We start from the raw sequence: 57,671 nt of genomic DNA, 5'->3' as shown, positions 1-57,671 counted from the left end.
CGGTCCAATAGGATTGGTCATCGCGTTGCGACCGATAGCATCCGTATAGACATTGTATTTGCCGGTCATCTTGTTTTTGATTTTGGCGTGATAGTTCAAGCCCAGTGTGTCTTGCGCCGTCGGCTTCCATACCACACCGCCAAACCAACCGACCGAGATATTATCGACTTTCACACGCATCAACGAATGCCCTACACCGGTCGGAAAGCCGGTCCCGCCGAGTCCGGGAGAGACGTCCGCCGCTGCCAGCAAGTCGACGTTCTGGCTGACAAATCCCTGGCTGCGCTGGACGATGGCGCCACCGCCGACCGAAAACTGGTCATTGACCTTGAACGACAGTGAGCCTGTCAGGCCAACGGTCTCAATTTTGGTGTCGACTGCAAAATCCCGCAGCTTGGAGTCTTCGTTCCAAGTTGTTCTCATGCCCTGGGGGACCACCTGGCTCAAGCCAAACGCAAAGCGGTCGCCGATTGGGATCACCAGGAAACCGGTTGGCAGCCACGCGGTAAAGCCACCTTGCCCCCCGTTATTGTTATTGAGCGTCGGATCGCCCATGCTGCCCTGATCATCCAATACCGGCGTATTGGTCACAGGATTACCGTTGTGGTCAAAAGCCTGACCCGAATATTTGATCTTGACCCGGGCATAATCGACAGTCTGCTGCGCGATAGTTGAATCGATGAACGCCATGGCCGCCGGGTTGTTGTACGCGGCACTGGGGTCGTTCTTGAACAATGAACCGCCGCCAAACGCACGGCCCCAGCCAGGCGCACCGTAGGTTGGCGTGGAGAAGCCGCCCGCCTGCACATGTCCCGTGGTCATCAAACCTCCCAACAGCGCCAACCCCAGTAACGTGTGAGCGTGTTGTTTCTTATTATTCATGCGCTGCTCCTTATTATTATTTCGCCCGGCCCCTGCCGGTGGGTCGTGTGGCCGCAGGCACACCGTAAGTACCCTGCCCAACCGATGCCTCGCATGAGGCATCGGCCTTTCACGGGTGATCAGCCCTCTGGAGTCACATGCTTACGGGTTAACCGTCAGCGTCGGGGCAACAACATTCAGCGATACGACGGTGCAGTTGCCGGTCAGCGACTGATTGGTGGCCGAAAGTGTTTTGGTACCAGGAGTCCACGCCACGGCAATGGTGGTAGGGCCGCAGTTAGTGGCCGGAATCGAGGAGATTTTGTAGCCTACGTTGGTCACGGTGCCGGTGGTGCCCGTCGCTGCGGTAAGAACCCAAGGCAGGTTAGTCAGCGTGGGCAGTGCGCACAGGCCGCCGCCGGTCAAGGACGCACCGTTGATAGAAGCCACGCCACCGCTAACGTTGCCGGTAAAGGTAATGCCGCAAGTCACTGCCGCACCGAAGGATGAGGGCGACTTCACCACGATGGTACCGGCATTAGTCGAGAACGGACCGTCTGGAGAAACGGACGCCGCGCTCGCCATGGAGGCGGCACCAAAGCACAGAGCAAACGAAGTTGCACAAACGAGGGTTTTCAAGCTTTTCATTGTTTTTCCTCACATGTTATGGCGATTCATTTCGCCAGGGGTAATGGCCATGATCGAGAGGTCACGGTGAAACTGCAGAACTTCCCTTTCCAGCCAAATTTCAATGCATTTACCGCTACAACTGTCGGAACGTGTTATTCGACAACTTTGAAGTTGGGCGGCATCTTGATCGACACCGTCTTGATCTTGCAGTCTTCGCCAATCGCAACATCGGCGGCTTCCAACTTGCCGGTGGCGTTATCCCAAGTACCGTCGGCCGTCGACGGCCCACACTTGCCACCCAGGCCAAAGGCATGCACGTCTACGCTGATCTTCGACATGGAGCCGCTTTTTGTATCTTTGGCGATTAACACCCAAGGCAAGTTGATGGCTTCGACACGGCTGCACTTGAGGCCACCGTCGAACTCGACTTTGTCGACATTCACCGATGAACCATCGGCTGCAACCTTGCCGGCTACCTTGATGGTGCAGTCGGCACTGATGAGCTTGCCTTTGGAAAAGCTGATAGGTCCTTGGGCAGTGAAGGCACTGCCAGCAGGTTCGATACGCGCAGCCTGAGCCTGGTGGTAAGCAATCAAACCCATGGCCGCCAACAGGATGTGGGCGGTGAACTTGGCAGAACTTTGCATGGTGTACGTCCTTCCCTTGAAATTATTGTTGTAGGGTCAAACCAGGTTCTTGCACTCAAAACGCCGGGCGACAAGGACCTGCGCGATACACAGATCCCGAGTACACCCTGAAGGCTTACTTCATCTCAAAACGGCTTGGCACTACCGCTGTACTTCTCCAGATACTTCAAACGCTTTGACGGCTGAAGATTGGTCAGGTTGATATCGCCGGCATAGTGATTCAGTACACGATGGTCCATGCGACGCCGCCACAAGTACGGCACATAAGCCCAGACAATCATGCTGGCGTAGCCATAGGGAAGTTGCGGTGACTCATCAAAATGACGCAGCGACTGATAACTGCGCGTGGGGTTGGCATGGTGATCGGAGTGCCGTTGCAACTGGAACAGAAAGATATTGGTGACAATCCGATTACTGTTCCACGAGTGACGCGGCGAGCAGCGTTCATAACGACCATTGGGCAACTTCTGACGCTTGAGGCCGTAATGCTCGACATAGTTCACCACTTCCAGCAACGAGAACCCGTAGATGCCCTGGATAATCAGGAACGGAATTACCGCCGCCCCCAGCCAGGCAATCATTGCGCCCCACAACACCACGCTATACATCCAGGCGCTGAGCACCGCGTTCTTCCAGTGCAGGGCCGGCAGGCCGAGTTTGCGCAGGCGTTCGCGCTCCAGGTTCCAGGCCGACACAGCGCTGAACCACACCGAACGCGGCAGGAATGCCCAGAAACTTTCACCCAGGCGCGAGCTGGCCGGGTCTTCCGGCGTGGCGACCCGCACGTGATGGCCACGGTTATGTTCGGTGTAAAAGTGGCCATAGAAGGTCGGCGCCAGGGTGACCTTGGCCAGGAACACTTCCAAGGGCTTGGGTTTGTGCCCCAGCTCATGGGCGGTGTTGATGGCAATGCCGGTGGCGGCCCCGGTGGACATGGCCATGCCCACATACGTCAACCAGCTGACTGCACCGTGAAGTTCAGTGCGTGCGGTGATGAACGCGGCGGTCCTGGCCAGCCAGTTCGAGGGTTCCAGGGTGGCCGTGGCCCGCAACAGGCCGCCGTTGATGATCCAGTCGATACCGCCCGCAGCGAGCCAACCGGTGATCACCACCGAGGCAATCACAAACAGCACGCCGGTGTAGACGATCCAGCGGTAGTAGCGTTGGGATTCAAGGTGGCTGACCGCAGATTCGGGCGGGTTGCTGACGTCTTCGCCGAGCAGGCCGTCAATCAGCGGGATCAAGCCGAAGATCACCAGCACGCCCACCCACCACAGTTGTTGCACGCCTGTGGTGATGGCAAGGGCGCCGGAGAGCAAGGGCGTCGCCAGCGGCATAATGCCCAGCCACCACAGGTGGCGTTTGCCGTCGGCCCACACGGTCGCAGCTGCCAGAGTCTGGTTCATGGCAGCCTCCGCACACATTCGGTAGGCAATGCGGCAGCGGTGCGCTGACTGCTGCGAGAAATCATGCATGCGATAAAAGGCGTTTTTTTCATTATTTTATTCGCTCTTAGGCATTTCAAAAATAATTTCAAATTACACATTGAAATAATTTTTTTAAATAAATAGCGCGGAATCGTTAGGTCGTCAACTAGTTTCTCCAGCCCTTTTTTCCGTGACCGAGCAGTCTCTTTTCAGCCATCTGGTCAGGTGCTCAGGGGCAGGCGTCAACGCCAGGCGCCGCAGTCAGGTGGCACTGTTACTGGCTCGCCAGGGCGACAGGTGGGTTTAACGGCCGGACGCTCTCGCCGGGTCGAGCCCGCTTGGCCACCTGCTCCACCAGCGCCGCCACGCGCTCGGTGGCGGTGATCGGCAACATATGCCCACGGCCTTCGATCACTTGCATTTTCAGCCCTGGCACCTTGCTGGCCAGGGCCTGGCCGTGTTTCTGGAAGTCGAGCACCTTGTCCTGCGCGCCGTAGATCAGGCCGATGGGCAGGGTCAATCGGGAGTAGCGCTTGACCATCTCCGGCAGGTGGTCGTTGACCCGGTTGATCTCGGTGGACGCGGCGTAGAAATTGTCGGGGCGCATGCCCAGCAAACCGCCGCCACGGGTGGCAAAGTCCGGCGGCGCAGGATCGGGGGCAAATACGCCCTTCACCACCGAGTCTTTGGTCAGCAGGCCGATGGGCAGGGTCAAGGTGTGCGCCACCCAGCGCCGCAGCCAGGCCGGGCGCACGGCCAGAGACAGAAACACCAGCGGCAGCATGCGTTGGGGGTGAGTCAAGGGCGCAACCAGCACCAACCCGGACACCGCATGAGGATGGTCGAGGGCCAGCGCCAGGGCAATCGCTCCGCCCAGGGAGTGCCCCAGTATCAGCGGTTTGCCCAGATCCAGCGCCTTGATGAAGGCCGCGATTTGTCGCGCCTGGGCCGGCAAGTCTGCCGGCGTGCCGCTGTGCCGGGTGGAATAGCCTGAGCCCGGCCGGTCGAGGCTGATGACCCGAAAATGCTCACGCAACTGGCCGGACAAGGCATAGGTCAGGTTGCGACTGCTGCCCATCAGCCCGTGAATCATCACCAGCGGCGGGCCCTTGCCCTCTTCGACATAATGAAAGCGCTCGCCATCCACCTCGACGAAACGCCCGTTGATCGGCACGGTCGCTTCAATGCGCCGCGTCATCCAGGCACTCAAGCCCCATAACGCCGCACTGGCGCCCGCCAGCACACCCGCAGCGACAACCCATTCGACAGCCATAGCTCGGTCCTCTGCTTCCCTGCTGCTGGCGACCCGACCGGAATTGATCTGGCCCCAGCCATCGTCCACACCCTGGACCTAGACTTCATGCATACCACGTTCGTCCGTCGGACAAATCGCTCATGCGCAACAAGGCCCTAGCGTAGGCGAATTTTTCAGGTAGATTATTTAAAATCTTTTTTAAAATAATTAATTCAATTTTCCTTTGCAATGGTGTTCTATCTAAAAGACAAAACAAAAACAGGAGCACATCCGATGCCCAAGCGCTTTATTGACGAGGCAGCCCTATGAATGCCCCCAGTGACTCAATCGACATCGCCATCATTGGCTCCGGGTTCGCGGGCCTGTGCATGGCGATCAAACTCAAGGAAGCCGGGCTCACCGACTTCTTTATCGCCGAACAGGCCCAGACCCTCGGCGGTACATGGCGCGACAACCACTACCCAGGTTGCGCCTGCGACGTGCAGTCCCATGTGTATTCGTTTTCCTTTGCGCCCAACCCGAACTGGACGCGACAGTTCGCGGCGCAACCCGAGATCCGTGCCTATCTGGAAGACTGCGCCAGGCACTTCGAGCTGGCGCCCTACCTGCGCTTTGGCATGGGCCTGCAACGGGCGCTGTTTGATGAACAACAGCAGCGCTGGCAACTGACCTTCACTAACGGCCGCCACGTCAGCGCACGGGTGCTGGTGTCGGGAATGGGGGGCTTGTCGCGCCCGGCAATGCCAGATATCCCAGGGCTGGACAGTTTCAAGGGCAAGCGCTTCCACTCCCAGCAGTGGGATCACGAGTACTCCTTGAAGGGCAAGCGCGTGGCGGTAATCGGCACCGGTGCCAGCGCCATCCAGTTCGTGCCGCAGATCGCCCCGCAGGTGGCGCACCTGGACCTGTTCCAGCGCACACCGCCGTGGATCATGCCCAAGCCTGATCGGCCGATTTCCGCTGCCGAGCGCTGGTTGTTCAAGCATGTACCGCTCACCCAGAAGCTGGTGCGTGCTGCGCTTTACTGGGCACTGGAAGGCCGCGTGGTGGGCTTTGCCCTGCATCCACGCCTGATGAAAATGGTGCAGAAAATCGCCCTGCGTCACCTGCGCAAACAGGTGGCCCGCCCTTCCCTGCGCAAAACACTGACGCCGGACTACACCATCGGCTGCAAGCGCGTGCTGATTTCCAACGATTACTACCCGGCACTCTCGCGCAGCAATGTCGAGGTGGTCACCGACAACGTGCTGCGCATCGAAGCCGACGGCGTGATCACCGCCGACGGTATCAAGCACCCCGCCGATTGCCTGATCTTCGGCACGGGTTTCCAGGCCAGCGACCCGTTGCCCCGTGGCTGCATCATCGGCCGTGACGGCATCGACCTGATGGATGCCTGGCGCGATGGCGCCCATGCCTACAAAGGCACCACCGTGCCGGGCTACCCGAACCTGTTTCTGATCGTGGGCCCCAACACCGGCCTGGGGCATAACTCGATGATCCTGATGATCGAGGCTCAGGTCGCGTACATTCTCGACGCCCTGAAACACATGCAGCGCCAGCGCCTTACCACGGTAGAGGTCAAGCCCGCCGTGGAGCACGCCTACAACCAGCAGTTGCAGGACAAGCTCAAGCGCACCATCTGGAACACCGGCGGCTGCCAGAGCTGGTACCTCGACCCGCGCACCGGCAAGAACACCACGCTGTGGCCCGGCTCGACCTGGCACTTCAAGCAGGTCACCCGGCATTTTGCCCTCAAAGACTACAGCGTCAGCCAGGCGCCGGCGCCCGCCCTGCCGCGAGCGGTTGCAACGCCCCACTCCACCACAGAAGGCAGCCTGTCATGAAGTCATTCAACGGCCGCGTTGCGGCGATCACCGGCGCGGCTTCCGGCATGGGCCGCTCATTGGCCCTGGCCCTGGCGCGGGAAGGGTGTCACTTGGCGCTGGCAGACAAAAACAGCCAGGGCCTGGAACAGACCCTGGCGCTGATCCGCACCTCGACCTTGTCGCCCGTCACTGTCACCACCCAAGTGCTGGACGTGTCCGACCGCCAGGCCATGCACGATTGGGCAGCACGCTGCGTGGCCGAGCACGGCAAGGTCAACCTGGTCTTCAATAATGCCGGGGTGGCGCTGTCGAGCACCGTCGAAGGCGTGGATTACGCCGACCTGGAATGGATCGTCGGCATCAACTTCTGGGGAGTGGTGCATGGCACCAAGGCATTCCTGCCGTACCTCAAGGCCAGCGGCGACGGGCATATCATCAATACGTCCAGCGTGTTCGGCCTGTTCGCCCAGCCCGGCATGAGCGGCTACAACGCTACAAAGTTCGCGGTACGCGGCTTCACCGAAGCTTTGCGCCAGGAACTCGACCTGCAACGCTGCGGCGTGTCGGCCACCTGTGTGCACCCCGGTGGCATTCGTACCGACATCTGCCGCAGCAGCCGCATCGACGCGAACATGACCGGCTTTCTCATCCACAGCGAGCAACAAGCCCGCGCCGATTTCGAAAAACTCTTCATCACCGACGCCGACCAGGCCGCCAAAGTGATCCTGCAAGGCGTACGCAAAAACAAGCGTCGCGTGCTGATTGGCCGCGATGCCTATTTCTTCGACCTGCTCGCCCGTTGCCTGCCGGCGGCCTATCAGGCCCTGGTGGTGTTTGCCAGCAAGCGCATGGCGCCCAAGCCGCGCACGCCCGTGTTTGAAACCAACGACGAGCCTCGACTCTGAACAGGAGCACGCACCATGCTGCCGATCCGTCGCGATATCCGTTTTGCCTTGCCTGCCGAGCGCATCAAGAACTGGCACGAACAAGGGCCTGTGGTCAGCCATTTCTTCAATGCCCTGTCGCTGCTGTTTCCCCAGGGCGAGCTGTTCTTCATGGACAGCGTGCGCCACTACCGTGGGCAGATCGACGATGCCGAACTGAAAAAAGAGATCCAGGGGTTTATCGGCCAGGAGGCCATGCACAGCCGTGAACACGTGGCGTATAACGACTTGCTGCAAGCGGCCGGCCTGCCGGCGCACACCCTTGACCGACGCTTGAAGTTCTTCCTCGACCTGCAGAAAAAACACCTGCCGGCGTCGTTCAACCTGGCGGTGACCATCGCCCTGGAACACTACACCGCCATGCTCGCGGAAATCCTGCTGAGCGACCCTTCGCGCTTTGGCGACTCACTCAAGGGTTACCAGCAGATGTGGTACTGGCACGCCCTGGAAGAAACCGAACACAAAGCCGTGGCGTTCGATGTGTGGAACAGGGTGATCAAGCCAGGGCCTGCACGTTACCTGCTGCGCACCGGCACCATGCTGACCACCAGCGTGCTGTTCTGGGTGGTGGTGCTGGATTTTCACGTGCGCCTGTTGATCGCCGACCGCACTTCGGGCGGCACGCTGAAGGGCTTGTGGCGCATGGTGAAGTTCTTGTATGGGCCCAAGGGTGTGTTTCCACGGATGTGCCGGCCGTGGCTGCATTACTTCAAGCCGGGCTTTCATCCCTGGGATCATGACAACCGGGCACGATTGGCGGGCATTGACCGGTTGGTCGAAGAGATAGAGCGCACGCGCCGCAGCTACGACGCTTATCAAACTGACGCCTCCTGACCTAAATGCGGGAGCGGGCTTGCTCGCGAAAGCGGTGGGTCAGTCATATTGATGTCGACTGACACGCCGCCTTCGCGAGCAAGCCCGCTCCCACAGGGGGATCGCGTTAAGGCAGTGAGGGTTACGCCAGGCTCTTGCTGACCACCTCAAACACATCGCTGGACAGTTCACCCGCACCCAGGATGCGCTCCAGCTCCGCTTTCATCAGCGCCTGCCGTGCGCTGTCGTATTTACGCCAGCGTGTCAGCGGCGCCAGTTGGCGCGAGGCGATCTGCGGGTTCAAGGTATTGAGCTGGATTACCAGGTCGGCCAGGAAGCGGTAGCCCGAGCCATCCGCCGCATGGAAGTTGATCAGGTTCTGCCCGGCAAATGCGCCCACCAGTGCGCGCACCTTGTTGGGGTTCTTGATGGTGAACGCCGGGTGCTCCATCAACGCCTTGACCCGCGCCAGCCCGCCCGGCAAGGTGCTGCCGGCCTGTACGCTGAACCATTGGTCCATGACCAGCGGGTTGTCCTTGAAGTTTTCGGCAAACACCGCCAAGGCCTGGGCTTTCTCTGCTTCAAACGGCGAGTTCACCAACACCGCCAACGCCGTCAGGCGTTCGGTCATGTTATCGCTGGTGTCGAACTGATCCAGGGTGGCCGCCAACACTTCTGGCTTGCCGCTGAGCATCAGGTACGACAGCGCGATGTTCTGCAGCGCACGCCGGGCGAAGTGCTCGGCTTCTGCCACGTAAGGCGTTTGCTTGGACAGCTCGCGGTTGGCCTGGTAGCGCAGCCACAAGCCTTCGAACAGGTTGTCGGCCAGTTGCTTGCGGGCAAACTCGCGGGCAGCGTGGATAGCGTCCACATCCGCCACCTCGCTGATTTCCGTGAGGTAGGCTTCGCTCGGCAACGAGAGCATTTCGGCGACCATGGCCTGGTCCAGGCTTTCATCACTCAACACCGTGCGCAGCGCGTCGATCAAGCGTTGATCAAGCTTCAGCGGCTGGCCCGCCTGATGCTGGCCGATCAGCTCCTGCAACACCTGCACGGCCAACTGCTGGCCGGCATCCCAGCGGTTGAAACCGTCGCTGTCGTGCTGCATCAGGAACATCAGTTGATCGCGGCTGTAGGGGAAGCTGAGCTTCACCGGCGCCGAGAAACCACGCAGCAACGAAGGCAAGGGTTTTTCAGCGATGTCGACGAAGGTAAAGGTCTGTTCCGCTTCGGTTACCGAAATTACCCGCGAAGTGTCGCCCGCCGTCGCTTCACCGGCCAGGCGCAAGGCAATGCCGGCGCCCTGCCCGTCCAGCAAGCCCAGCGCCACCGGGATCACGAAGGGCAACTTCTCGACCTTATCCGGAGTGGGTGGGCAGCTCTGGCGGAAGGTCAGGCTGTAGGTCTTGGCCGCCGCATCGTAGGCCTCGCTTACCGCCAGGCGCGGGGTACCTGCCTGGCTGTACCAGCGCTTGAACTGGCTGAGGTCGGCGCCGTTGGCGTCTTCCATGGCCTTGATGAAGTCATCGCAGGTCACGGCCTGGCCGTCATGGCGTTCGAAATACAGGTCGCTGCCTTTGCGAAAGCCCTCGGCACCGAGCAAGGTGTGGATCATGCCGACCACTTCCGAGCCCTTTTCATACACGGTCAGGGTGTAGAAGTTGGAGATCTCGATAAAGCTGTCCGGGCGCACGGCGTGGGCCATGGGGCCGGCATCTTCAGCGAACTGGTGGGTACGCAGGTACGCCACGTCCTGGATGCGTTTGACTGTGGCCGAGTTCATGTCGGCAGAGAAGCCCGAGTCACGGAACACGGTGAAGCCTTCCTTGAGCGACAGTTGGAACCAGTCGCGGCAGGTCACGCGGTTGCCCGACCAGTTATGGAAGTATTCGTGGGCAACGATGGCTTCGACGCGCTGGTGAGCGGCGTCTGTAGCGGTTTCGGCGCGGGCCAGCACGGCGCTGGAGTTGAAGATGTTAAGGCCCTTGTTCTCCATGGCGCCCATGTTGAAGTCGTTGACCGCGACGATCATGAAGATGTCCAGGTCGTACTCGCGGCCGTAGGTCTCTTCGTCCCAGCGCATGGATTTTTTCAGGCTGGTCATGGCGTGCTGGCACTTGTCGATATTTTCCGGCTCGACGTAGATGCGTAGCGCGACTTCGCGGTTGGTCATGGTGGTGAAGCTGTCTTCAACGCACCACAGGTCACCGGCCACCAAGGCAAACAGGTAGGCCGGTTTCTTGAACGGGTCTTCCCAGGTCGCCCAGTGCCGGCCGTCTTCACCGGGGCCGCTGGCGATCGGGTTGCCGTTGGACAACAGCACCGGATAGCTGTGCTGCTCGGCGATCACCGTGGTGGTGAACACGCTCATCACGTCCGGGCGGTCGAGGTAATAGGTGATCTTGCGGAAACCTTCGGCCTCGCACTGGGTGCAGAACATACCGCTGGATTTGTACAAGCCTTCCAGGGCGGTGTTGGTTTCTGGGTGGATCTTGACGGTGGTGTCGAGGGTGAAGGTCTCACTGTTGGGCTGCACGGTCAGGTGGCTGTCGGTCAGCTGGTAGTCAGCGTCCGTCAACGGCTGGTCGGCCAGGTTGACACTCAACAGCTCAAGTTGCTGGCCATCGAGCACCAATGGCGGCAAACCGGCGCCGCGCTCGGGGTTGCGGCGCATCACCAGCTGCGCGTGGACCAGGCTGTGGTCCTCGAACAACTCGAAGGTCAGGTGCGTCTCGTCGATCAGGTAGTCCGGCGCCTGATAGTCCTTAAGGTAAATCATCTTCGGTTGTTCGGTGCGCATGCTGGGGATCCTTCTACTGATGCACGGCGAGCTGATAGGCCGTGTATTTACGAATGTTGATGACGCCGGTGTCGAAGATCAGGTATTGGCCCTTGATCCCCAGCAGCGTGCCTTCGGCAATCGGGTTCTTGTCCAGGTTGAAGCTGACGATCTTGGTCGGATACTGCTCGACCGGGTAGCGGATTTCAATCGGCTCGATGTCGGCAATGGTTTGGATGGCTTGCAGGCCAAAGCGTTCCTGCAAACCCAGCAAGCCCTCGGCGCAAGAGGCGAACAGCTCATCACGCACCTGCTTGAGGTCCACCGCTTGCGCGTCGCCCTTGAGCAAGGCGCGCCAGTTGGTCTTGTCGGCCACCTGGCTGCGGAACAGGTCTTCGACGAAGCCCGATTGCTGACGTGTCGCCACGCGCATGATCGGCAGCGCCTGGCTGGCGCCCTGGTCCAGCCAACGGGTGGGCAACTGCGTAGCACGCGTAATGCCGACCTTGATGCCCGACGAGTTGGCCAGGTACACCACGTGGTCGGTCATGCAGAATGTCTCGCCCCAGCCCGGATCGCGGCAGGTACCGGCGTCGTAATGGCAACGCTCGGGGCTCATGATGCACAGGTCACACTGGGCCAGCTTGGTCATGCAGGGGTAGCAGTAGCCCTGGCTGAAGCTGGTCTTGGTCTTGCGCCCGCAATGGCTGCAATGAATCGCGCCCAGGTATTCCAGGCGGATATGGGTACCGATCAGCGGATTGACCGGCACCTCGGTGCTTCCTAAGCGAAAGGCGTATTGAACGGTCGGCTCACCGAGCTGCGCCGACATTTTGCTGACTGCACCGCGACCAATTTCAATCAATGGATCGCATCCGACTTGAACAGGATATTCGGTACTGGCGCGGATTTGGACGCGCACTCCTGCGGGCCCATATAGCCGGTGCGCTGCTCTTCGGGCAGGTTCTGGATCTCCCAGGCGATCATCGCTTGCAACGACAATTCGCGCTGCTCGGCGGTGAGCTTGCGGCCATCGGACCATTTGCCGATCTCTACCGCGAGCTTGAGGCTCTCGTAGATGTCCGGGGTGATGTTTTCGATCATTTCAGCAAAAGAGGACATAAGGCTCTTCCTTATCAAAGAGACGCTTTGCGACGGTTGTACAAACCGCCGAGCAAACCCGTCAAGCAACCGATGACCAACCCGCCCACATGGGCCGCGTTGGCGATTTCGCCGAAACCGATCATCGAGACCAGCCCCGACAGGCAGAGCAACAACCACACCAGCATCATCACCAGCACCCCACGGGGCAGGCGATAGGCCGGGTTGGGCGACAATAATTGAAAGATCCAGCAGTGCCCGAGCAGGCCGTACAACACGCCAGACAAGCCGCCAAACAAGCCGGGGCCACCGTAGGCGTATTGCGCGTAGTTGGAGACCAGGCTGAACAACAGGGTCAGGCCCAGCAGGTTGATGCTGCCCTGGCGCGCTTCAATGCGCCGACCCAGCTCCCAGTACCACATGCCGTTCATCGCCAGATGCAGGATGCCGAAGTGGATCAGCATCGGCGTGACCAAGCGCCACCACTGCCCCGAGGCCAGGGTGTCGGCCAACGGCGTGAACTGGATGTACTCGCCCAGCACCCGGAATGGCAGGAAGGTCAGCCAGGCCATGGTTTGCAGGTTAGCGCCGAGCAACGTCACGGCCGCGACGATAAGGCTGGCCAGCAAAACCAGCGCGGTGACCGGGCTATGGCGCACTTGCTGGACAAAGCCCGGCCGCGCAACCGGCGCCTGCTCGGGAATATCCAGTTGCTGGTCCGGGTCGCCAGCGGGGAAACGTTGATACAGCACGCGCACGTCGTCGCTGATGGCCTCGGGCACCCACAGCACCTGTTCACCGGCCTCCTCGCTGACGCGGTGCGGCACCTGCATGCGGTGCAGCAACTTGACGAAACCACCCAGGTCGACGCTCAGGGGCAAGCGCAATACAGCTACGGTACTCATGGAATGGCCTCTGGTCGCTCAACGTCGACCCATACGAATTTACGCGGATCCAGCTGGGTTTCCTGGTCCAGTCGATACGCCACCAGCTTGCCGTACAGCACCGCGCTGTAGTCCAGGCAGGCCAGGTTCGGGCGGATCGGCGCGGGTTTGCCGCTGCGCCAGTAGTGGCCGACGAACAACAGCGGTTCATCGACGCCATAGCGCAGCAAAGAATTCTTTTGTGTGGACGACAACGGCGTGCGTGCCACCGGCTCCGGCAAGGCGTCGGGCTGGAACACGATGTCGCCGTAGGTCTTGGGGTCGTCTTCCCAGAACTTGGTGCGAAAGAACGAACGCGTCAGGCCATCGCCACCGGTCAGGGTGAGCCCATCGGGCAGGCGCATATCGGTGCCGCGCAACAGGCGGTCGAATGCATTGCAGGCGAAACTGCCCGGTACGGCGGCGGCTTGCAGGAAGTGCGGGTCGATGCAGCCATCCGGGAAGGTCGCGCGCAGCGGCTGGATAAAACTGTCGTCCCAGCACGCGTGCACCACGCGGAAACGCCCGGCATCGACAAACAGCGGCATGTCGTAGAACCAGCCGAGGAAGTCGTGCCAATCAGCCGGGTGGTGTTCGAACTGGGTCAGGGTCTCTTGGATCAAGCGGGCGTGGCGCGGGTTGTGCTCACGCACAAACTGCTTGCCGCTGCCCGGCGGGGCCGGCGTGGTCCAGCCCAGCGCATTGAACTCGTGGTTGCCCATGATGCACAGCGCCTGGCCGGCCTCGGTCATATCGTGGACGATATGCAGCGCCTCACGGATGCGCGGGCCACGGTCGATGATATCGCCCAGGAACACCGCCATGCGTGACGGATGGCGCCAAGTGCCGCCCTGCTTGTGGTAACCCAATTGGTCGAGCAAGTGCTCAAGGGTATGAGCGCAACCGTGCACGTCACCAATCAGGTCGTAGCTACGCGCGGGATCGAGCATCAGTCGCCTCCACCTCCCAAGCGGCTGCCCCAGCCCAACTTGGTGCGGCACACTTCGTAGTAGTTGTGATCCAGCGGGTGGATCAAGCGCAACTTCTGTGCCTTCTTGCTCACGGTGATGGTGTCACCGGGGGCGCAGGTGAAATGGTTCTGCCCGTCGCAGGAGACTTGCGGGTAGATTTGCATGTCTTTGGACACCACGATTTTCAGCTCACTGTTGCCATCGACCACAATTGGCCGACTGGACAACATATGGGGGTACATCGGCACGATCACAATGGCATCGAGCTTGGGGTGCATGATCGGGCCGCCGGCCGACAGCGCGTAGGCGGTAGAACCGGTGGGTGTGGCGACGATCAGGCCGTCGGCCTTCTGGCTGCAGACGAACTGGCCGTCGATATACAGCTCGAACTCGATCATGCGCGTGGATTTGCCGGGGTGCAGCACCACGTCGTTAAGGGCATCGCCCTGGCCGATCGCCTCGCCATGGCGGCGCACTTCGGCCTGCAGTAGGAAGCGGTTCTCCACCAGGTAATGGCCGTCGAGCACCTTGGCCACTTCGACTTCCAGCTCATCGGGGCGGATGTCGGTGAGGAACCCCAGGCTGCCGCGGTTGATCCCCAGCACCGGCACGTTATGCCGCGCCAGCGCCCGGGCAGCGCCGAGCAGGCTGCCATCGCCACCGACCACGATGACCATGTCGCACACCTCGCCGAGCATCTTGCGCGACGAGGTTTGCAGGCCGTGGCCAGGGAGGATTTCAGCGATGGTGTCTTCGAGGATCACATGCAGGTGGCGCTCGAGCAGAAACTTCTTCAGCCGGCGGACGGTGTCCAACACCTGGGTACTGCCCAGGCGACCGATAATGCCGATATTGCGAAATTGCTCCATGGGGCTCCTGCGGGATCTGGGGTGAGGCAAAAAGAGCGATTATGGGCGAAAGGCCGTCTCAGGCAAAATCCTTTGTCGCCGCCACGCCTTGATGACAATGGTTCTCAGGCACCTTCTGCGCGCTGAAAAGGCTATGCTCGGACCATGACGCCATTCCCCGACTTGCACACCCTGCCCCGCCAACTGCGCCACCCCGAGGTGCGCGACCTGGCGTGGGTGATGCTCGCACCACCGATGCTGGCGCAGACGCCTTGGCCGCAGCGCCATCCGCTGGCGGGCAGTGACTGGGTGCAAGCCCCTCACCAACTCGAAGCCTGGCTGCGCCAGCTGGACCAGGACAGCAGCGCGTTGCAGCAGTGGTTGAGCCTGGCACGTACCCGGCGCCTGGGCCTGTACTACGAGCGCTTGTGGCAATTTGCGGTGCAGCATGCGCCGGGCGTGGAGTTGCTGGCCGCCAACCTGCCGATCCGCCGTGCCGGGCACACGCTGGGCGAGTTGGACATGCTGCTGCGCGACCGCGAGGGGGTGCACCACCTGGAACTGGCGATCAAACTCTACCTGGGCCCGCAGGACGGCAACGGCCAGGACGCTACGCAATGGCTGGGGCCTGGCTGCCATGATCGGCTGGACCGCAAGCTGGCACACCTGGCCGAGCATCAATTGCCAATCTCTGCGCGGGCAGAAAGCCGCGAGGCCTTGGCGGCGCTGGATATCCAAGCGTTCGATGCGCATTTGTGGCTCGGCGGCTATCTGCTCTACCCCTGGCCCGGCGCGGCGCACTCCCCCCTCGGCGCACACCCGCAGCATCTGCGTGGGCGCTGGTTGCATCAGCGCGACTGGACAGACTTTGTCAGCACCCGCCCAGAGGGCCGTTGGCAACCCCTGCCCCGCCATGCCTGGCTGGCGCCCGCGCATTACCCGGCCGATGAAGTGTGGAGTGAAGTGCAGATGAAAGGCTGGCTGGCAGACCTGGACCCGATGGCCCCGGCGCAGTTGCTGGTGCGCATGGTGCCGAACGGTGAGGAGTGGGAAGAAGCAGAGCGGTTGTTTCTGGTGGCCGATCTTTGGCCGAATGTACCGGGGACAGGCTGATAGGTGTGCGGTGTAATTGAGGGCCTCATCGCAGGCAAGCCAGCTCCCACATGGAACCGGCGGCGCCGCCACAATGTGGGAGCTGGCTTGCCTGCGATGGCGATAGCCCAGGCGCTACAACTTATCGATGTGCTGATACTCCAACTGCAATCCGACCGCCAATTCCTCAGCACGCCCCAACCTGATAGGCCCACGTTCGATGTCAATCAGCATGCCTGGACACTCCAACCGCGGCAGCGCGCCCGTCGCCTTGAGCCGCCCATCGGTCACCACCAGCAGCTTCTGTTGCTCGGCCCGATAGCGCTTGCGCCGTGCCGCCAACCAATGCCCCGCCTCCGTCAGCGCAGCCAGCAACGGCGTCCCGCCGCCTGCTCCCAACTGCCCCAACCAATCGGCCAAGCCTTTCGCCGCCTTCAAGCCTTGCACCTGCCACTTCGGCGATTGCCCGCTGGCCGTCAATAACGCCATGCGCGCCCGTTGCCGATAAGCATCGTCAAACAGCTGAGCCAACAAACCCTTGGCATCGGTCAACGCCCGATGGCGCCGCGTGGACGCCGAGGCATCGACAATCACCAGCCACAGTTCAGGAGCCGACCGGCTGCACAGGTGGAACAGCAGGTCCTCACGGCATTGCGGCCGCCCACCCAGCAACGTGCCCGGCCAATTGATCGCCCCGCGCTGTGCGCTGCGGGCCTTGCCCTGCCGGCCGGTGTTCAATCGCCCCGCCTGGGGCCGGGCATCCGCCCCCGTGTCAGCTCGGGGGCGGATGCCTAGGGCTTTTTTGGCCAGGTGGGTACATCGCGGCGGGCGCCCGTGGGCAAGGCGGGTGCGGGCATATCGCCCCACTGGCCTTGGCCGGGCGAGGTGTCGGAGGGTGACGATGACGGCCCGTCATTCGGCGGGGGCGGCGCGCCTGCAGGCGCTTGCTGCTGACGTCGATGGCGCAAGGCGAACTCCGCCACCGCGTCGATATCTTCCTGCTCAATAGCGACAGCGCCACGCCACGCCGCATGGGCACGGGCGCCACGCAACCAGACCAGGTCGGCACGCAGGCCGTCGACTCCAGCGGCAAAGCAGCGCTCGGTGATGTGGGCCAACGCCTGGTCATCCAGGGCGATACTGTCTAGCCGTGCCCGCGCCAGGGTGCAGCGTTCGCGCAAGGCAGCTTGCGCTGGCGCCCACTGCGCGCAGAACGCCGCCGGGTCAGTGTCGAAATCCAGGCGACGACGGATGATGTGCCCGCGCTCGGCGGGCAAGGTTTGCCCGCTCAATGCCACGTTGAAGCCGAAGCGGTCGAGCAACTGCGGGCGCAGCTCGCCCTCCTCCGGGTTCATGGTGCCGATCAACACAAAGCGCGCCGCATGGCGATGGGAAATCCCGTCGCGTTCGATCAGGTTGGTGCCGCTGGCGGCTACGTCCAGCAGCAGGTCCACCAAGTGGTCGGCCAGCAGGTTGACTTCATCCACGTACAACACCCCGCCGTCGGCCTTGGCCAACACGCCGGGGGAGAATTGCGCGCGGCCTTCGCCCAGCGCGGCATCCAGGTCCAGGGTGCCGACCAGGCGCTCTTCGGTTGCGCCCAGGGGCAAAGTGACAAACTGCCCGCTGGCCAGCAGGTCCGCCAACCCACGGGCCAGGGTCGACTTGGCCATACCCCGTGGCCCTTCGATCAGCACGCCGCCGATCTTCGGGTCGATGGCCGCCAGGCACAGCGCGAGCTTCAAGTCATCGGCGCCGACCACGGCGGACAGCGGGAAATGGGGAGTATCAGTCATAGTCAACTCTTAATAGCTCGTTCCAACGCTCCCGCGTGGGAACGCTTCGCTGGACGCTCGGCGTCCGTTCTTGTGACGCAGAGCGTCACGGGCTGCATTCCCACGCGGAGCGTGGGAACGATCACTCAGCTGTCTTCTTCTATGTCCAGCAACAGGTTTTCCAAGGCTTCGCGGTACGCCCCCGGTGCCTGCCACAAGCCACGTTGCTGGGCTTCGAGCATGCGCTCGGTCATGTCGCGCAGGGCATCTGGGTTGTGCTGTTGCACAAAGGCACGGGTATCAGGGTCCAGCAGGTAGGCATCGGCGAGCAAGGCGTATTGGTGATCGTCAATCAGCGCGGTGGTAGCGTCGAAGGCGAACAGGTTGTCCACGGTCGCGGCCATTTCAAACGCGCCTTTATAGCCATGGCGCTTCACGCCTTCGATCCACTTGGGGTTGGCCGCACGGGAACGGATCACCCGGTTGAGCTCTTCCTTCAAGGTGCGGATTTTCGGCACGTCCGGCTGGCTGTGGTCGCCATGGTAGCTGGCGGCCTTTTCGCCGCTCAGGGTTTCCACGGCGGCCAGCATGCCGCCCTGGAATTGGTAGTAGTCGTTGGAGTCGAGCAAGTCGTGCTCGCGATTGTCCTGGTTCTGCAACACCGCCTGCACCTGGCTCAACCGCTGGGCAAATTGCTCGCGGGCCGCAGTGCCTTCGTCAGCCCCCCCGTAAGCGTAGCCACCCCAGTTCAGGTAGACCTCGGCCAAGTCCTCGCGGCTCTGCCACAAGCGCCCGTCAATCGCGCCCTGCACGCCCGCGCCATAGGCACCCGGTTTGGCGCCGAAAATGCGCCAGCCGGCTTGCTTGGCCGCGGCACCTTCATCCAGGCCCGCCTCAAGCAATGCTTGGCGTTCACTGCGCACTTTGGCGGCCAGCGGGTTCATGTCGTCGGGTTCATCCAGGGCCGCCACCGCCTGCACCGCCGCATCGAACAGGCGGATCAGGTTGGCAAACGCATCGCGGAAGAACCCGGACACGCGCAGGGTCACGTCCACGCGCGGACGGTCCAATAAGCTGATCGGCAGGATCTCGAAATCGTCCACCCGCTGGCTGCCGGTGGCCCATACCGGGCGCACGCCCATCAGCGCCATGGCTTGGGCGATATCGTCCCCGCCAGTGCGCATGGTGGCAGTGCCCCATACCGACAGGCCGAGCTGACGCAGGTGGTCACCGTGGTCTTGCAGGTGCCGCTCAAGAATCAGGTTGGCCGACTGGAATCCGAGACGCCAGGCCGTGGTGGTTGGCAGGTTGCGTACGTCCACGGTAAAGAAGTTACGCCCCGTAGGCAGCACATCCAGCCGACCGCGACTCGGCGCACCGCTGGGCCCCGCCGGGACAAAACGCCCACTCAAGGCATCGAGCAAGCCACGCATCTCTGCGGGGCCGCAGGCATCCAGGCGTGGCGCGACGACGATGCGCAGGCCTTCGATCACCGCCTTCACCTCCTGCCAGCCGGGCTCTTCCAACTGTTCGATGGGGCCTTCCAGTGCCTGCTCGATCAAGCGCGCCGCGTACAACTCCAGACGTTCACGGGTATCCCCGGCCGTACGCCACAGCTGATCGTCAATCTTCTGCAACACCAACGGGCGCCGCCCCGTCCAGGGCTCGGCCAGTGCGCAATCGAGCGGATCAAACCCCAGGTCGAATGCCTTGGCCAACACTCGCAGCAGGCTCGACTGCGGGCCCCGGCCATCGCCACGGGGAATGCGCAACAGCGCCAGCAAGGTGTCGATACGCAAGCGGCCCTCGGGCGACTCGCCAAAGATATGCAGGCCATCGCGGATCTGCGATTCCTTCAAGTCGCACAGGTAGGTATCCAGGCGCGGCAGCCACACCGCCGCGTCCGCCTCACTGCCCAGTTCAAGCTCCTGGTCGATACGGGTTTCGCGCACCAGTTTGAGGATGTCTTTTTGCAGCTCCAGCGCACGGCGCGGGTCGAGCAATTGCGCCTCGTAATATTCGTCGGCCAATAACTCAAGGTCACGCAGCGGGCCGTAGGTTTCGGCGCGGGTCAGCGGTGGCATCAGGTGGTCGATGATCACCGCCTGGGTGCGCCGCTTGGCCTGGGCGCCCTCACCCGGGTCGTTGACGATAAACGGGTAGATATTCGGCAGCGGCCCCAGCAATGCATCCGGCCAGCAGTGCTCCGACAGGCCCACGCCTTTGCCGGGCAGCCACTCCAGGTTGCCGTGCTTGCCCACATGGATCACGCCGTGGGCGCCGTAGGTATGGCGTAGCCAGAAATAGAACGCCAGGTAGCCATGGGGCGGCACCAGGTCCGGGTCGTGGTACACCGCGCTGGCATCTACCTGGTAACCCCGGGCCGGCTGGATGCCGACAAAGGTCAGGCCCAGGCGCAGGCCGGCGACCATCAAGCGGCCATCGCGGCACATCGGATCGTTTTGCGGCGCGCCCCAACGCTCCAGCACGGCCTGGCGATTGGAGGCCGGCAAACGATCAAACATCGCCTGGTATTCCACAAGGCTCAGGCTTTGATGGCAGGGGCGCAGGTCGAGGCTGTCGAGATCGTTGGTGACGCCGCCGAGCAGTTCGTGGATCAGCGCGGTGCCGCTGTCGGGCAGCCGCTCCGCCACCGGGTAGCCCTCGGCTTGCAAGGCGCGCAGGATATTCAGCGCTGCCGCAGGGGTGTCCAGGCCTACGCCGTTGCCGATGCGACCGTCGCGGGTCGGGTAGTTGGCGAGGATCAACGCAATCCGTTTCTCGGCATTGGGCACCCGCGCCAACTCGACCCAACGGCGTGCCAGCTCAGCGACAAAATCCATGCGTTCGGGCGCTGCGCGGTAGCACACCACGTCCGACTGGCTGCGCTCGCTGCGCCAGGCCAGGTCCTTGAAACTGATCGGCCGGCTGATGATGCGCCCGTCCAACTCCGGCAAGGCAATGTGCATCGCCAGGTCGCGGGGCCCCAGGCCTTGTTCGCTGGCCTGCCAGCCGGGCTGGTTGTCCTGGGCGCAGATCGCCTGGATCACCGGGATATTGCGGCGAAACGGGCGCAAATGCGGCGCTTCCGGGCTCGATTGGGCAAAGCCGGTGGTGTTCAGAATTACCGCGGCTTGCACGTCATCCAGCAGGTCCTCGACCACCGTGAGGCAGCCGGGTTCTTTCAAACTGGCCACCGCGACAGGCAAGGGGTTGAGGCCCGCCGCCTGTAAGCGCTGGCAGAACACATCAATAAAACCGGTATTGGCCGCCTGTAAATGGGAGCGGTAGAACAGCACCGCAGCCACCGGCCAATCAGCGTGCCAATCGGCCTGCCAGTCATTGAGGCGGGCATTGGCGTTGTGCGGGTGATAGATCGCCGTGCGCGGCAGCGCTTGCGGCTCGGCCCAGGCATAGTCGCGTCCCAGGTGGGCACTGGCCAGGCAGTGGTAAAAATCCAGGGCATTGCCCAGGCCACCTTGGCGCAGGAAGTGCCACAGGCGCTCGCGGTGTTCGGCCGCAACGGTGCTCAGGCTGCTGAGTTCCGGGTCCGGGCGGTCGTCACCCGGCACTAGAATCAGGGTGACGCCGCGTTCGGCCAACTCCACCAGGCGCTCGATGCCGTAGCGCCAATACCCGATGCCGCCGTGCAATGACAGCAGGATGACCTTGGCGTGGCGCAATACCTCGTCGACGTACAGGTCGACCGAGGCATGGTTCTGCACCTGCATTGGGTTGGCCAGGCGCAGGCTGGGGTAATCCTCGGGCAATTGCTGGGCGGCTTCGGCGAGCAGCGCCAGGCTGGAATCGCCGCTGCACAGGATCACCAGTTCAGCGGGGGTCTGGCCAAGGTCGGCAATATTGTCGTCCGCGACGAAACCACCGGGTTGGGTCCTGAGCAGGTGCATGGTTAAACGCTGAGGGCAGCGCGCAATTGCGCTTCGAGGCCAGCGGCGTCCAGTTCCTGGCCGATCAGCACCAGGCGCGTGGTGCGTGCTTCGTCAGCGCCCCAGGCACGGTCGAAGTGTTTGTCAAAGCGCGTGCCCACGCCCTGGATCAGCAGGCGCATCGGTTTGTTGGGGATCGCGGCGAACCCTTTCACCCGCAGGATGCCGTGCTGCACCACCAATTGGGTCAGGGCGTCGAGCAGCAGCGCCTCATCGGCTTGGGGCAAGTCGATGGAGATGGAGTCGAAGGCATCGTGATCGTGGTCGTCTTCACCTTCGTGGTGATGGTCGTGATGGCTGTGACGCCCGTCGATATGTTCCTCGGAACCGGCGCCCAGGCCGATCAGCACGTCCAGAGGCAGGCGACCGCTGCTGGCTTCGATGATCTTCACCGCGGCCGGCAGTTCTTCGGCGACCTCCAGGCGCACGCGGGCCAGGTCTTCGGCGCTGATCAGGTCGCTTTTGTTGAGGATCACCAGGTCGGCGCTGGCCAGTTGGTCGGCGAACAGCTCATGCAACGGCGACTCGTGGTCCAGGTTCGGGTCAAGTTTGCGCTGGGCGTCGACCTGGTCCGGGAAGGCGGCAAAGGTACCGGCGGCCACGGCCGGGCTGTCGACCACGGTGATCACCGCGTCAACGGTGCAGGCGCTGCGGATTTCCGGCCACTGGAAGGCTTGCACCAACGGCTTGGGCAGGGCCAGGCCCGAGGTTTCGATGAGGATATGGTCCAGGTCACCGCGACGGGCGACCAATTCGCGCATCACCGGAAAGAACTCTTCCTGCACCGTGCAGCACAGGCACCCGTTGGCCAGTTCGTAGACGCGGCCATTGGCTTCTTCTTCGGTGCAACCGATAGAACACTGCTTGAGGATTTCACCGTCGATGCCCAGCTCGCCGAACTCGTTGACGATCACCGCAATGCGACGGCCCTGGGCGTTGTCGAGCATATGGCGCAACAGCGTGGTTTTGCCCGAGCCAAGGAAGCCGGTAACGATGGTGACGGGAAGTTTGGCCAGTGTTTTCATCGAATGCCCTTTGGGGCGGGCATACGGGACGACAGGCCCTGCGGCGGCGCGCAGCAGCGGATTTCGTCACCGGATCACCCCGCCCGGTTGAATTGGAAAATCAGTCGCGAGGCAGGTCTCCTGGCTTGGGGTGTGCAGGTCTTGCGACCAACGCTGACTGCGCCTTCCCGCCCTATCGGCAGTGGCGTGGCAGTCAACTGAACCCTTCACAGTTGCGGGGGCAGCCGCGGCTTGAACCGCGTTCCCTTCTTAGCTTCGGCCTGGGCCGAAGAACCTCGAGGGTGCAAGGCTACGCAGTGCACGGCAGGCGGTCAATGCTCAAGCACCTACCGGCAAGTCGGTCCAGGCAGCGGCCAACTAGGCGTAGCGCTGCCTGCCAGGATTGGCGGTGATGATGTCGGGCACATTGATCGGGCCGTAAGCCTTGAGGAAAAAATCAAATCGGCCATTCCCTGTGAGGTCGATGGCCAGCCTAGACAGGTTAGTCGTACGGTTGTAATCCAGAATCGCTTCACCTGGTTTGCCCGTCAGCCGCCTGACGAACCTCAGGGCATCAACCCCCGCGTTGCCCAGCAGGTTCGACAGATCGATTCTGTCCACACCCGTGACAAAATCCATAATCTGATCGGGATATTCCGGCGTGGAGTCGCTGGCATTGTCGTAAGCGAAGGTGTCAGCGCCCCCCGCACCTCGGAGTCGATCCGCACCCGCCCCACCTTTAAGCACGTTGTTTGCTTGGTTACCAATGATCGAGTCATGCCCGGAGCCGCCGATTGCATTCTCCAGCGTAACCCCCTTGGCAATGGAAACATTCCCCACCAGGCCGCCAACATCCGAAAAGGACTCCGCCCGCAAATTGATAGTCTGGTTTTGGTGATACTTGGAAAAGTCAAACTTATCGACACCACCACCGTCCCATACACAAAACAAGGCCGTATCGTGACGCGAGTTCAACTCCAGATAGTCTCGTCCCGCATTGGAGTTGAAGCCATAGGTGGTATCTGAATTGCGCGTCGTGTTATTGGCACCATAAACCCGCTGCGCAGCGGCGATATCATCCATCATCGGCGCCGACGGTAACTTTCCATTGAAGTGTTTACCCGCTTCAGGTGCATCGAAGTAGCTCATCACGCTGTAAGCCCGCGTATCCTGAGCATATAAGGCGTGATCGCGGTAATTGGGATTACCAAAATTATAGGTGCCTGGGTGTAACAGGCCCAGGTTGTGCCCAATTTCATGGGTCAGGGTCATTCGCCCATGGTTGTGCAAGGCTGGATTAGTATTGGTGCCAAATCGGGGATTGATCAGCACTTTACCTTCCTGGCCCGGATACTGGCCGAAGGCGACCTCGTAGTCCGTGCTATTGGAGAACGCTAGAAGCCCCTCGGGGCGACGACTGCCTTCCTGGAATGAAACATTCGCGACATCCTCCCACGATTGCATCGAGCGCCGGGCCTGCTCTTTCTGGGTCGCATTGAACGCCGTGTGCCCTCTTGCGTGCTTGTTGAATGAATAGGAGATCTGCGTGATGCCGTCGCGATTGGCGTCAAACCAACGATGGCCGGTTCGAGTGATTTGACGCGCGGCCTGATCAACCGTGAAAGAGGGTTTATCAACGTTCGATTCAGAGGGGTCGTTGGGCCTGAGGGTCGCATCGGCCACCGCTGATTGCTGATCGCCAGCAAGCGGCGCATGAAAACTTTGCAGCGTATTGGAAAGTCGCATAAAGCCCACCGTTAATTTCAATGTTGCGCGGGGAGATAAACCGGGTTTCCTTCTGAGTTATCGAAAAAAGCGCAGGCGTTCCCAAACACTTCATACATCGCGTGTCTGCCTATTGCGTCTGCAAATACTTCATCGCCGTGTACTTCGTAGGTGTCCTCATCCAATTGACGCTGACCTGCACACCATGCTCTCCTACACACCTTGTTTCGGGTGCCCTTCACAGGGTGAAACGGGAAACCGGTGCGTCAAATCCAATGACAAGTCCGGTGCTGCCCCCGCAACGGTAAGCGAGCGAAGCGTCATGGCCACTGTGCTTTTGCATGGGAAGGCGATGCTTTCAGGAGGACTCTTTCAAGAGCCGCCCCTCGCAAGCCCGGAGACCGGCCCGAAAAATTCAGATAACAAACCCGCGGTGGGCGGGCGCTGTTCGAACCCTGCGTGCCTGGCGCGTGGGGTTTTCATGCGCTCGTTTCACCCTGACACCTGAAAGGGACGCGCCATGTCGATCATCAGCAGCACTTCGCACACCGCCACTAGCACCGCCACCCTCAGCCAACGCCTGACCGCCGCCATCGGTGCGTCGATCCTTGGCGCGTGCCTGGTGTATTTCGCCGGGTTCTCGCATATCGAGGCAGTGCACAACGCCGCCCACGATACCCGCCACAGCGCCGCGTTCCCGTGCCATTGAGAGCTGCCGACATGATCAAGCGTATTGCGCAAACCGCAGGTTTCACTGGGCTATTGGCTGCCTTGCTGCTCACCCTGCTGCAAAGTTTCTGGGTGGCACCGCTGATTCTGCAGGCGGAAAGCTTTGAAAAAGCCCCGCCAGACTCCGAAATGGTGCATGAGCACGCCGCTGGCGCTGCAGCCCACAGCCACGATGCCCAAGCCTGGGAGCCGGAAGATGGCTGGCAGCGGGTGTTGTCCACCACTGGAGGCAACCTGGTGGTGGCCGTAGGCTTTGCACTGATGCTCGCCGGCCTCTACACGCTGCGTGCGCCGACCCGCACCGCGCAAGGCCTGCTCTGGGGCCTGGCCGGCTACGCGACCTTTGTACTGGCACCCACCCTGGGCCTGCCACCGGAACTGCCGGGCACTGCGGCGGCGGACCTGACACTGCGCCAGACCTGGTGGATCGGCACCGCAGCCTCCACCGCCGCCGGCCTGGCGCTGATCGTGTTCGGCCGCAACTGGCTGTTGAAAGGCCTTGGGCTGGCGATTCTTGCCGTGCCCCACGTCATCGGCGCGCCGCAACCTGAGGTACATTCGATGCTGGCCCCGGAGGCGCTCGAAGCGCAGTTCAAGATCGCCTCGCAATTGACCAACGTTGCTTTCTGGCTGGCCTTGGGCCTGATCAGCGCATGGTTGTTCCGCCGCAACCGCGACGACCAATACTCGGCATGATCCTGGTTGTCGGTTTGGGCTGCCAGCGGGGCTGTGAGGTTCACAGCCTGCTGGCGTTGCTCGACAGCGCCCTGGTCGAGGCCGGCATTGATCGCTCACGCGTGACCGCGCTGGCAAGCATTGACCACAAACGCGATGAACCTGGGCTGCTGGCACTGGCCCAGCGATTGAACCTGCCCTTGCAGTGCTTCAGCGCCGAGCACCTGGCGGGCTATGAACATCGGCTGAGCCATCGCTCAGCGCTGGCTTTTGCTCACACCGGCTGTTACGGCGTGGCCGAAAGCGCCGCCCTGGCCCTCGCCGAACAGCTGTCCGACAGCCCTGCCCGCCTGCTGATCACCCGTCAAAAAAGCGCGCAGGCCACCTTTGCGTTAGCCTGCGCGGGCTAAAAACCCGATAATTTCCGCTCTTGAGCATGAGCCGTGTTCATGCTCGCCCGTTTTTCAACAGGATTTCTCCATGACCGTCTACTTTATCGGCGCCGGCCCCGGTGACCCGGAATTGATCACCGTCAAGGGCCAGCGGCTGATCCGCAGTTGCCCGGTGATCATCTACGCCGGCTCGCTGGTGCCCGCCGCCGTGCTGGAAGGTCATCAGGCGCTCCAGGTGGTCAACAGCGCCGAACTGCACCTGGAGCAGATCATCGAGCTGATCAAGACGGCCCATGCCCAAGGCCAGGACGTGGCGCGGGTGCACTCCGGTGATCCCAGCCTGTATGGGGCGATTGGTGAACAAATACGCCATTTGCGTGAGCTGGGCATCCCTTTCCAGATCATTCCAGGGGTCACGGCGGTCGCCGCGTGCGCGGCCCTGCTGGAGACCGAACTGACCCTGCCGGACATCGCCCAAAGCGTGATCCTGACCCGTTACGCCGATAAAACCAGCATGCCCCCCGGTGAAGACTTCGACAGCCTGGCGCGACATGGCACCACGATGGCGATTCATCTGGGGGTCAATCATCTGGAGAAAATCGTTGCCGAGCTGCTGCCGCATTACGGTTCGGACTGCCCGATTGCCGTGGTACACCGTGCCACCTGGCCGGATCAGGATTGGGTGGTCGGTACGCTGAGTGACATTGCCGAGAAAGTTGCGGCGAAGGGGTTTCGGCGGACAGCGTTGATTGTGGTGGGGCAGGTGTTGGCCAGTGACAGCTTCAGCGAGTCGTCGCTGTACCGCGCAGGGCATGCGCACCTCTATCGCCCCTGAAGCCAGCTCCCAAACTTGATCTGCTTTATCAGATATATTTTGCAACTCTATGAATTTAAATAATAAAAAACGGCGCTCACGAGGCGCCGTCTTTTATGTTCGCAGTGAACACCTTACTCAGTAGTAGGCGTTTTCTTTCTGCGTGTGATCAGTCACGTCACGTACACCCTTGAGTTCAGGAATACGTTCCAGCAGCGTGCGCTCGATGCCCTCACGCAAGGTCACGTCCGCCTGGCCGCAGCCCTGGCAGCCGCCGCCGAATTTCAGCACGGCGATACCGTCATCCACCACGTCGATCAGACTCACCTGGCCGCCGTGGCTGGCCAACCCCGGGTTGATCTCGGTTTGCAGGTAATAATTGATGCGCTCGTTGACCGGGCTGTCGGCGTTGACGTTCGGCACCTTGGCGTTGGGCGCTTTGATGGTCAACTGGCCGCCCATACGGTCGGTGGCGTAGTCGACCACGGCGTCGTCAAGAAAGGCTTCGCTGAAGGCATCGATGTACGCGGTGAAGCTTTTGAGCCCCAGGGCGGTGTCTTCAGGCTTCTCTTCGCCGGGCTTGCAGTAGGCAATGCAAGTCTCGGCATACTGGGTGCCGGGCTGGGTGATAAAGACGCGGATGCCGATACCCGGGGTGTTCTGCTTGGACAGCAGGTCAGCCAGGTAATCGTGGGCGGCGTCGGTAATGGTTATGGCAGTCATGGAAACTCCTCACAGGCTTGCCCGCAGTTTACGCCAAATTATTACGCAGGTACAAAGTCCGAGTATTTTTGTCGGGAAAGACCTGTTCCTGTTGGCCTGACGCATCGTGACACCTGGCCATTTCTGCGAAAACCTGTGCCTACCTATATAGCCCCCCCCGCAAACCCCGGCTCAATAGAGTGAATCCTCTTCGACTACGGATTGTGAGGATTGAATGAATAACGCATTGCAGAGCTTCTATTTCAAGGGCTTGCCGGAACAGCAAGTGCATTTGGACCATCTGATTGATTTCGTGACGACACAAGGCTCGCTGACGGCATCCGCCGCCGAGGTGTACTACTGCCCCCCGCACAACAGCGAACTGCATCGCGAGTGCAAGGAAGCCTTTCGAGTCTTGGCAAAGCTGGAAGCCGATGAAGACTTTCAGCGCTTCCTGCGGGAAAAGCCCGAACCGGATGATTCCATTATCGGCCGGGACTTCCTTTACGACCTGCTCTCCACCTTGTTCAGCAGCACGCGCTCACCGATACCCGACCCTGCCGAAACGTTCAGCATTGCCGACCATTCGGTCATCCTGCGCCATATGCCCACCTATTGGTACATCGACGCCGACGTGTTGCTGGATATCAACCGGCGTGTGGGTAACGGCCTCAAAAGCGACGGTTCGGTGCGGTTTGATCTGGTGCTCAAGTATTACTCGATCATCCCGGCACAGCCCAAAACCCGCGAGCAGTGGAAAGCGGTTCTCGCTGTCTTGCAGGAACATCACACCCTGAAAAAACTCGGACACGAAGGCAACCTCAGCGATTTGCAGCACTTGCTGGATGCGCCTGCCGACCAGAAAATCAAGGAGATTATCCGCCAGATCGAAACACAAACCCGTCAATCGCTGTTCCGTCATGTATTGCCCGAAACATTCACCGCCTCACAACAGGACATGCTCACCACCACCCCCACCGTGCTGCTCGATCAATTGCTCAATAGCCCCGATAACCTGGCACTGGGCGAACGGATTGCCAAGGCCTTGGACTGGTATGGCAGCCAGAAGGACGAAATCTGCCCAGACCCGGTACGGGTGAAATTACTGTGGCGCGCGTTGTGGCTGACGATCATTCCCAGCACCGACTCGCTGATCGACAACGAATTGAAACTATTCATCGCGCCTGGCGCGTCTTATTCGTCGGTCCGCCAATCCTTGATCAGCCGCTATGAACATAGCTTGTCGATCAGCGCTGACGCGGCACAATTGGCGGTGTGCGTCCTCAAGGCCAATGTTGCCAGCGAAGTCTGGGTGGCCGATATTCCCGATGACCTCCCCTACGCTGCCACCAGTACCTGGGTCAATTTCAGAAGCGGCTTTCTGCTGGCCGAAACGATTGCACCGGGTTCATCGCGCCACATGAGTTTCGAACAATTGCTCAACCTGGCGGCGGAACACTTTCGCGCCAGCGGCGATGACATTAAACAACAGGCACTGGTCGCAGCGGCCAAGTTGGGCCCCACCGTGCAATGGGCACAGGCCAACGGCCTGATCGCCAGCCGATCGTCGGGCCACTCACGGGATGAACTCACCCAGGCCGTCACCGCCCTGGAGCAGCATGAATATGAGATGTTCAACGCAATTCAGAACCTCAAACTCAAACTGCCCAGCCGTTGGCGCTTTGTCTCGGACATGGAGTACGACAAAGCCTTTCGCGAAGCCCTTGAGGTGCCGAGAAACGCCTACAAGACCTTAATCCAGTCACTGCTTGCGCACCTGGGCAATGCGACCCTGGATGTGGATCAGGACGAGATCACCGTGTATTCATTAAGAGAAGCCCTGGACAAGGTGCCCATCGAATATGAAACCAAAGCCAAGACCGATGCCGTTCGTTACCGGACAGGTTTTATCCTACGCATCGCCAAGCCCCGCTCGCCCCTCCATGCCATCTACATCGAGGTATTCCCCTTCGCCGGCCTGCTGCGTCGACGCAAAGACCTGCAAAGCCTACCGCTAAACGGCAAAGTGGTAGAGCTACGCGACGCCATGAGCTGGGACAAGTACAGGCTGGCCACCGAAGTACCGTTTGATCGAGAGGCTTACCGCGAGAACAAAGCGCCCAGACCAGGCAAAAAAGCTGAGTTGATCGTTGAACAAGTCGGCGAGACACTGCCTGGCATCGACGCAGGGCCGCGCATCCCATCGTTCGCGCCCAACACGCTGTATGCGCCGCGCAGTGAAACCCTGGCAAGCATGATTGCCCGCGAGCTGTTTTTCTGCGATGAGCAAGCCCTCCTGGAAAAAACCCGCAAAGACACGCGGGAGGTAGACATTCCCGCTGAGGTACTCGAAGACTTGGCGTTCTGGGGCAAGATTTTTATCCCGTTTTGGGGCGGTATCGACGACATCGCCTCCGGTGATCCCCAGCGCATCAAGTCAGGCGTCGCCGGCCTGTTCATTGACATCGTAGCTTTCGCGTTGCCGGTAGGGCGGTATGTGGCCGGCTCCACCCGCCTGCTCATCCACGCAGGCAAGACCGGGCTGCGCCTGGCGCTGCCTAAGCTCGCGAAACTGACCGGGAAGCTGGTAATTGCCACGCTCCACGAACTCAACCCCCTGGCCGCCCTGCCCAGCCTGCTCAGGCTCGCGCGCTTTGGTTTGCTCAAGCTGGGACATAAATTGATGCGCCAGGCAAAACGGGGTATTGCCCAGCTGCGCGATGGGACGATCGCCGCAAGGCACATACGCTCGGTTGACCCTGACAGCTGGAAGCCGCTGCAGGCGGGCGATCAACTGTTTACCGTGGACGGCTTCGCCAATGTCCCGATGCGCAACGTCGGCAGCCTCGAGGCGCCGGATTATCGCTTGATCGATACCGCCTCCAATAAAGCCTTCGGGCCGCGCTTTAGAGAGCCGATCACGGTCATCAGCAACAGCAGCCCGTTGATTCGTCAGTACGCGGTTGACCCGGAGTTGATCAGAGGCCTCAAGCCCGACGCACGCGGTATCTTCTCCCGAGCGGACTACAACCAGAAGTTCATCTGTAATGTTGATGACAAAGGCAAAATCGCGGTGTACCAGGTCCGCGACAATTCCTATGGGTTCATTCAGGAGGCCGCCGCGGGCGCCGACACCAGCTTTTCTATCGTACTGGTCAATCCGAGGAGCAATCGCGATTTGTCGATCACGCTGTCGTCGGTGGAGCCTGGTCATTGGTATTCAGGCCCGATCAAGCTCGCGGGCGGCGCGCCGGATGCGCCAAGCGTGGTAACGCCCTCAGTGCTGTTGAAATGGACCGAGGCCAGTGAAGACGCCCTGAAAAAAACCATGGACAACTTCGTCAGCACTTACAACCTGGACCCCAGCGCCTTTCGGCAGTTCGTCAACAGCCGCAACACCCTGACACCCCGAGGGCGAAAGATGCTGGACCGTGCAGGGACCGCCCGCACCTGCGTCACTTACGAGCATATGGAGCACTGGCGCAAGGCGTCCCAGCGCGAGCGCAACAGCCTCACCCTTGAAGGCTTCGCCGCCGACCATAACCTGGACCCGGTGGCCTTTGCCGAGCATGTAAACATTGATGGCACCTATCGAGCGGCAGGCAAAGTACTCGCCAAATACGCCAGAGGTGAACAATTCGACGACCTGAAACCCGAACACCTGCAAGAGTGGAACAAGCACTACAACGCCACCAACTCAAGGGTGTCCATGCACGCATTTGTCGAGCAGAACAACCTCAACCCGGTTATCTGGAGTGACTACGTCAATGACAATGGCAGCATGACCCGCGCCGGTAGAGAAAGGTGGCTGTTCGGACAACGAAGCCCGGTGGACGAGCCCGTGGCCAGGAAGCGGCCTGCGCCCCCCACGGCAGGTAGCTCAAAACGTCCGCGGCTGGACGATGACGCCACACCCACGCGGCGCCGATCCACTTCAATCACGGCGTCTTTTGATCATAAAATCAACAATAATGCGCCAATTCTGCAAGACCCCAACGACGTCAGGCGCAGCTTGACCCTTGAACTTGAAGGTCCGTTGCAAAAAATAGAGATCACCGACGCCAACCAGTTTTTTGACGAGTTCACCGGCCTGCAATACGTCGAAGTCAAAGAGGCTGCAACCAAGAGTATCCGTGAATGGATCGCCAAGGAAGGCAATCATCATCGCCGGCTTGATCGCCTTTTGGAGGTCAAGAAACTGCAGGAGGGCCCAGAGCGTGGCCTGTCGGTCGTAGCCAGAACCGATATAAAACGCTTCGATGTCCTTGGGCCGTATACCGGCAAGCTGCACTTGGATCAAGCCTCGATCAATACCGAGATACTGGAAAAAGGTGAAGCGGCCGTCGGCACGTATTTATTCCAGACCCACACTCATGGCGCGACTATCAGCGGCCACGGTAACAGCAACACGCTAAGCCTGATCAATGCGGTCAAGGTGCCCAATCTGCCCGACGTTGGCATCGAAAATGTCGGCGCCGTGTATGTAGGCAAATACATGGTGTTCATAGTCGCTTGGCGGGATATCCCTGCCGGGACCGAGTTGCTGATGGACTATGGTAAAGCCTACTGGAAGTACGTGAGGCCCTGAGCCGCCAAACGGCGGTCCTAATGCTTTTGCCTGATGGGTAACGCATCATCAATGCCAAACCAATGTTTGAGCCTGCGATGCGTAGCCTTCTCCAACACCTGGTAACTGGCCCATGCGCCCAGCGCAATGACAGCGATGCACACCGGTATCATTGCGTAGGGGTCTATTGCCCTGTGCTCGATGGCCCAGCGCCCAGCGCATAGCACCAGTACGTGAAGCAGATACACCGAGTAGGAGCAGTCTCCCAGCAGTTTTATCAAGCGCGAACCATGGAAGTAAGGCTCCAGCGCCACACAACTGATCACCAGCACGGCGCTGGGCACTCCCCATTCCAACGCGCGCGGGGCATCCACGCCATGGTAGATCGCCGCCAATGCCGCGACGACGCCCAGCAACGCCAGCCACGGCCTGGACCGGCACAGACCGCGGCGGTAGAGCATGCCGATCGCCACGCCCATGAGAAACTCCAGGACAATGTCATTACGGTAAAACCCGTCGGCCAAGTCAAAGGCGGGGCCAATGACGTAGCACAGCAGATACAACAGCGCCGCCACCACCCACAGCCGACAGGCTTCACGCACCAGCAGCGCAACAGCGAACAGGCAGTAGAACAGCATCTCGAAATTCAACGTCCAGCCCACATCCAGCAGTGGATACACGCCGTAGCCCGCCGGGTTTTGCGCGGGGATAAAGAGCATCGACAGGAGCACATGACCCAGTTCTAGCTGAACGTCTGGAAACATCCAGGGCATGGCCGTGACCAGCACAGCCAAAAGCACGGTATAGAACCAGTACGCCGGAGCAATCCTGGCCACGCGCATCAGCATGAAGCGCCAGGGTGTCAGCGCTTTATCGGCGCTCGCGAGGAAAATCACCAAGCCGCTGATGACGAAGAATACGTCCACCCCGGCGCCGCCCTTTTCGACCAACAGGTCCTCCAAGGCGTTGTGGGCCTCGAAGTTGAAAAACAGCTGCATGACGTGGTGACCCACCACTACCCATGCAGCCAACGCGCGCAACAACTGCACTGAAATCAGCATCGGCATACCCTTTCCAATATGTAGGTAAATATCCGACTGCTTCAGCCCCGCATGCAGAAATGACCGGATCAATGCACTTCGTTATAGGTTCTCATAGCGGTTCATGTCCAATACGCCCTCTTCCACCGGCGTGGTTTCGTGAATGTACCGCGACAAGTCATGGAAGTACTGCCAGAACAGCGGGTGACTGCGGCGCACACCCCAGCGGTCGACGATTTTCTCGAAGCTCTTGGCGTCCTTGGCCTGCTCCATCTGCGCGACAAACTCAGGCACTTGCCGGGCCGGGATATTGAACATGAAGTTCGGGTAGCTGCTGAGCACGCCTGGGTAGATCGTCACCGTGTCCAGCCCCGGCTGATAGCGATACGCCTCTCCCAGCAGGAACGCCACGTTACTGTGGGCACGGTTGCGCAGCAGGCTGTAGACCTCGCGCTTGCCGCTGGCGGTTTCGATGCGCAGCATCGTGGCTTCGGGCAATTGCTCGATCACCTTGAGCCCCGCCGCCGGCCGCGAGGTCAGGCGGCTCAGGGCTTGCTCGGCATCCTGCAAGGCCGGGTCAATGCCGTCGCGGGAGCAGAACGCGCCGCTGCAGCGGTTGATCGGGTCGGGGCTGGCGTTCAAATGGCCGTAGCGGGTCAGCAACTGGTTGGCGAAGTCACGCTTGGGGTCCTTCTCGCTCAGGTGCAAACCACTGGCCTTGTCATCGTCAATCGCTTCGTAGTCCAGCCACAGCTTGAGCTTGCCGCTGTTCTGGTACCAGTCGTCCAGGAAGTCTTCGCGGGTGTCGGCGGGCATCAGGCGCAGGAAGTTCTGCTCGGCGCCGTTGCGGATCAGGTCGAAATACAGGCGGGTCTGGGCCTGGTGCGAGACGTTGCCAAACACATCGAAATTCACCGCTAGCTGGTAATAGGTGCGTTCCAGCAGTGGGTAGTCGAACAGCCACATCGTCTGCGGAACCTCGCCAATCAGGCCCTTGGTCACCGAGGCGCTGTCGAAATGGCGGAAAATGCTCAACAAGGCGTTGTCATTGCCCGCCCACAATGTCGACCAGCTCGGCGCCGGCAGGTCTGCATAGTTGTCACGGCGCAAGGCTTCATACTGGTTGCGCTTGTCGCGATAGGCCAGCCACAGGCTCAGCACACTGCCCACGTCGTCATTCTGCCCGGGCATGGCCAGCAACGGCGTGGCCTGGCCGCGATAACGCGCATCGGTGATGTACAGATCGTGGTCGGGGTCCTGGAACAGCGTCCAGAAGTTATCGCGGATCACGTCCGTGGCGATCTGCCCACGGCACACCGGCCCGCGAATGAAGGTACGCACGAAGTACTCAGCGTTATCGAGCATGAATTGGTAGCGCGCTTTAGCCGGGATGGCTTCGAATGTCGCGAACGGATTGGCCCGGCTGCCGGGGCCATAGCCTGGCAAGGCCGTGACCTGCCAGTCGCCGGCGTAGAACAACGCCTTGATCCGCGCCATCTTCGCCGCGCTGAAGGGGTAAGTGATGTGGGTTTTATGCACGATCACGCCCTGCACTGGCCACAGGCGGTAGTACACCTGGGTGCCTGGGTCGTCGTTGGGGCGACGTGTGGCGATCAGGTCAATCGGCTGGCCACTGGGCGTACGCGAACGCACCCACTGGAAGTAATGCCCCGGCTCGCCGTTCTCGAAATAGATATGCGCCAGGAACAAATGCTCGAACAGCCAGCGCGCCACCAGGCTTTCCCGGGCGCCCGGCTGGTTGAACAGGTTTTCCCACTGTTGCACTTGCAACGCTTCCCTGGCACTCGGCGCCAGGCCCTGCTCGTCAATCGGCGCGCCGGAGGCCAGCCAGCGTTGCAAAGTCTGGTATTGCTGATCGGTCAGGCCGGTGACCGCCAGCGGCATACCTTCCTTGGGGTGAGCGCCGGCATAGGCACTGAACTCGCCGGGCGTTGCGCACATATTTTCGCGGTTGAGCCCCAGCACAATGTTGTCGGGCAGCTTGGCATTGGGCGCCAGCGGCGCGTTGTGCCCCAGCTCCAGCATGCGCGCCATCAGCGCAGCCTGGCTGCCCTGGGCGTCCAGCACCGAATAGAAGCCCTTTTGCTGCCACGCCTGCTTCCCGAATGCGTCATAAAACAAACGCGTCGTTGGCGTGGCCTGGCTGCGCTCGCCGTCATACACCGGCATTTTGCTTGCCCCGCGTGCGGCGCCCTCGGCGCTCCCCAAGTTGAGCTGGCAGGCGGAGTCGTAGCAGGCGTGGCAGGCCACGCATTTCTCGGTGAAGATCGGTTGGATATCGCGGGTATAGGAAATCGCCGAAGCGGGACCCTCTGCCTGCGCAGTACTGGCTATCAAGGCCAGGACGGCGCTGACGATCAAACGAAGTGACATGTATCGGGTCCCGATTCAAGGCGTGCGGTCTGTGAAATGGCGGTGATTCTACCGGGCCATGACCGCCAGCAACATGAGCGATATTCATGCACAACCCGGACATGCTCCAAATCGGCACAGGTTTGCTATGATTCACGCCCTCCGTAATGCCTGACCAGAGTAGTCCCATGCCCGATCGTAGCGCTCGCCTGCAAGCCCTTCACCAAGCCCTCAAGGAACGCATCCTGATCCTTGATGGTGGCATGGGCACGATGATCCAGAGCTATAAACTCGAGGAGCAGGACTACCGTGGCAAACGCTTCGCCGATTGGCCAAGCGACGTCAAGGGCAACAACGACCTGCTGGTGCTGACCCGCCCGGACGTGATCGGCGGCATTGAAAAAGCCTACCTGGACGCCGGCGCCGACATCCTTGAAACAAACACCTTCAACGCCACGCGAATCTCCATGGCCGATTACGGCATGGAAGAACTGGCCTATGAACTGAACGTGGAAGGCGCACGCCTGGCGCGCAAGGTGGCCGACGCCAAAACCCACGAGAACCCGGCCAAACCGCGTTTTGTCGCCGGTGTACTGGGCCCGACCAGCCGTACCTGCTCGCTGTCGCCAGACGTCAACAACCCCGGCTACCGCAACGTGACCTTCGATGAGCTGGTGGAAAACTACACCGAAGCCACCAAGGGCCTGATCGAAGGCGGCGCCGACCTGATCCTGATCGAAACCATCTTCGACACCCTTAACGCCAAGGCCGCGATTTTCGCCGTGCAAGGGGTGTTCGAGGAACTGGGCGTGGAACTGCCGATCATGATCTCCGGCACCATCACCGACGCCTCCGGCCGAACCCTGTCGGGCCAGACCACCGAAGCGTTCTGGAACTCCGTGGCCCACGCCAAGCCGATCTCGGTCGGTTTGAACTGCGCCCTCGGCGCCAGCGAACTGCGCCCCTACCTGGAGGAGTTGTCGAACAAGGCCAACACCCACGTTTCGGCGCACCCTAATGCTGGCCTACCCAACGAATTCGGCGAGTACGACGAGCTGCCATCGCAAACCGCCAAGGTCATCGAAGAGTTCGCCCAGAGCGGCTTTCTCAACATCGTCGGCGGCTGCTGCGGTACCACACCGGGCCATATTGAAGCCATCGCCAAGGCCGTGGCCGGTTACGCGCCGCGCCCGATCCCGGACATTCCCAAGGCCTGCCGCCTATCAGGCCTGGAGCCGTTCACCATTGATCGCCGTTCGCTGTTCGTCAACGTCGGCGAACGTACCAACATCACAGGCTCAGCCAAGTTCGCCCGCCTGATCCGCGAAGACAACTACACCGAAGCCCTGGAAGTCGCCCTGCAGCAGGTGGAAGCCGGCGCCCAGGTGATCGATATCAACATGGACGAGGGCATGCTGGATTCGAAGAAGGCCATGGTGACCTTCCTCAATCTGATCGCCGGTGAGCCAGACATCTCCCGCGTACCGATCATGATCGACTCTTCCAAGTGGGAAGTGATCGAAGCCGGGCTCAAGTGCATCCAGGGCAAGGGCATCGTCAACTCCATCAGCATGAAGGAAGGCGTAGAGCAGTTCATTCACCACGCCAAGCTGTGCAAGCGCTACGGCGCGGCGGTGGTGGTGATGGCGTTCGACGAAGCCGGCCAGGCTGACACCGAAGCGCGCAAGAAAGAAATCTGCAAACGCTCCTACGACATCCTGGTCAATGATGTCGGTTTCCCGCCGGAAGACATCATCTTCGACCCGAACATCTTCGCGGTCGCCACCGGTATCGAAGAGCACAACAACTATGCCGTCGATTTCATCAACGCCTGTGCCTATATCCGTGATGAGTTGCCCTACGCGCTGACCTCCGGTGGCGTGTCCAACGTGTCGTTCTCGTTCCGGGGCAACAACCCGGTGCGCGAAGCGATCCACTCGGTGTTCCTGCTGCATGCGATCCGTGCGGGCCTGACCATGGGTATCGTCAACGCCGGCCAGTTGGAGATCTACGACCAGATCCCCGCCGAGCTGCGTGACGCCGTCGAAGACGTGGTACTCAACCGTACGCCGGACGGCACCGACGCCCTGCTGGCGATTGCCGACAAGTACAAGGGCGACGGCAGCGTCAAGGAAGCCGAGACCGAGGAATGGCGTGGCTGGGAGGTCAACAAACGTCTGGAACACGCGCTGGTCAAGGGCATCACCACGCACATTGTCGAAGACACCGAAGAATCGCGCCTGTCGTTTGCGCGCCCGATCGAAGTGATCGAAGGCCCGCTGATGTCCGGCATGAACATCGTCGGCGACCTGTTCGGCGCCGGTAAGATGTTCCTGCCCCAAGTGGTGAAATCCGCCCGGGTGATGAAGCAGGCGGTGGCGCACTTGATCCCGTTCATCGAGCTGGAAAAAGGCGACAAGCCTGAAGCCAAGGGCAAGATCCTGATGGCCACGGTCAAGGGCGACGTGCATGACATCGGCAAGAACATTGTCGGCGTGGTGCTGGGTTGCAACGGCTATGACATCGTCGACCTGGGGGTGATGGTACCGGCGGAGAAGATCCTGCAGGTGGCCAAGGAGCAGAAGTGCGACATCATCGGTCTATCCGGCCTGATCACCCCGTCTCTGGATGAAATGGTGCATGTGGCCCGCGAGATGCAGCGCCAGGATTTCCACCTGCCGCTGATGATCGGGGGCGCCACCACCTCCAAGGCGCACACGGCGGTGAAGATCGAGCCCAAGTACAGCAACGACGCGGTGATCTACGTCACCGACGCCTCCCGCGCCGTGGGCGTGGCCACCCAGTTGCTGTCCAAGGAGTTGAAGGCCGGCTTCGTCGAAAAGACCCGTCTGGAATACATCGACGTACGTGAGCGCACCTCCAACCGTAGTGCACGCACCGAGCGCCTGAGCTACCCGGCGGCCATCGCCAAGAAGCCGCAGTTCGACTGGAGCGGCTACACCCCGGTCAAACCGACCTTTACCGGCGCCAGGGTGCTGGACAATATCGACCTCAACGTCCTCGCCGAATACATCGACTGGACGCCGTTCTTCATCTCCTGGGACCTGGCCGGCAAGTTCCCGCGCATCCTCACCGATGAAGTGGTGGGTGAAGCCGCCACCGCGCTGTATGCCGATGCCCAGGAAATGCTCAAGAAGTTGATCGACGAAAAACTCATCAGCGCCCGTGCGGTGTTCGGTTTCTGGCCGACCAACCAGGTGCAGGACGATGATCTGGAAGTCTACGGTGACGACGGCCAGCCCATCGCCAAACTGCATCACTTGCGCCAGCAAATCATCAAGACCGACGGCAAGCCGAACTTTTCCCTGGCCGACTTCGTCGCGCCCAAGGACAGCGGCGTGACCGACTATATCGGTGGTTTCATCACCACCGCCGGCATCGGTGCCGAAGAAGTGGCCAAGGCTTACCAGGACGCCGGCGATGACTACAACTCGATCATGGTCAAGGCCCTCGCCGACCGTCTCGCCGAAGCCTGCGCCGAATGGCTGCACCAGCAAGTGCGTAAAGAGCACTGGGGTTATGCCAAGGACGAGCAACTGGACAACGAAGCACTGATCAAGGAGCAGTACAGCGGCATACGCCCTGCCCCCGGCTACCCGGCGTGCCCGGACCACACAGAAAAGGCCCAGCTGTTTCAACTACTGGACCCAGAGGCGCGTGAAATGCACGCCGGGCGCAGCGGCGTATTCCTGACCGAGCACTACGCGATGTTCCCGGCGGCGGCGGTCAGTGGCTGGTACTTTGCCCACCCACAGGCGCAGTATTTTGCGGTGGGCAAAGTCGACAAGGATCAGGTGACCAGCTACACCGCACGCAAAGGCCAGGACCTGAGCGTCACAGAGCGCTGGCTGGCGCCGAACCTGGGTTACGACAACTGAAGGCCTGCCCGGCTCGTTACCGCCGTGTCGACGGCCCCGGTTGCGGCGATGCCGGACCGGGTCGTGGCGCTACGGTGACAGTTGCCTGTAATGCCTGCACCTCCTTAACAATTGTCGGGACAGCCCCAGCAAACGCTGGCCCTTGATCAGCCGTCGCATACCGGTACGCCTGGGTATCGTGCAGTGGTTCGAGCAGATGGAAAAACCGCTCATGCCCCGGCTCATCGGCCAGTTGTTGCCATAACTGCCGCCTGGGGACGGCCAGGTCCTGCGGTGGTCGCTGTACTTGTCGCCAATGGCAAAATACACACAGCCTGTCAGCCTGATTTTCATCAGGCTCATTCCCGCACATAACCTGAAGTCGCTGCCGGTTGCTTGTCAACGAAGCGCTGGGTGGGTAGATCAGACATTCGGTCATTCCTGTGATTGGGAATGACAGAACATCACCCTCCAGACGCTGCTCGGTGGTGAATATATACGGTGCAGGGTCGTTAGCACCCCAACTGATAGGCTCGCGGTAATCACCTACCGCACCCGCAATGACCAAATGCGATTTCCTGTGCCGGACCGATTCCCGGTCAGCTGGGCCGGCAGCTCAGAACAACCGGTTTTACACAGGAAACGGATTTCGTCATGCCCGAACCCATTACACCCGCGTCAACCCTGGCCTTTCGCCAATTACCCGCCCAGGCCGTACATGCGCGTTTCGCCACCCGCCCAGCCCTGTATTCAGTGCTATTGAACGCCCTGCGCGAGCGTATTCTGGAACGCTACCCGTCGTTGAAGCTGGACTGGCAGACGGTCAAACTGGCAAGCCCTCAGCCATCCGGCGGTTACGCCTATCCTGCATTGATGGAAGTGGCTATCGCCCATGTGCTGAACCCGCGGACGCTTGACCTGCACTCCGTGCGCGAGCGTCCCTACTTCCTCACCCAGACGCCACCCGAAGTGATCAAGCCCGAGGGCCTGCCGGGGCTCGACATGCAAGTAATCGCACAGATCATCGACGAGCTGCCAGCCTCGCTTTATCTGTACATGCAGCATGAGCTGGCCGACTATTGGAGCCAGGTTGACGAGCATGGCAACAGTCGCTGGCAGTGGCTCAGCGAGTTCCTCAACGGTCGGATGACCGCCGCGGCGGCGGGTCCTTCAACCCTGACCGACACGCAGCGTGACATGTTGGCGGTGGTCGCCGCCTGGCCGGCACAACGTGAGCGCCTGCCCCGCTCCTCACCGGCCACCTATGTGTATTTCATAGAAACCACGCTCGCCGACGCCGGCAAAACCGTGCGCGTACTCACCCCAGATCTGCTGCTGGTACGTGAAAAACAGCTGCTGCTGTACAGCGTGGCCGGCAAGATCGACGCGTTCGACTCACTGGCGGCGTTCAGCCAGGCCTGGGGCGCGAAGATGCAGGAGCAGTTCCGATGCGACAGCCTGACCTGGCGGCGCAACGAGCCGGTCGCCAATGTGTTTGAGCAACAGGCGGGGCTGATCCTCAATACACACCTGGAAGACCTGGAGACCCTGTCTTTCCAGGGTCAAGACGAAAAAACCCTTGAGCAGCACCTGGAGAAGATCACCGATCCGGCACGCTATTTCACCGACGTCCCGATCGCCGCCGCCGAACGGCTCGATGCCGTGAGCCAGCGACTGCCGGCATGGCTCGCACAAGCCAGCAGCGCTGATCGATTTGCCTACCACCGCCATCTGCAGGACATGGCGCAGGTGCTGCAAAAAAACCAGGGCCGCGCGTTCAACGAAGGCATTGAAAACATCCACACGTTCAGCCGGGCCGCGCTACGCAAGCAGATGCAGGCTGATCACGGCGACGTCGACCCCGATGCCGTGCTGTTGGATTTCACTGTGGCCGCCGGTTATCCAGGGGGAGCCGGAATTGTCGAGCATGTGCGCATGTCGCTGACGGAACTGGCTCTGAAGAACCTCGCTGGCAAGCCCTCTGGCACGCTGAAGCTATCCTCCAGCACGACAACACCGTTGCCAGGCTGGTTGAACGAAGATTACCTGTTGGGCAGCAGCGGCCTGATCCAGCGCGTTGATATTGGCACTACCTACCCTGACGCTCTCAAAGAGCTGTTGTTATCCGACACCGCCGATGCCCAGCGCAGGGAGTCGCTGTTTACTCGTGAACTCAAGGTTCATCTGCCGATGCAGGCACTGGAATACAAGATTCGCCAGCAGCACGGCATGACCGTCACCGGTTATCGGTACGTCAAGGCGCTGATGGCGCAAATGCCTGCCGACAGGATCGTTGACGGCCAGGAGATCGTCTTGCGCCCGCTGGCCCTGTGCCGCAAGACCGGGGCTGCGCCGGATCAAGCCAGCAATATTTTCATCATCGAGCCACGCGATATCAGTGCGGGCCCACATTTGCTGTATCGACCGTTGTATGCCGACGCCCTGCATCAATACCCCAGCCGCCAGGCGCTGTTGCAGGCCATTGCCCAGCCAGGCGAGTTGCAAAACAGCGTGCTGGACTGGTTATCGGAGAAAGCCCGCCCCATCTATGCCCACGGCGGTATCAAGGAACCGCACATCATTCGTTTCCTGCCCGGCGATGAATACAGCCTGGCCGAGAAACCCGCCCCGGCGACCCTGGCGGTTGATGAGGGTGCCGGTGAATGGCTGCAATCGCAGGTCAACGGCCAACTGCTTAATCATCTGTTCGGCAGTACAGCGCGGGCTCTGGTCGATTTGGCGGACCGTGAATCAGTCTCCAACACCGAAAGCCGCTGGGCCGTCTTGATGGAAGGTGCGTGGTTGCTGTTCAACACCTTGTTGCTGCCGCTGGTACGCGGCCCAGCCATGTTGGCGGGCTGGTTCCTGGTGCTGGTCGCCAGCCTGGAGCAGGATCTGGCGGGGTTGGACAGCACGGACCCGATTACGCGTGAATCGGCATTGATCGATCTGCTACTCAATACCGCCATGGTGTTGCTGCATGGCGCATCCGCGTCTGGCACGCCGTTACTGGAAGCTGATACAGAGGCCCGTGGTTTGCGACTGGCAGTCTGGCGCCGTGCCCCGGGCACGCCGGAACCGGAACAAATGCCAGCGATACGCGAGGGCGTGGTGTCGCTGCCCGGTGAGCCGCCGGCGACGGGTGATACGGTGCTGGACTTCAGCCGGTCCCTGGCCAGCCCTCAAGCCAGTGAACGGCTCAGAGCGATGCTCGATATTCAGGTGCCCTGGCCCTCGTCACTGCCGGCCCCGCAAGCGAGCGGTGCACTCAAGGGCCTCTACCGCATCGACGGCGTCTGGCACGCCAGCCTTGGCGGGCTGCTGTTCCAGGTCAGCGTGACACCGGGGTTCGGCGAGGTCTACCTGGTGCACCCCAAACATCCTCAACATCCAGGCTTCAGGCTGATAAGCGACGGCCAAGGACATTGGCGCCTTGACCGCCACGCGAGGCTCAACGGCGGCATGCCCCGTGACCGATTGAGTACCTGGCAAAAGGAACGTGCCGAACGCCTGCGGACTCTGAATTCAGAGCTCACTGCGCTCAACGCCACGATGTTTTCCTTGATGGGTGCCTCTTTTACCTCTGAAAGAGCCCTGACGATCGCCCGTACCAATCTGGTCGAACAGAGTAAGAACCTGCGCAAGGATTGGTTGCTGCTGGCCAGTTCCAAGAGCATTCCGAAACTGCACGCCGAAGTGGTCAAGCGTCATGAGCAACGCCGCATTGCAACCGCACAGGCCAGGATCCAGTGGGATATTGCCCTGGACAACCAGCGCCGACACGGGCTACCCGTTGTCGAACTGATGAAAAAAATCCAGGCCAAGGCCAACGAGCTGATGAGCCTGGACAGGACTGACCCGGCCCACGAGCGCGCGCGGGACAGGGCCATCAAAACCCTTTACAGCTTCTGGGGCGGGCTTTATGAGTCTCTCTCCCAACGAATGTCAGACACCCTTGAGACCGAGCGCGGCGAAAGTTATGACGAACTGAATGCGCGCACTAAGCAGGAGTTGCCCAATGACATCACCGACGCCTACGACGACTACATCAACCTGCAGAAACGCCAGGTCCAGGCGCTCGAACACATGATCGAGCCCGCAGAAAAAATCGAGACACTGCTCAAGGAAGCTACCCCGGCAACGCGTCAGTTTTTACTGCAAGACAGACCCACCGATCAAAACATCCACTCAGTGATCATCAAGCAACATGCGCTGCTGGTGTTTATCGACTTGGTATTAAACCGTGCGCACGGCTCAAGGGAGCTGGCGGAGTATCCTTTCGTCAGTGAACTGACCGACCCACGCACGGCAACCAGCCTGTCGGCGCATACGGAAATGATGACGACCAGCGGCTACTCGACCCTAGAGCAGATCGATGTACTCAAGAGTGTCCTGGAGCGCTATGAGCAATTGGAAAACGCCGTCAACTCATTGACTGAAATGGGTTCAGGGTTTATTCGCGAAGAATATCGCGAGCCCTTTCTGCAACATCTGGCCCAAGCCCGCAGCAGCCTTGAAACCCAACTGGCCCATTCGATTCTGGTCGAGGAGGGTTTTGCCCCTGTCACGCCCCCCGACAGCGCCACGCGACTCAAAGCCTCGAGTCGCAGAGTCATCACCACCCGCGACAGGAGGACCCTGGTAGGAGACTTGCGTGTCGGCCAGCCGGATGCGCCAGGCAATTTCGTCGATATCAAAGACCCGCTGACCGGCAAGACGCTCGCCACCTACCTTGAACACGCCAGTGAGGGGTTCTGGAATGTCGTAGAGCCAGCCCGCGCCGCACCGCCTGCTGAGGTGGCGCTTAAGCGCCCACTGAGGGCAATAGAGGCACAGGCACAAACGGTCAAAGACGAGCGCGCGGGAATTGATCGCAGTATTCATTTTCAACAACGCAAACTCAACGACCCCAGCCGACTGGAAAGCCTGGCCCCCCATGAATGGGATGTCATGCTGACGCAACATGCGCAAAAATTCACAACCCTGGCTGAAGAACTCAAGCGCGACCATGCCACAGACGCCCGTGCCACCGAGCTGATCGACCGTTACCAGGAAGAGGCCGCCGCCGCCACCCGGCAAGCACGCGAGGCATGCAGCCTCGGTTACAAGTTGCAGCGCCCCAGGGCAGCCCATGTGGCCTATTTATGGCGACACGGTTTTGTCGACATCAACCTGGTCCGCAGCCGTGTCCCGTTAAAAGCGGGGGACTACCTGACCGAGTATGCGATACGCGATAAAAGCAAAATCAGGGAAGGCAAACAAGGTGAGGACGCCGTGCTGTGGTACGCCCACTTCCACTACGCGACGGCCGACAAGCCGCCTGCCAGCCCTGACTTCGGGCATCTGAAAACCAAAGCTGAACGGCTGTATACCCGCAAGGACCTGATTGAGCGGGCACGTGCCGACAACCGGGCCGTGGTCAACCTGGAGAAAGCCGAGATCAAGCCGCCGCTGGACCAACAGCTATTCCTGGGTCTGGAGGTGCTCAGCCCAAGATAAGCCGTAACCGATTGTCTATGCTCTGTACGATGACCCCGTTGACGAGGGCTGTATGGACGACCCAATCGATAACAAGCCGCCGACCTTCTGGCAGATGCTGCACAGCGTGATGGCGGCGGCTTTTGGTGTGCAAAGCGGCAAGAACCGCGCCCGCGATTTTACCCACGGCAAGCCTAGCCATTTCGTGATCCTGGGTATTGTGTTCACGGCGGTGTTTGCCTTGACCCTGTTTGGCATCGTCAAGCTGGTGCTGCACCTGGCCGGGGTTTAACGCAGCAGTAGTTGCAAGCTGAACGGGTAACGGTAGGACGGGGGCTTGCCCACCGCCGACAGTGCGCGAAATTCCACCGACCGCATGGGCCCCATCAGGCGCCGTGCCTGGGCAACTTCGATCAATTGGAACAAGGCCTGTTGGCGGTTGCGACCGCCAAGGGCGCCGATATCGACACCCTTGGCCTCATCATGGATCAACACCATTGCCCAGCCGCCCAGGGTGAAGTGCCCCGCCACCAGCGTACTCAGGCGCCCGTCCAGGCGTGCTGCAAGGATCTGCGGCGAACTGTTGACCGCACTGAACAACACATCCTTGCCCGGTACCCGACCGCTGTCTTGCAGGGCCTGCATGGCGCCCAATGCCATCTCATCATTGGCCGACCACACCAGGGCCGATTGTGGATAGCGCTTGAGCATCTGCGTGGCTTGTTCGTAGGCGCGCTGGCGGTTCCATTCACCGTAGACCAACTGGCGCAGGCGCACTTGCGGATGTTCGGCCAGGGCGCGGCGCAGGCCCTGTTCACGCAACTGCGCCGCCGGTGTGGTCTTGGCACCGGAAAATGCCAGCAGGTCCAGCGTTGCGCCAGAAGCTATCGGCCCGTGTTGGCGCAACAAGTCGGTCAACATCAGGTAGCCGGCCTGCTCGTCGTCCGCGACCATGCTGCCGATCAACCGGGTGTCGTGGTAGGCGTCCAAGAGCTGCGTCTGGTCGGGCGTCAGGGCGTTGTTGACGATCAGTAATTTCACCCCGCTGCCTTGGGCCATGCGCATGATTTGCGGGGCAACGTATTGCTCATTCACCAGCACCAGGTAATCAGGTCGTCCAGTGCCCAGCAATGCCTCTCGCGCATGGGCCAGGGTGACTTGGTTGTCACGCTCGGAATAGCGCACACGCAAATCCAGGCCGAGGTCCTTGGCGCCGGCCTGCATGAATTGCGCATAACTGACCCAGAAGGTTTCCGAAGACCGGCCAGGGTTGAGAAACACCACCGACGCAGCCTGGGCGATTGCCCCGTACGCCGACCCCAGCAACCACACACACGCCATCAGAACCTTCAACATGGTTGTCTGAACCTTGAACATAGAGCGCCATGATAGTGGCAATTAGATATTCAATCGAGGTTCAATCAACCCGCTGCTTTACTGGTGGCTAACCCAGAACACGGCGGTTCCCACCACCAGGATGATCAAAAATAAAATGGCCCAGGCATCCACGGTACTGTCGGGTTTACGGGCTTTGGTGGAATTGCTCATCGCATCGCCTCTTGTCGGTTTTATAGGTGACTGCACTAAGACTCGATCACAGTAAAGACCAGAGTTTTCCCTATGACAAATGTGGGTATGGCGATAACGGTTCTCATTAGTCAGTTTGGTTATTTACATATACCCAAACATCACTTTTGCGCATATACGCAAACTGGTATCGTGCGCCGGCTCCGTTGGGAGTGCGCGGCCGTGCGCGCAGATTTGCCGAGAACAGGACCTATATGTACGTATACGACGAATACGATCAGCGCATCATCGAGGACCGCGTCAAGCAGTTCCGTGATCAGACCCGACGCTACTTAGCAGGTGAACTGAGCGAAGAAGAGTTCCGCCCTCTGCGCCTGCAAAATGGCCTTTATGTGCAGCGCTTTGCGCCGATGCTGAGGGTGGCCGTGCCCTATGGCCAACTGACGTCGCGCCAGACGCGAATGATGGCCAAGATCGCCCGCGACTTCGACAAAGGCTACGCCCACATCAGCACCCGCCAGAACGTGCAGTTCAACTGGCCGGCCCTGGAAGATGTGCCGGACATCCTGGCTGAACTGGCTACCGTGCAGATGCACGCCATTCAGACCAGCGGTAACTGCCTGCGCAACGTGACCACCGACCAATTTGCCGGCGTCGCTGCCGACGAGTTGATCGACCCGCGGCCGTGGTGTGAAATCGTGCGTCAGTGGACCACCTTCCACCCCGAATTCGCCTACCTGCCGCGCAAGTTCAAGATCGCCATCAATGGCTCGACCTCGGACCGTGCCGCCATCGAAGTGCACGACATCGGCCTGGAGCCGGTGTACAACGCCGCCGGCGAGCTGGGTTTTCGCGTATTGGTCGGCGGTGGCCTGGGCCGTACCCCGGTGGTCGGCGCCTTTATCAACGAGTTCCTGCCGTGGCAGGACCTGCTGAGCTACCTCGACGCCATCCTGCGGGTCTACAACCGCTACGGTCGTCGCGACAACAAGTACAAGGCCCGGATCAAGATCCTGGTCAAGGCGCTGACCCCTGAGGTGTTTGCCCAGAAAGTCGACGCCGAAATGGAACACCTGCGCGGCGGCCAGACCACCCTGACCGAAGCCGAAGTGCACCGCGTCGCCAAGCACTTCGTCGACCCGGAGTACCAGGCCCTGAGCAATCAGGACGCCGAGCTGGCCGCACTCGACCAGCAACACCCAGGTTTCGCCCGCTGGCGCACGCGCAATACCCTGGCGCACAAGAAGCCCGGCTACGTGGCAGTGACCCTGTCGCTCAAGCCCACCGGCGTTGCCCCTGGCGATATCACCGACAAGCAGCTGGATGCCGTCGCCGACCTGGCCGAGCGCTACAGCTTTGGCCAACTGCGCACCTCCCACGAGCAGAACATCATTCTTGCGGACGTTGAACAAAGCCAATTGTTCACCCTGTGGGGCGAACTGCGCGAAGGCGGCTTTGCTACGCCGAACATCGGCCTGCTGACCGATATCATCTGCTGCCCGGGCGGCGACTTCTGCTCCCTGGCCAACGCCAAGTCGATCCCGATTGCCGAGTCGATCCAACGCCGTTTCGACGACCTGGATTACCTGTTCGACATCGGCGAGCTGGACCTGAACATTTCCGGTTGCATGAACGCCTGTGGTCACCACCACGTCGGCCACATCGGCATCCTGGGCGTGGACAAGAAAGGCGAAGAATTCTACCAAGTGTCCCTGGGTGGCAGCGCCAGCCGCGATGCGAGCCTGGGCAAGATCCTCGGCCCATCCTTCGCCCAGGAAGCCATGCCAGAGGTGATCGGCAAGCTGATCGACGTGTATATCGAACAGCGTACCGAAGATGAGCGCTTCATCGACACCTACCAGCGCATCGGCATCGACCTGTTCAAGGAGCGTGTCTATGCAGCGAATCATTAAGAACAACGCAGTCGTCGACGAAACCTGGCACCTGCTGCCCAAGGACGCGAGCTTCGACGGCATCTCCAACTGCGACGACCTGATCGTGCCGCTGGCACTGTGGCGCGAGCACGGCCATGCCCTCAAGGCCCGCGATGGCGGCCTGGGCGTGTGGCTGGACGCCGATGAAGAAGCCGAAGAAATCGGTGATGACGTGCAGCATTTTCAGGTCATCGCCCTTAACTTCCCGGCCTTCACCGACGGGCGCAACTACTCCAATGCCCGCCTGCTGCGTGACCGTTATGGCTACAAGGGTGAACTGCGGGCCATTGGCGACGTGCTGCGTGACCAACTGTTCTACCTGCACCGCTGCGGGTTCGATGCCTTCGCCTTGCGCGCGGACAAAGACCCGTACGAAGCGCTGGAAAGCCTCAAGGATTTCTCGGTGACCTATCAAGCGGCCACCGATGAACCTTTGCCGCTGTTCCGCCGCCGCTGACACTCTGTAGGAGCGAGGGGAACGCCTCGCTCCTGCCGTTCCATCGCCCGTCAATCCTGTGTGATCGACTCCCGCTTGACATTAAAGTTAACTTTAAGCTTAGCCTGAGACCTCCCCTGCTCAGGAGTTAACCCATGTCACCGTTCGAATCGCTGCAACTGCCTAACGGCCAAGTCATCGCCAACCGCATCGGCAAGGCCGCGATGGAAGAGAACATGGCGGACCTGCATCAGGCACCGTCCAAAGCCTTGAAGCAGCTGTACAAGACCTGGGCCGACGGCGAGCCCGGCCTGCTGCTGACCGGTAATGTGATGATCGACCGCCGCGCCATGACCGGCCCTGGTGGTGTCGCTCTGGAAAACGAGCAACACCTGGCCAGCTTTCGTGAATGGGCCGACGTAGCCCGGGCCAAAGGTGTGCACTTCTGGGTACAGCTCAGCCATCCGGGCCGTCAGACCATGGCCAACCTCGGTCAACAAGCGTTGGCCCCCTCGGCTATTGCGCTGGATGTGGGCAGTTTTTCCAAGATGTTCGCCAAACCCAAGGCCATGACCGAAGACGACATCCAGGACGTCATCAAGCGCTTCGCCACCAGCGCCCGCCTGGCCGAGCAAGCCGGGTTCACCGGCGTACAGATCCACGGCGCCCATGGTTATTTGTTGAGCCAATTTCTCTCGCCCTTGAGCAACCATCGCACCGACCGCTGGGGCGGCCCCTTGGAAAACCGCGCACGCCTGTTGCTGGAGGTCGTCCGTGCCGTACGTGCCAGCGTCAGCCCTTCATTTTGTGTGTCGGTAAAGCTCAATTCCGCAGACTTCCAGCGCGGCGGCTTCGATGAGACCGATGCGCGCGCAGTAGTGGAGATGCTCAATACACTGCCGATCGATTTGCTTGAGTTGTCCGGCGGCAGCTATGAAGCGCCGGCCATGCAAGGTGAGGCGCGGGACGGCCGCACCTTGGCCCGTGAAGCCTACTTTTTGGATTTCGCCACACAAATGGCGAGCATCGCCACCATGCCACTGATGGTGACCGGAGGTATTCGCCGCTTGCCGGTGGTCCAGCAAGTATTGGACAGCGGCATCGCCATGGCCGGCATCGCCACCGCCCTGACCCTGGAGCCGCAACTGATCAAACAGTGGCGTGAAGGTCGCGACCTCAACCCACAACTGCGGCCCATGGAATGGAAGCGCAAACCCCTGGCCGCCCTCGCCACCCTCGCCGTGGTGCGCGACCAGATGCGCCGTCTGAGCCGCGGCCGTCTGCCCAACCCCAACGTTGCGCCCTGGCTGGCACTGGCGTGTGACCAGTGGTTTATCGCGCGGCGTACGCGGCAATACCGCGCAAGCATGACGCAATCTTCACATTAAAGGCGGAGCATTCGCCGTGATTGAACTGTCCCCTACTGATCAGCAGTTTTTCAACCTCACTGACGATTGGAGTTCCTCATGGCGAAAATCAACCTGGCCCAGCAGTTGGCGACCACCCTGGAACAAGCGGGTATCAAGCGTATCTGGGGGCTCACCGGCGACAGCCTCAATGGCCTGACCGACGCCCTGCGCAGCATGGACAGCATCGAGTGGATGCATGTGCGCCACGAGGAGGTCGCCGCCTTCGCTGCCGGTGCCGAAGCGGCGGCCACCGGCGAGTTGACGGTGTGCGCCGGCAGTTGCGGGCCGGGCAACCTGCATTTGATCAATGGTTTATTCGATTGCCATCGCAACCATGTGCCGGTGCTGGCGATTGCCGCGCAAATTCCATCTTCGGAGGTTGGCCTGAATTACTTTCAGGAAACCCATCCCCAGGAACTGTTCAAGGAATGCAGCCACTTTATCGAGCTGGTGAGCAACCCCGAGCAGATGCCTCAGGTGCTGCACCGTGCCATGCGTTCGGCGACCCTCAACCGAGGCGTGGCGGTGGTGGTGATTCCGGGAGATGTATCGCTGCTGGAGGTGGAAGATAAGCTCAAGCCGTGGCCGGCCTTGCACGCACCGCGCACCCTGCCGGTTGAGCAGGACTTGCAGCGCCTCACCGACATGCTCCAGAGCAGCGAGAAAGTCACTCTGCTGTGTGGCAGCGGCTGTGCCGGTGCCCACGATCAAGTGGTGGCGCTGGCCGACGCCCTCGGCGCGCCGGTGGTGCACGCACTGAGGGGCAAGGAGCATGTGGAGTGGGATAACCCGTTCGACGTCGGCATGACCGGCCTGATCGGTTTCAGCTCCGGCTACCACGCCATGCTCGATTGCGACACCTTGGTCATGCTCGGCACCGACTTCCCTTATCGCCAGTTCTACCCGACCGACGCCAGGATCATCCAGGTGGACCGCAACCCCCAAGCCCTGGGGCGTCGTGCGACCCTGGATCTGGGCATCGCCGCCGACGTCAGTGAAACCATCGCCGCGCTGTTGCCGCGCCTGACCCGCAAGACCGATCGCAGCTTCCTCGAGACCTCCCTGAAGCACTACGAAAAAGCCCGCCAAGGCCTGGATGACCTGGCGCAACCGTCCAAGGCCGGCCGGCCGATCCATCCCCAGTATGTGGCGCGCTTGCTCAGCGAGCTGGCCGATGATGATGCGATCTTTACCGCCGATGTCGGCTCACCCACCGTGTGGGCGGCGCGTTATCTGAAGATGAACGGCAAGCGCCGGCTGATCGGCTCGTTCAACCATGGCTCGATGGCCAACGCCATGCCTCAGGCTATCGGCGCCCAGGCGGCATTCCCTGGACGGCAGGTGATCTCGATGTCTGGGGACGGTGGTTTCACCATGTTGATGGGGGATTTCATTTCCCTGGCGCAACTGCAATTGCCGGTCAAACTTGTGGTGTTCAACAATTCGTCCCTGGGCTTTGTCGCCATGGAGATGAAGGCTGCAGGTTACCTGGACACCGGCACCGAGCTGAAAAACCCGGACTTTGCGGCCATGTCCAATGCCATGGGCATTTTGGGCATACGTGTGGAGCAATCCGAAGATTTGGAGCCGGCACTGCGCCGTGCCCTGGCCCACGATGGCCCGGTGTTGGTGGATGTGGTGACCGCGACTCAGGAACTGGTGATGCCGCCGAGCATCAAGCTGGAACAGGCCAAGGGGTTCAGCCTGTACATGCTCAAGGCGGTGATGAGCGGGCGTGGCGATGAGGTTATCGAACTGGCACGCACCAACTGGTTGCGATAACCCCATTGTGGGAGCGGGCTTGCTCGCGAAGGCGGTGTATCAGCCGATGATGTCTCTGCTGAACCACCGCCTTCGCGAGCACGCCCGCTCCCACATTTGAGCGCATTGCCAAATCAATCCTTCTGTTTTTCTACCCACTTACCGTAGGCATCGATGAATGCCTGCAGGAACGGCTTGGTCTTGTCCGACACCTTCCCCGCCTCATCGAACACACTGCCCGCCCCGCCCAGGTAGGCTTCCGGCTGTTGCATGCACCACACATCCAGGAACACCAGGGACTGGCGCAAATGGTGGTTGGCGCCAAAACCGCCAATGGCACCCGGCGACACGCTGATGATCGCCCCGGGCTTGCCACTCCAGGCGCTTTGCCCGTATGGGCGCGAGCCCACGTCAATGGCATTTTTCAAGGCCGCCGGCACGGAGCGGTTGTATTCGGGGGTGACGAACAGCACCGCGTCGGATGAACTCACTTGTTTGCGAAAAGTACTGTAGGCTGCGGGCGGTGTTGCACCGTCGATGTCCTCGTTGTAGAGCGGCAAGTCGCCGATTTCAACAATGTTCAACTTGAGATTGGCGGGGGCCAGTTCGGCCAGGGCCAGGGCGACCTTGCGGTTGATCGACTCTTTTCTCAAGCTGCCCACCAGGACGGCAATCGTGTAGACCTTGCTCATTGAGGTTTCCCGACTTCTGAATAAAGGAGCTTGTAGTTATAGAGGCTTCGCGACGCGTTCACCAGAGGGTTGTGCGGATTCCCTCGACGTTTTCCTTGCAAGCACTTGCGTAGGAAGCGTCTGAAAATATCAGCGAATAGTATTTTTTTCTTATAGGTAAACTACCCCGCTCCCTGACGGTCTACAGAACCGCAAATCGAGTGTTTATCTCCAGAGGTTCTAAACAGATGGCTGCAGTACTTGTTGGACAGTTTCATGCCAGAGACGCGGAAGGCCGCGTGTATTCGGTGCATGAGTTTCAGGAATCCAACCCGGCGCAAGGCGACCTGGCCGGATCGACGCCCACCACGACCTACAAGCTGGCCATTGGCGACCGTGTAGAAAAGCTGGAAGGTGATGAATTCAAACTGATCCAGTCGGGCACCATTCTCGTGCGCGAGTCCGAAACCACTCTGGCATCGTAAGCGCTTGCCTTGTTCACCTGCTCAGTCCTGGGGGCTGGGCTGGAGACGTTCATGGGCGGCGGATCTGCGTCATCTCTATGCCCTGTTCGTCTTGCTTGAGCGTCACCAGCACCTGGCCGTGCTCCCCTTGCACGGTAAACATCGAGCGCTTGTAACCTGCCGCATTGTACGCGGGGTAAGCCTCCACCTCCCTGACCAGGGTGATCCCCACGACTGCGCCCACCTGTTCACCCACCTGTTGCTGGGAGCGAATAAAGGCTTCCAGTGCGAGATTGTCCGGCGTCGGTTCATCCTGATGATTGAAGAAGTAAGCCGCCAGGCCTCCCACGGTCACCAGGACCACGAGTTGCTTGGCCGTTACCCCGAAGAAAGTCGAGGGTAGAGGCATATGAGACCAGACCTGTTTTTTATTTTAAGTACCGGCAAACCGGCAGGGGTCGTTGCTGATCAGACCCGCCATTCTAATGGGGTCCTGGCTGAGCGCCATAGGCCGGGACGACCCCGGCAGTCTTTTTTGCGCACGAAGGCCTGCGCCATTGAATCCCCTGCGCACTGCACATAGACTCCGGCCATGCGTTTACGTCATATCGAAGTGATTCAGGCCATCTTGCAGACCGGCCACCTCGGCACCGCCGCCGAGTGGTTGCAACTCCCCGTGGGCGATGTAGACGCCACCCTCAAGGATGCCGAGCAGCAACTGGGCTTCATGCTGTTCGCCAGCGTGCGCGGGCGCTTGCAGGCCACGCGGGAAACCCTGGAGTTGCAGGCACAAATCACAACTCTGTATGAAGCCCTGGAGCCGTTGCAACGCCTTGCCAGCCGCTTGAAACACCATCATGCTCCGCCCCTGCGCGCCCTCTGCACACCGCCGTTGGCCAACCAACTGTTGCCGCAGAGCATTGCCGCGCTGCGTCGACGCTTCCAGGACATGCCGTGTAACCTGTCGAGCCGGCCAGTTGGCCAGATCATCAACAGCCTGCTGTTGCATGAAGCCGATGTGGGCCTGAGCCTGCATGACCCAGAACACCCCCATATCCAGAGCACGGTGCTGGCCCAAGGCAAATTGCAGTTGCTGGCCCCCCATGGCTGGCTAAAGCCCAAGCAAAAGTACATTGCGCTGCAGGAGTTGGCCGGCCAATCGTTGATCGGCCTTGAAGGCCATGATCCGCTCAGCCGTTTGCTGGACGCCAAGCTGCATGCCCTGCGGCCGGTGCCCGTGGTGCAGACGCGCGTACAAACCTACCCGATGATGCGCGGCCTGGTGGAAGCCGGGGAAGGCCTGGCGATTGTCGACCCGTTCACCGCCTTGGGTGCACGCGAGTCCGGGCTTGATGCGTGCCCGGTGTCACCACCGATAGTGGTCAGCCTGTATGCGCTGACCTTGAAAGACGCTGCGGCCTCCCCTGCATTGAATGCGCTGCTGGAGATCGTCATCCAGAAAGCCGAAAGCCTGCTTGGTAACGACACCAAGCCCCTGTAGGAGGTCAGACCGCCTCCACTTGCGCCTTGAACAACCGATACCAGAAAATCGCGACCTCGCGGGTTTGCGGGTCAATCCCGCGATAACGCAGTTGATCGATGCCGCCCATTACATAGCCACAACGCTCATACAGGCGACAGGCGCCGAGGTTGTTGTTCTGGGTCTCAAGCATCATGCCCGGCAGGTTCTTCTTGCGAGCCCAGAACTGCGCCACGTCCAACAACGACTTGGCCACGCCATGTCGACGCGCCGGTAACGCCACAGCCAACTCGTCAACATGGGCGAAACCGTTCCAGTTGGTGCTGACCACGATATGCCCCACTGCGCGGTCATCCAGGTACGCCATGAAGATCGAGCTGTCGGCGGCATCACGAAAACTGGCGAATTCTTCCGGGTCGATGCCATAGCACTTGCGGTACGGCAGCACTTTTTCCACCGGCCATTGGTCGACGCGCTGGCCCATTTGCGGCACCCCATAGGCGCTGACTTCAAAGCTGAAATCGTTGCCCCACACATAGGCGTCAAAACCTTCGTCGGCGACTCGCACACTGAGCCCTGGATACTTCGGGTTCATCACAGCTTGCATAAACTTCCTTAACCCTTGATGCAATCGACGGTGTAACGACGGCCACTGCCGTCATCTTCGTGTTGCAGCCCATGCACATCCGCGACAAAACCGGGGAAACTGCTATCGAACGTGCGGGCAAATGCCAGGTAATCGATGATTGAACGGGTTGACTCGATGAAGCGTTCGCCGGGCATGATCAGGGGTATGCCCGGCGGGTATGGCACCAGCATCACGGCGGCGATGCGTCCGGCCAAGGCATCGATGCAGACCGCCTCCACCTCGCCCCTGACCAGTTGGTCGTAGGCATCGGCGGGTTTCATCGCGATTTGCGGCAATACCGTATACATACGTTTGAGGTGCCTGGCCGTGGCATTACTACGGTAACAGCTGTGCAACTGGTCGCAAAGGTCGCGCAGCCCCAGGCCTTGATAACGCACCGGGCCTTGGGCATACACCGACGGCAAGCAACTGGCCAGGCTGACATTGGCATCGTAGCTACGCTTGAACTCCAGCAACTCAGTGAGCAAGGTGCTCCATTTGCCTTTGGTAATGCCCATGGAAAACAGCACGAGGAACGAATACAGCCCAGTCTTCTCCACTACCAGACCGCGCTCCCAGAGGAACTTGCTGACCACTGCGGCGGGAATCCCGCAATCGCTCAAGGCCCCTCCGGCGTTGAGGCCAGGCATCACCAGCGTGACTTTGATCGGGTCCAGCAATACGTAGTCTTCGACCACGTCGCCAAAGCCATGCCATTCATCCCCAGGGTGCAACAACCAATCTGCCGTGGCGACCCGGTCGATGCCCGCGACCGAGGGTGGCTGCCAGATAGAGAACCACCAGTCTTGGGCCGCTATATGCTGGCGCAAGTTGGCCAGGGCACGGCGAAAACTCAAGGCCTCGTCGAACATTTCCTGAAGCAGCGAGCGTCCGGCCGGGCCCTCCATCATTGCCGAGGCCACATCCAGCGACGCGATGATGCTGTATTGCGGCGAGGTGGAGATATGCATCATGAAGGCTTCATTGAAGCGGTCACGGTCCAGTTGCCTTGCGCCGCCGTCCTGCACGTGGATCATCGACGCCTGGCTGAATGCCGCCAGCAACTTATGCGTACTGTGGGTGGTGAACACCAAGGGGCTGTCCGGCGTGCGCGAGGTGCCCATGCCATAGCGCCCGGCGAAGAACTCGTGAAAGGCAGCATAGGCATACCAGGCCTCATCAAAGTGCAGCACCTCGACACTGTTGCCCAGTTGCTGCTTGATCAGTTCGGCGTTGTAACACAGGCCGTCATAGGTGGAGTTGGTCACCACCGCCAATTTCACTTTCGGTGGTCGCCCACGGGTCAAGGGGCTGGCGTCGATCTTGGCGCGGATCGACTCAGGGCTGAATTCGCTCAGGGGGATAGGGCCGATGATCCCTAGCTCGTTGCGCTCCGGGCACAGGTACAGCGGGATCGCGCCGGTCATGATGATCGAATGCAACACCGACTTGTGGCAATTGCGGTCCACTAGCACCAGGTCATCGCGCCCCACCATGGAATGCCAGACGATCTTGTTGGCGGTGGACGTGCCGTTGATCACGAAGAACGTATGGTCGGCGCCAAAGTTGCGCGCGGCGCGGGCCTCGGCTTCGGCCAAAGGCCCGGTGTGATCGAGCAGCGAGCCCAGTTCGGGCACCGACACCGACAAGTCAGAGCGCAGGGTGTTTTCCCCAAAGAACTGATGAAAGGCCTGCCCCACCGGGCTTTTGCGATAGGCCACGCCACCGCCATGACCGGGGGTGTGCCAGGAATAATTGGAGTCGGCGGTGTGTTGCACCAGCGCCTTGAAGAACGGCGGCAACAGGCCATCCAGGTAAGTGCGTGCGGCGCGGGCGACCTGGCGCGCCAGAAACGGCACGGTGTCTTCGAACAGATAAAGGATGCCGCGCAGTTGGTTGAGCTCGCTCATGGCATCGGCGGGCGCGTTTTCCAGCGTGACTTGCTCGCCCAGCGCAAAGATCGGCAGGTTGGGTGCGCGCAGGCGCGCCAAGCGAATCAACTCCACGATGTTCTGCAACAGATGGGTGTTTTCCCCGGCGCCTTCGGCGGCAATCAGCATGCAGGCCAGACCGTGATGGGTAGCGGCCACTAGCCGCCCCTCGGCGTAGTCCACCGCAGAAAAAATACTGAAGCCCTCCTGTTCC

General features: G+C 60.8%; 42 protein-coding genes and 2 riboswitches (2 of these 44 cut by a window edge). Of the genes, 18 read left to right on the top strand and 24 right to left on the bottom strand.

Annotation, left to right across the window (positions count from 1 at the left end; translation table 11 throughout):
- From BOP96_RS07735 to BOP96_RS07715, 5 genes are all read right to left on the bottom strand, one after another.
- Positions 1-882 carry the 5' portion of an outer membrane protein transport protein gene (locus BOP96_RS07735; protein ID WP_014718294.1) on the bottom strand. Its footprint begins 564 nt before the window's first position, so 882 of the gene's 1,446 nt are visible here — the first part of the coding sequence; the start codon lies at positions 880-882; the stop codon falls past the left edge of the window.
- A gap of 141 nt (positions 883-1,023) precedes the next feature.
- Complete coding sequence (gene praB / locus BOP96_RS07730) at positions 1,024-1,509, bottom strand: alkane oxidation protein activator PraB (protein ID WP_014718293.1); 486 nt, start codon at positions 1,507-1,509, stop codon at positions 1,024-1,026.
- 134 nt (positions 1,510-1,643) lie between these two features.
- Positions 1,644-2,138, bottom strand: coding sequence for an alkane oxidation protein activator PraA (praA, locus tag BOP96_RS07725; RefSeq protein ID WP_014718292.1), 495 nt, complete (start codon positions 2,136-2,138; stop codon positions 1,644-1,646).
- A gap of 125 nt (positions 2,139-2,263) precedes the next feature.
- The gene (locus tag BOP96_RS07720; protein WP_014718291.1) at positions 2,264-3,544 is read right to left on the bottom strand and encodes an alkane 1-monooxygenase; all 1,281 of its coding nucleotides are present in this window, start codon (positions 3,542-3,544) and stop codon (positions 2,264-2,266) included.
- A 295-nt stretch (positions 3,545-3,839) separates the two neighbouring features.
- Positions 3,840-4,838, bottom strand: coding sequence for an alpha/beta fold hydrolase (locus tag BOP96_RS07715; protein ID WP_014718290.1), 999 nt, complete (start codon positions 4,836-4,838; stop codon positions 3,840-3,842).
- Between the two features lie 287 nt (positions 4,839-5,125).
- Here BOP96_RS07715 and BOP96_RS07710 point away from each other — a divergent pair, with 287 nt between their 5' ends.
- The 3 genes from BOP96_RS07710 to BOP96_RS07700 are packed head-to-tail and all read left to right on the top strand — an operon-like array spanning position 5,126 to position 8,424.
- Complete coding sequence (locus BOP96_RS07710) at positions 5,126-6,664, top strand: flavin-containing monooxygenase (protein WP_073452337.1); 1,539 nt, start codon at positions 5,126-5,128, stop codon at positions 6,662-6,664.
- Positions 6,661-7,551 (top strand): SDR family NAD(P)-dependent oxidoreductase, encoded by an 891-nt coding sequence (locus tag BOP96_RS07705; protein ID WP_073452335.1) that lies wholly within the window; start codon positions 6,661-6,663, stop codon positions 7,549-7,551. Before BOP96_RS07710 ends, BOP96_RS07705 begins: the two co-directional genes overlap by 4 nt.
- A 15-nt stretch (positions 7,552-7,566) precedes the next feature.
- Entirely contained in the window at positions 7,567-8,424 is an 858-nt protein-coding gene (locus BOP96_RS07700; RefSeq protein ID WP_073452332.1) for a metal-dependent hydrolase, read from the top strand.
- Between the two features lie 121 nt (positions 8,425-8,545).
- Here the strand turns inward: BOP96_RS07700 and pepN are convergent, their stop codons facing one another.
- Genes pepN through BOP96_RS07670 form a run of 6 tightly spaced genes read right to left on the bottom strand, consistent with a single transcriptional unit; the run spans position 8,546 to position 15,046 of the window.
- The gene (pepN, locus tag BOP96_RS07695; protein ID WP_073452330.1) at positions 8,546-11,203 is read right to left on the bottom strand and encodes an aminopeptidase N; all 2,658 of its coding nucleotides are present in this window, start codon (positions 11,201-11,203) and stop codon (positions 8,546-8,548) included.
- Positions 11,204-11,216: 13 nt separating this feature from the next.
- A complete protein-coding gene (locus tag BOP96_RS07690; RefSeq protein WP_014718285.1) occupies positions 11,217-12,047 on the bottom strand; it encodes a DUF2797 domain-containing protein in 831 nt (276 codons plus the stop codon).
- On the bottom strand, positions 12,044-12,304 hold the full coding sequence (locus BOP96_RS07685; protein ID WP_003190750.1) for a YeaC family protein: 261 nt from the start codon (positions 12,302-12,304) through the stop codon (positions 12,044-12,046). The genes BOP96_RS07690 and BOP96_RS07685 overlap by 4 nt, the downstream gene beginning before the upstream one ends.
- Positions 12,305-12,318: 14 nt before the next feature.
- The gene (locus BOP96_RS07680) at positions 12,319-13,188 is read right to left on the bottom strand and encodes a rhomboid family intramembrane serine protease (protein WP_072434500.1); all 870 of its coding nucleotides are present in this window, start codon (positions 13,186-13,188) and stop codon (positions 12,319-12,321) included.
- A complete protein-coding gene (locus BOP96_RS07675; protein WP_162471688.1) occupies positions 13,185-14,159 on the bottom strand; it encodes a metallophosphoesterase in 975 nt (324 codons plus the stop codon). The genes BOP96_RS07680 and BOP96_RS07675 overlap by 4 nt, the downstream gene beginning before the upstream one ends.
- A complete protein-coding gene (locus BOP96_RS07670) occupies positions 14,156-15,046 on the bottom strand; it encodes an NAD(+) kinase (RefSeq protein ID WP_003217892.1) in 891 nt (296 codons plus the stop codon). Before BOP96_RS07670 ends, BOP96_RS07675 begins: the two co-directional genes overlap by 4 nt.
- 144 nt (positions 15,047-15,190) lie before the next feature.
- On the opposite strand from BOP96_RS07670, the gene BOP96_RS07665 reads away from it, so the two are divergent.
- Positions 15,191-16,138: a DUF1853 family protein gene (locus BOP96_RS07665; RefSeq protein ID WP_073452327.1), complete on the top strand. Its 948-nt coding sequence runs from the start codon at positions 15,191-15,193 to the stop codon at positions 16,136-16,138.
- 114 nt (positions 16,139-16,252) lie between these two features.
- Here BOP96_RS07665 and BOP96_RS07660 read toward each other — a convergent pair whose 3' ends face one another.
- The 5 genes from BOP96_RS07660 to BOP96_RS07640 form a co-directional block, all read right to left on the bottom strand.
- Positions 16,253-16,855 carry a vWA domain-containing protein gene (locus BOP96_RS07660; RefSeq protein WP_073452325.1) on the bottom strand — a complete coding sequence of 201 codons (603 nt, stop codon included), beginning with the start codon at positions 16,853-16,855 and terminating at the stop codon, positions 16,253-16,255.
- A gap of 53 nt (positions 16,856-16,908) precedes the next feature.
- Positions 16,909-17,913: an ATP-binding protein gene (locus BOP96_RS07655; RefSeq protein WP_073452323.1), complete on the bottom strand. Its 1,005-nt coding sequence runs from the start codon at positions 17,911-17,913 to the stop codon at positions 16,909-16,911.
- 125 nt (positions 17,914-18,038) lie between these two features.
- Positions 18,039-21,800: a cobaltochelatase subunit CobN gene (cobN, locus tag BOP96_RS07650; protein WP_073452320.1), complete on the bottom strand. Its 3,762-nt coding sequence runs from the start codon at positions 21,798-21,800 to the stop codon at positions 18,039-18,041.
- A 2-nt stretch (positions 21,801-21,802) separates the two neighbouring features.
- Complete coding sequence (cobW, locus tag BOP96_RS07645) at positions 21,803-22,864, bottom strand: cobalamin biosynthesis protein CobW (protein WP_014718278.1); 1,062 nt, start codon at positions 22,862-22,864, stop codon at positions 21,803-21,805.
- 93 nt (positions 22,865-22,957) lie between these two features.
- A riboswitch (cobalamin riboswitch) is annotated at positions 22,958-23,157 on the bottom strand.
- Positions 23,158-23,221: 64 nt separating this feature from the next.
- Positions 23,222-24,589: a M10 family metallopeptidase C-terminal domain-containing protein gene (locus tag BOP96_RS07640; protein WP_073452351.1), complete on the bottom strand. Its 1,368-nt coding sequence runs from the start codon at positions 24,587-24,589 to the stop codon at positions 23,222-23,224.
- Positions 24,590-24,780: 191 nt separating this feature from the next.
- Positions 24,781-24,992, top strand: a riboswitch (cobalamin riboswitch).
- A 96-nt stretch (positions 24,993-25,088) separates the two neighbouring features.
- Between BOP96_RS07640 and BOP96_RS07635 the strand changes: the two genes are divergently transcribed.
- The 4 genes from BOP96_RS07635 (at position 25,089) to cobM (ending at position 27,199) form a co-directional block, all read left to right on the top strand.
- Entirely contained in the window at positions 25,089-25,277 is a 189-nt protein-coding gene (locus tag BOP96_RS07635) for a CbtB domain-containing protein (protein ID WP_003190735.1), read from the top strand.
- A gap of 11 nt (positions 25,278-25,288) precedes the next feature.
- Positions 25,289-25,993 (top strand): CbtA family protein, encoded by a 705-nt coding sequence (locus tag BOP96_RS07630; RefSeq protein ID WP_073452318.1) that lies wholly within the window; start codon positions 25,289-25,291, stop codon positions 25,991-25,993.
- Positions 25,990-26,382, top strand: a complete 393-nt coding sequence (locus BOP96_RS07625; protein WP_020301553.1) for a cobalamin biosynthesis protein — start codon at positions 25,990-25,992, stop codon at positions 26,380-26,382. Before BOP96_RS07630 ends, BOP96_RS07625 begins: the two co-directional genes overlap by 4 nt.
- Positions 26,383-26,452: 70 nt before the next feature.
- Positions 26,453-27,199, top strand: a complete 747-nt coding sequence (gene cobM / locus BOP96_RS07620) for a precorrin-4 C(11)-methyltransferase (RefSeq protein WP_020301554.1) — start codon at positions 26,453-26,455, stop codon at positions 27,197-27,199.
- A gap of 117 nt (positions 27,200-27,316) precedes the next feature.
- Here cobM and nfuA read toward each other — a convergent pair whose 3' ends face one another.
- A complete protein-coding gene (nfuA, locus tag BOP96_RS07615) occupies positions 27,317-27,901 on the bottom strand; it encodes a Fe-S biogenesis protein NfuA (RefSeq protein WP_003190728.1) in 585 nt (194 codons plus the stop codon).
- A 214-nt stretch (positions 27,902-28,115) separates the two neighbouring features.
- Here nfuA and BOP96_RS30405 point away from each other — a divergent pair, with 214 nt between their 5' ends.
- Positions 28,116-32,468, top strand: a complete 4,353-nt coding sequence (locus BOP96_RS30405; protein WP_073452315.1) for an SET domain-containing protein — start codon at positions 28,116-28,118, stop codon at positions 32,466-32,468.
- 17 nt (positions 32,469-32,485) lie between these two features.
- On the opposite strand, the gene BOP96_RS07605 is transcribed toward BOP96_RS30405, so the two are convergent.
- Together BOP96_RS07605 and BOP96_RS07600 are read right to left on the bottom strand one after the other, a co-directional pair.
- Positions 32,486-33,508 carry an acyltransferase family protein gene (locus BOP96_RS07605; protein WP_019820255.1) on the bottom strand — a complete coding sequence of 341 codons (1,023 nt, stop codon included), beginning with the start codon at positions 33,506-33,508 and terminating at the stop codon, positions 32,486-32,488.
- Between the two features lie 81 nt (positions 33,509-33,589).
- On the bottom strand, positions 33,590-35,881 hold the full coding sequence (locus BOP96_RS07600) for a fatty acid cis/trans isomerase (protein WP_073452313.1): 2,292 nt from the start codon (positions 35,879-35,881) through the stop codon (positions 33,590-33,592).
- A gap of 167 nt (positions 35,882-36,048) precedes the next feature.
- Between BOP96_RS07600 and metH the strand changes: the two genes are divergently transcribed.
- From metH to BOP96_RS07585, 3 genes are all read left to right on the top strand, one after another.
- Positions 36,049-39,759 (top strand): methionine synthase, encoded by a 3,711-nt coding sequence (gene metH / locus BOP96_RS07595; RefSeq protein ID WP_060767530.1) that lies wholly within the window; start codon positions 36,049-36,051, stop codon positions 39,757-39,759.
- Between the two features lie 633 nt (positions 39,760-40,392).
- Positions 40,393-45,237, top strand: a complete 4,845-nt coding sequence (locus BOP96_RS07590; RefSeq protein ID WP_073452311.1) for a dermonecrotic toxin domain-containing protein — start codon at positions 40,393-40,395, stop codon at positions 45,235-45,237.
- A gap of 52 nt (positions 45,238-45,289) precedes the next feature.
- Positions 45,290-45,508 carry a DUF2970 domain-containing protein gene (locus BOP96_RS07585; RefSeq protein WP_014718269.1) on the top strand — a complete coding sequence of 73 codons (219 nt, stop codon included), beginning with the start codon at positions 45,290-45,292 and terminating at the stop codon, positions 45,506-45,508.
- On the opposite strand, the gene BOP96_RS07580 is transcribed toward BOP96_RS07585, so the two are convergent.
- The gene (locus BOP96_RS07580) at positions 45,505-46,572 is read right to left on the bottom strand and encodes an ABC transporter substrate-binding protein (RefSeq protein ID WP_073452349.1); all 1,068 of its coding nucleotides are present in this window, start codon (positions 46,570-46,572) and stop codon (positions 45,505-45,507) included. The two genes, BOP96_RS07585 and BOP96_RS07580, sit on opposite strands and share 4 nt — an antisense overlap.
- A gap of 425 nt (positions 46,573-46,997) precedes the next feature.
- On the opposite strand from BOP96_RS07580, the gene BOP96_RS07575 reads away from it, so the two are divergent.
- From BOP96_RS07575 to poxB, 4 genes are all read left to right on the top strand, one after another.
- Positions 46,998-48,656 carry a nitrite/sulfite reductase gene (locus BOP96_RS07575; RefSeq protein ID WP_032903543.1) on the top strand — a complete coding sequence of 553 codons (1,659 nt, stop codon included), beginning with the start codon at positions 46,998-47,000 and terminating at the stop codon, positions 48,654-48,656.
- Complete coding sequence (locus tag BOP96_RS07570) at positions 48,640-49,134, top strand: DUF934 domain-containing protein (protein WP_003190711.1); 495 nt, start codon at positions 48,640-48,642, stop codon at positions 49,132-49,134. Before BOP96_RS07575 ends, BOP96_RS07570 begins: the two co-directional genes overlap by 17 nt.
- 134 nt (positions 49,135-49,268) lie before the next feature.
- Entirely contained in the window at positions 49,269-50,501 is a 1,233-nt protein-coding gene (locus tag BOP96_RS07565; protein ID WP_073452308.1) for an NADH:flavin oxidoreductase/NADH oxidase family protein, read from the top strand.
- Between the two features lie 78 nt (positions 50,502-50,579).
- Entirely contained in the window at positions 50,580-52,304 is a 1,725-nt protein-coding gene (gene poxB, locus BOP96_RS07560; RefSeq protein WP_073452306.1) for a ubiquinone-dependent pyruvate dehydrogenase, read from the top strand.
- Positions 52,305-52,417: 113 nt separating this feature from the next.
- Here the strand turns inward: poxB and BOP96_RS07555 are convergent, their stop codons facing one another.
- Positions 52,418-52,975 carry an NADPH-dependent FMN reductase gene (locus BOP96_RS07555; protein ID WP_073452303.1) on the bottom strand — a complete coding sequence of 186 codons (558 nt, stop codon included), beginning with the start codon at positions 52,973-52,975 and terminating at the stop codon, positions 52,418-52,420.
- Positions 52,976-53,202: 227 nt separating this feature from the next.
- On the opposite strand from BOP96_RS07555, the gene BOP96_RS07550 reads away from it, so the two are divergent.
- Entirely contained in the window at positions 53,203-53,439 is a 237-nt protein-coding gene (locus tag BOP96_RS07550) for a hypothetical protein (RefSeq protein ID WP_032874044.1), read from the top strand.
- A gap of 49 nt (positions 53,440-53,488) precedes the next feature.
- Here the strand turns inward: BOP96_RS07550 and BOP96_RS07545 are convergent, their stop codons facing one another.
- Positions 53,489-53,827: a hypothetical protein gene (locus tag BOP96_RS07545; RefSeq protein ID WP_019820274.1), complete on the bottom strand. Its 339-nt coding sequence runs from the start codon at positions 53,825-53,827 to the stop codon at positions 53,489-53,491.
- A 183-nt stretch (positions 53,828-54,010) separates the two neighbouring features.
- On the opposite strand from BOP96_RS07545, the gene BOP96_RS07540 reads away from it, so the two are divergent.
- Complete coding sequence (locus BOP96_RS07540) at positions 54,011-54,919, top strand: LysR substrate-binding domain-containing protein (RefSeq protein ID WP_014718261.1); 909 nt, start codon at positions 54,011-54,013, stop codon at positions 54,917-54,919.
- Between the two features lie 4 nt (positions 54,920-54,923).
- On the opposite strand, the gene BOP96_RS07535 is transcribed toward BOP96_RS07540, so the two are convergent.
- Complete coding sequence (locus tag BOP96_RS07535) at positions 54,924-55,493, bottom strand: GNAT family N-acetyltransferase (RefSeq protein WP_032903567.1); 570 nt, start codon at positions 55,491-55,493, stop codon at positions 54,924-54,926.
- Between the two features lie 20 nt (positions 55,494-55,513).
- Positions 55,514-57,671: the 3' portion of an Orn/Lys/Arg decarboxylase N-terminal domain-containing protein gene (locus BOP96_RS07530; RefSeq protein ID WP_073452301.1), read on the bottom strand. 98 nt of this gene lie beyond the right edge of the window; 2,158 of the gene's 2,256 nt are visible here — the last part of the coding sequence; its start codon lies beyond the right edge, outside the window — the gene reads right to left on this strand; its stop codon occupies positions 55,514-55,516.

This window comes from Pseudomonas sp. FSL W5-0203, assembly GCF_001896155.1.
Lineage (GTDB): Bacteria > Pseudomonadota > Gammaproteobacteria > Pseudomonadales > Pseudomonadaceae > Aquipseudomonas > Aquipseudomonas paracarnis.
The sequence above is the reverse complement of the archived record's forward strand: the minus strand, read 5'-3'. Positions and strand labels throughout refer to the sequence as shown.

Bases quoted from the DNA above. Each gene is read 5' to 3' on its own strand.
- praB (WP_014718293.1), bottom strand. From the start codon at position 1,509: ATGAAAAGCTTGAAAACCCTCGTTTGTGCAACTTCGTTTGCTCTGTGC.
- praA (WP_014718292.1), bottom strand. From the start codon at position 2,138: ATGCAAAGTTCTGCCAAGTTCACCGCCCACATCCTGTTGGCGGCCATG.
- BOP96_RS07720 (WP_014718291.1), bottom strand. From the start codon at position 3,544: ATGAACCAGACTCTGGCAGCTGCGACCGTGTGGGCCGACGGCAAACGC.
- BOP96_RS07715 (WP_014718290.1), bottom strand. From the start codon at position 4,838: ATGGCTGTCGAATGGGTTGTCGCTGCGGGTGTGCTGGCGGGCGCCAGT.
- BOP96_RS07710 (WP_073452337.1), top strand. From the start codon at position 5,126: ATGAATGCCCCCAGTGACTCAATCGACATCGCCATCATTGGCTCCGGG.
- BOP96_RS07705 (WP_073452335.1), top strand. From the start codon at position 6,661: ATGAAGTCATTCAACGGCCGCGTTGCGGCGATCACCGGCGCGGCTTCC.
- BOP96_RS07700 (WP_073452332.1), top strand. From the start codon at position 7,567: ATGCTGCCGATCCGTCGCGATATCCGTTTTGCCTTGCCTGCCGAGCGC.
- pepN (WP_073452330.1), bottom strand. From the start codon at position 11,203: ATGCGCACCGAACAACCGAAGATGATTTACCTTAAGGACTATCAGGCG.
- BOP96_RS07685 (WP_003190750.1), bottom strand. From the start codon at position 12,304: ATGTCCTCTTTTGCTGAAATGATCGAAAACATCACCCCGGACATCTAC.
- BOP96_RS07680 (WP_072434500.1), bottom strand. From the start codon at position 13,188: ATGAGTACCGTAGCTGTATTGCGCTTGCCCCTGAGCGTCGACCTGGGT.
- BOP96_RS07670 (WP_003217892.1), bottom strand. From the start codon at position 15,046: ATGGAGCAATTTCGCAATATCGGCATTATCGGTCGCCTGGGCAGTACC.
- BOP96_RS07665 (WP_073452327.1), top strand. From the start codon at position 15,191: ATGACGCCATTCCCCGACTTGCACACCCTGCCCCGCCAACTGCGCCAC.
- BOP96_RS07655 (WP_073452323.1), bottom strand. From the start codon at position 17,913: ATGACTGATACTCCCCATTTCCCGCTGTCCGCCGTGGTCGGCGCCGAT.
- cobN (WP_073452320.1), bottom strand. From the start codon at position 21,800: ATGCACCTGCTCAGGACCCAACCCGGTGGTTTCGTCGCGGACGACAAT.
- cobW (WP_014718278.1), bottom strand. From the start codon at position 22,864: ATGAAAACACTGGCCAAACTTCCCGTCACCATCGTTACCGGCTTCCTT.
- BOP96_RS07640 (WP_073452351.1), bottom strand. From the start codon at position 24,589: ATGCGACTTTCCAATACGCTGCAAAGTTTTCATGCGCCGCTTGCTGGC.
- BOP96_RS07635 (WP_003190735.1), top strand. From the start codon at position 25,089: ATGTCGATCATCAGCAGCACTTCGCACACCGCCACTAGCACCGCCACC.
- BOP96_RS07630 (WP_073452318.1), top strand. From the start codon at position 25,289: ATGATCAAGCGTATTGCGCAAACCGCAGGTTTCACTGGGCTATTGGCT.
- BOP96_RS07625 (WP_020301553.1), top strand. From the start codon at position 25,990: ATGATCCTGGTTGTCGGTTTGGGCTGCCAGCGGGGCTGTGAGGTTCAC.
- cobM (WP_020301554.1), top strand. From the start codon at position 26,453: ATGACCGTCTACTTTATCGGCGCCGGCCCCGGTGACCCGGAATTGATC.
- nfuA (WP_003190728.1), bottom strand. From the start codon at position 27,901: ATGACTGCCATAACCATTACCGACGCCGCCCACGATTACCTGGCTGAC.
- BOP96_RS30405 (WP_073452315.1), top strand. From the start codon at position 28,116: ATGAATAACGCATTGCAGAGCTTCTATTTCAAGGGCTTGCCGGAACAG.
- BOP96_RS07605 (WP_019820255.1), bottom strand. From the start codon at position 33,508: ATGCTGATTTCAGTGCAGTTGTTGCGCGCGTTGGCTGCATGGGTAGTG.
- BOP96_RS07600 (WP_073452313.1), bottom strand. From the start codon at position 35,881: ATGTCACTTCGTTTGATCGTCAGCGCCGTCCTGGCCTTGATAGCCAGT.
- metH (WP_060767530.1), top strand. From the start codon at position 36,049: ATGCCCGATCGTAGCGCTCGCCTGCAAGCCCTTCACCAAGCCCTCAAG.
- BOP96_RS07590 (WP_073452311.1), top strand. From the start codon at position 40,393: ATGCCCGAACCCATTACACCCGCGTCAACCCTGGCCTTTCGCCAATTA.
- BOP96_RS07585 (WP_014718269.1), top strand. From the start codon at position 45,290: ATGGACGACCCAATCGATAACAAGCCGCCGACCTTCTGGCAGATGCTG.
- BOP96_RS07580 (WP_073452349.1), bottom strand. From the start codon at position 46,572: ATGTTGAAGGTTCTGATGGCGTGTGTGTGGTTGCTGGGGTCGGCGTAC.
- BOP96_RS07575 (WP_032903543.1), top strand. From the start codon at position 46,998: ATGTACGTATACGACGAATACGATCAGCGCATCATCGAGGACCGCGTC.
- BOP96_RS07570 (WP_003190711.1), top strand. From the start codon at position 48,640: ATGCAGCGAATCATTAAGAACAACGCAGTCGTCGACGAAACCTGGCAC.
- BOP96_RS07565 (WP_073452308.1), top strand. From the start codon at position 49,269: ATGTCACCGTTCGAATCGCTGCAACTGCCTAACGGCCAAGTCATCGCC.
- poxB (WP_073452306.1), top strand. From the start codon at position 50,580: ATGGCGAAAATCAACCTGGCCCAGCAGTTGGCGACCACCCTGGAACAA.
- BOP96_RS07555 (WP_073452303.1), bottom strand. From the start codon at position 52,975: ATGAGCAAGGTCTACACGATTGCCGTCCTGGTGGGCAGCTTGAGAAAA.
- BOP96_RS07550 (WP_032874044.1), top strand. From the start codon at position 53,203: ATGGCTGCAGTACTTGTTGGACAGTTTCATGCCAGAGACGCGGAAGGC.
- BOP96_RS07545 (WP_019820274.1), bottom strand. From the start codon at position 53,827: ATGCCTCTACCCTCGACTTTCTTCGGGGTAACGGCCAAGCAACTCGTG.
- BOP96_RS07540 (WP_014718261.1), top strand. From the start codon at position 54,011: ATGCGTTTACGTCATATCGAAGTGATTCAGGCCATCTTGCAGACCGGC.
- BOP96_RS07535 (WP_032903567.1), bottom strand. From the start codon at position 55,493: ATGAACCCGAAGTATCCAGGGCTCAGTGTGCGAGTCGCCGACGAAGGT.